Origin of the sequence: Ruegeria profundi (assembly GCF_049800715.1) — a bacterium.
Taxonomy (GTDB): Bacteria; Pseudomonadota; Alphaproteobacteria; order Rhodobacterales; family Rhodobacteraceae; genus Ruegeria; species Ruegeria profundi_A.
Map to the genome: position 1 here is coordinate 1 of NZ_JBNAFO010000020.1, position 43,107 is coordinate 43,107.

General features: G+C 54.0%; 41 protein-coding genes. 13 read left to right on the forward strand and 28 right to left on the reverse strand.

Annotated features, from left to right (window positions below):
• The first annotated feature begins 144 nt into the window (after window positions 1–144).
• Window positions 145–2,022 (forward strand): adenylate/guanylate cyclase domain-containing protein, encoded by a 1,878-nt coding sequence (locus ACP15L_RS21685; RefSeq protein WP_425083505.1) that lies wholly within the window; start codon window positions 145–147, stop codon window positions 2,020–2,022.
• A 192-nt stretch (window positions 2,023–2,214) separates the two neighbouring features.
• On the opposite strand, the gene ACP15L_RS21690 is transcribed toward ACP15L_RS21685, so the two are convergent.
• The 3 genes from ACP15L_RS21690 to ACP15L_RS21700 all read right to left on the reverse strand — a co-directional run bounded on the left by ACP15L_RS21690 (window position 2,215) and on the right by ACP15L_RS21700 (window position 4,055).
• Window positions 2,215–2,673 (reverse strand): GFA family protein, encoded by a 459-nt coding sequence (locus tag ACP15L_RS21690; protein WP_425085745.1) that lies wholly within the window; start codon window positions 2,671–2,673, stop codon window positions 2,215–2,217.
• Window positions 2,674–2,714: 41 nt separating this feature from the next.
• The gene (locus ACP15L_RS21695; protein ID WP_039522545.1) at window positions 2,715–3,008 is read right to left on the reverse strand and encodes a putative quinol monooxygenase; all 294 of its coding nucleotides are present in this window, start codon (window positions 3,006–3,008) and stop codon (window positions 2,715–2,717) included.
• 252 nt (window positions 3,009–3,260) lie between these two features.
• The gene (locus ACP15L_RS21700; protein WP_170556650.1) at window positions 3,261–4,055 is read right to left on the reverse strand and encodes an SdiA-regulated domain-containing protein; all 795 of its coding nucleotides are present in this window, start codon (window positions 4,053–4,055) and stop codon (window positions 3,261–3,263) included.
• Between the two features lie 354 nt (window positions 4,056–4,409).
• Here ACP15L_RS21700 and ACP15L_RS21705 point away from each other — a divergent pair, with 354 nt between their 5' ends.
• Entirely contained in the window at window positions 4,410–5,168 is a 759-nt protein-coding gene (locus ACP15L_RS21705) for a hypothetical protein (RefSeq protein WP_170465773.1), read from the forward strand.
• Here ACP15L_RS21705 and ACP15L_RS21710 read toward each other — a convergent pair whose 3' ends face one another.
• The 10 genes from ACP15L_RS21710 to ACP15L_RS21755 all read right to left on the reverse strand — a co-directional run bounded on the left by ACP15L_RS21710 (window position 5,169) and on the right by ACP15L_RS21755 (window position 12,488).
• Window positions 5,169–6,110: a metallophosphoesterase family protein gene (locus ACP15L_RS21710; RefSeq protein WP_271952812.1), complete on the reverse strand. Its 942-nt coding sequence runs from the start codon at window positions 6,108–6,110 to the stop codon at window positions 5,169–5,171.
• Window positions 6,100–7,533, reverse strand: coding sequence for a hypothetical protein (locus ACP15L_RS21715; protein WP_425085746.1), 1,434 nt, complete (start codon window positions 7,531–7,533; stop codon window positions 6,100–6,102). The genes ACP15L_RS21710 and ACP15L_RS21715 overlap by 11 nt, the downstream gene beginning before the upstream one ends.
• A gap of 19 nt (window positions 7,534–7,552) precedes the next feature.
• On the reverse strand, window positions 7,553–8,197 hold the full coding sequence (locus ACP15L_RS21720; protein WP_170681742.1) for a hypothetical protein: 645 nt from the start codon (window positions 8,195–8,197) through the stop codon (window positions 7,553–7,555).
• A 120-nt stretch (window positions 8,198–8,317) separates the two neighbouring features.
• Window positions 8,318–8,491 (reverse strand): hypothetical protein, encoded by a 174-nt coding sequence (locus tag ACP15L_RS21725; RefSeq protein WP_170355752.1) that lies wholly within the window; start codon window positions 8,489–8,491, stop codon window positions 8,318–8,320.
• A gap of 42 nt (window positions 8,492–8,533) precedes the next feature.
• Entirely contained in the window at window positions 8,534–8,839 is a 306-nt protein-coding gene (locus ACP15L_RS21730) for a hypothetical protein (RefSeq protein WP_170662705.1), read from the reverse strand.
• A gap of 52 nt (window positions 8,840–8,891) precedes the next feature.
• Window positions 8,892–9,440, reverse strand: coding sequence for a hypothetical protein (locus tag ACP15L_RS21735; protein ID WP_425085747.1), 549 nt, complete (start codon window positions 9,438–9,440; stop codon window positions 8,892–8,894).
• A 121-nt stretch (window positions 9,441–9,561) separates the two neighbouring features.
• Complete coding sequence (locus ACP15L_RS21740; RefSeq protein WP_170720933.1) at window positions 9,562–9,861, reverse strand: hypothetical protein; 300 nt, start codon at window positions 9,859–9,861, stop codon at window positions 9,562–9,564.
• Between the two features lie 363 nt (window positions 9,862–10,224).
• Complete coding sequence (locus tag ACP15L_RS21745; protein WP_170556642.1) at window positions 10,225–10,524, reverse strand: hypothetical protein; 300 nt, start codon at window positions 10,522–10,524, stop codon at window positions 10,225–10,227.
• Window positions 10,525–11,059: 535 nt separating this feature from the next.
• Window positions 11,060–11,404: a potassium channel family protein gene (locus ACP15L_RS21750; protein WP_170556641.1), complete on the reverse strand. Its 345-nt coding sequence runs from the start codon at window positions 11,402–11,404 to the stop codon at window positions 11,060–11,062.
• 130 nt (window positions 11,405–11,534) lie between these two features.
• On the reverse strand, window positions 11,535–12,488 hold the full coding sequence (locus ACP15L_RS21755; protein WP_425085748.1) for a helix-turn-helix domain-containing protein: 954 nt from the start codon (window positions 12,486–12,488) through the stop codon (window positions 11,535–11,537).
• Window positions 12,489–12,566: 78 nt separating this feature from the next.
• On the opposite strand from ACP15L_RS21755, the gene ACP15L_RS21760 reads away from it, so the two are divergent.
• Both ACP15L_RS21760 and ACP15L_RS21765 read left to right on the forward strand, forming a co-directional pair.
• The gene (locus ACP15L_RS21760) at window positions 12,567–13,904 is read left to right on the forward strand and encodes an amidohydrolase family protein (RefSeq protein ID WP_170556639.1); all 1,338 of its coding nucleotides are present in this window, start codon (window positions 12,567–12,569) and stop codon (window positions 13,902–13,904) included.
• 104 nt (window positions 13,905–14,008) lie between these two features.
• Window positions 14,009–14,818 carry a DUF3299 domain-containing protein gene (locus ACP15L_RS21765; protein WP_425085749.1) on the forward strand — a complete coding sequence of 270 codons (810 nt, stop codon included), beginning with the start codon at window positions 14,009–14,011 and terminating at the stop codon, window positions 14,816–14,818.
• A 200-nt stretch (window positions 14,819–15,018) separates the two neighbouring features.
• Here the strand turns inward: ACP15L_RS21765 and ACP15L_RS21770 are convergent, their stop codons facing one another.
• Window positions 15,019–15,726 (reverse strand): IS6 family transposase, encoded by a 708-nt coding sequence (locus ACP15L_RS21770; protein ID WP_425085750.1) that lies wholly within the window; start codon window positions 15,724–15,726, stop codon window positions 15,019–15,021.
• 262 nt (window positions 15,727–15,988) lie between these two features.
• The gene (locus ACP15L_RS21775) at window positions 15,989–16,378 is read right to left on the reverse strand and encodes a winged helix-turn-helix transcriptional regulator (protein WP_425085751.1); all 390 of its coding nucleotides are present in this window, start codon (window positions 16,376–16,378) and stop codon (window positions 15,989–15,991) included.
• Between the two features lie 102 nt (window positions 16,379–16,480).
• On the opposite strand from ACP15L_RS21775, the gene ACP15L_RS21780 reads away from it, so the two are divergent.
• The 3 genes from ACP15L_RS21780 to ACP15L_RS21790 all read left to right on the forward strand — a co-directional run bounded on the left by ACP15L_RS21780 (window position 16,481) and on the right by ACP15L_RS21790 (window position 20,715).
• Entirely contained in the window at window positions 16,481–17,326 is an 846-nt protein-coding gene (locus ACP15L_RS21780) for an SDR family oxidoreductase (protein ID WP_425085752.1), read from the forward strand.
• A 650-nt stretch (window positions 17,327–17,976) separates the two neighbouring features.
• Window positions 17,977–18,849: an ABC transporter ATP-binding protein gene (locus ACP15L_RS21785; RefSeq protein ID WP_425085753.1), complete on the forward strand. Its 873-nt coding sequence runs from the start codon at window positions 17,977–17,979 to the stop codon at window positions 18,847–18,849.
• A 48-nt stretch (window positions 18,850–18,897) separates the two neighbouring features.
• Window positions 18,898–20,715, forward strand: a complete 1,818-nt coding sequence (locus ACP15L_RS21790; protein ID WP_170768927.1) for an SLC13 family permease — start codon at window positions 18,898–18,900, stop codon at window positions 20,713–20,715.
• Window positions 20,716–20,720: 5 nt separating this feature from the next.
• Here the strand turns inward: ACP15L_RS21790 and ACP15L_RS21795 are convergent, their stop codons facing one another.
• The 3 genes from ACP15L_RS21795 to ACP15L_RS21805 all read right to left on the reverse strand — a co-directional run bounded on the left by ACP15L_RS21795 (window position 20,721) and on the right by ACP15L_RS21805 (window position 24,078).
• Window positions 20,721–21,299, reverse strand: coding sequence for a DUF3611 family protein (locus ACP15L_RS21795; RefSeq protein WP_170768926.1), 579 nt, complete (start codon window positions 21,297–21,299; stop codon window positions 20,721–20,723).
• Between the two features lie 82 nt (window positions 21,300–21,381).
• Complete coding sequence (locus ACP15L_RS21800; protein WP_425085754.1) at window positions 21,382–21,900, reverse strand: DUF1269 domain-containing protein; 519 nt, start codon at window positions 21,898–21,900, stop codon at window positions 21,382–21,384.
• Window positions 21,901–21,993: 93 nt separating this feature from the next.
• The gene (locus ACP15L_RS21805; RefSeq protein ID WP_425085755.1) at window positions 21,994–24,078 is read right to left on the reverse strand and encodes an alkyl/aryl-sulfatase; all 2,085 of its coding nucleotides are present in this window, start codon (window positions 24,076–24,078) and stop codon (window positions 21,994–21,996) included.
• A 168-nt stretch (window positions 24,079–24,246) separates the two neighbouring features.
• Here ACP15L_RS21805 and ACP15L_RS21810 point away from each other — a divergent pair, with 168 nt between their 5' ends.
• A complete protein-coding gene (locus ACP15L_RS21810; protein ID WP_425085756.1) occupies window positions 24,247–24,804 on the forward strand; it encodes a hypothetical protein in 558 nt (185 codons plus the stop codon).
• A 1-nt stretch (window position 24,805) separates the two neighbouring features.
• Complete coding sequence (locus ACP15L_RS21815; protein ID WP_170768924.1) at window positions 24,806–25,192, forward strand: hypothetical protein; 387 nt, start codon at window positions 24,806–24,808, stop codon at window positions 25,190–25,192.
• A 459-nt stretch (window positions 25,193–25,651) separates the two neighbouring features.
• Here the strand turns inward: ACP15L_RS21815 and ACP15L_RS21820 are convergent, their stop codons facing one another.
• Window positions 25,652–27,097 carry a phospholipase D-like domain-containing protein gene (locus ACP15L_RS21820; RefSeq protein ID WP_425085757.1) on the reverse strand — a complete coding sequence of 482 codons (1,446 nt, stop codon included), beginning with the start codon at window positions 27,095–27,097 and terminating at the stop codon, window positions 25,652–25,654.
• A gap of 405 nt (window positions 27,098–27,502) precedes the next feature.
• Window positions 27,503–28,690, reverse strand: a complete 1,188-nt coding sequence (locus ACP15L_RS21825; protein WP_425085758.1) for a diaminopropionate ammonia-lyase — start codon at window positions 28,688–28,690, stop codon at window positions 27,503–27,505.
• A gap of 14 nt (window positions 28,691–28,704) precedes the next feature.
• Between ACP15L_RS21825 and ACP15L_RS21830 the strand changes: the two genes are divergently transcribed.
• Together ACP15L_RS21830 and ACP15L_RS21835 are read left to right on the forward strand one after the other, a co-directional pair.
• Complete coding sequence (locus ACP15L_RS21830; RefSeq protein ID WP_425085759.1) at window positions 28,705–29,271, forward strand: Lrp/AsnC family transcriptional regulator; 567 nt, start codon at window positions 28,705–28,707, stop codon at window positions 29,269–29,271.
• Window positions 29,272–29,789: 518 nt separating this feature from the next.
• Window positions 29,790–30,827, forward strand: a complete 1,038-nt coding sequence (locus ACP15L_RS21835) for an AraC family transcriptional regulator (protein ID WP_170342831.1) — start codon at window positions 29,790–29,792, stop codon at window positions 30,825–30,827.
• A gap of 189 nt (window positions 30,828–31,016) precedes the next feature.
• Here the strand turns inward: ACP15L_RS21835 and ACP15L_RS21840 are convergent, their stop codons facing one another.
• The 7 genes from ACP15L_RS21840 to ACP15L_RS21870 all read right to left on the reverse strand — a co-directional run bounded on the left by ACP15L_RS21840 (window position 31,017) and on the right by ACP15L_RS21870 (window position 38,495).
• Window positions 31,017–31,292 carry a glycine zipper domain-containing protein gene (locus tag ACP15L_RS21840; RefSeq protein ID WP_170343544.1) on the reverse strand — a complete coding sequence of 92 codons (276 nt, stop codon included), beginning with the start codon at window positions 31,290–31,292 and terminating at the stop codon, window positions 31,017–31,019.
• A gap of 285 nt (window positions 31,293–31,577) precedes the next feature.
• On the reverse strand, window positions 31,578–32,660 hold the full coding sequence (locus ACP15L_RS21845) for a carbohydrate porin (protein ID WP_425085760.1): 1,083 nt from the start codon (window positions 32,658–32,660) through the stop codon (window positions 31,578–31,580).
• A gap of 212 nt (window positions 32,661–32,872) precedes the next feature.
• On the reverse strand, window positions 32,873–33,238 hold the full coding sequence (locus tag ACP15L_RS21850) for a DoxX family protein (RefSeq protein ID WP_170342826.1): 366 nt from the start codon (window positions 33,236–33,238) through the stop codon (window positions 32,873–32,875).
• A 78-nt stretch (window positions 33,239–33,316) separates the two neighbouring features.
• Complete coding sequence (locus ACP15L_RS21855) at window positions 33,317–33,718, reverse strand: hypothetical protein (RefSeq protein WP_170364433.1); 402 nt, start codon at window positions 33,716–33,718, stop codon at window positions 33,317–33,319.
• Window positions 33,719–33,786: 68 nt separating this feature from the next.
• Window positions 33,787–35,466: a hypothetical protein gene (locus ACP15L_RS21860; RefSeq protein ID WP_425085761.1), complete on the reverse strand. Its 1,680-nt coding sequence runs from the start codon at window positions 35,464–35,466 to the stop codon at window positions 33,787–33,789.
• Between the two features lie 74 nt (window positions 35,467–35,540).
• Window positions 35,541–36,926, reverse strand: a complete 1,386-nt coding sequence (locus ACP15L_RS21865; protein ID WP_170342821.1) for a metal-dependent hydrolase family protein — start codon at window positions 36,924–36,926, stop codon at window positions 35,541–35,543.
• Window positions 36,927–36,977: 51 nt separating this feature from the next.
• A complete protein-coding gene (locus tag ACP15L_RS21870) occupies window positions 36,978–38,495 on the reverse strand; it encodes a metal-dependent hydrolase family protein (protein ID WP_170343540.1) in 1,518 nt (505 codons plus the stop codon).
• A gap of 191 nt (window positions 38,496–38,686) precedes the next feature.
• Between ACP15L_RS21870 and ACP15L_RS21875 the strand changes: the two genes are divergently transcribed.
• On the forward strand, window positions 38,687–39,730 hold the full coding sequence (locus ACP15L_RS21875; RefSeq protein WP_170357385.1) for a helix-turn-helix domain-containing protein: 1,044 nt from the start codon (window positions 38,687–38,689) through the stop codon (window positions 39,728–39,730).
• A 408-nt stretch (window positions 39,731–40,138) separates the two neighbouring features.
• On the opposite strand, the gene terL is transcribed toward ACP15L_RS21875, so the two are convergent.
• Entirely contained in the window at window positions 40,139–41,590 is a 1,452-nt protein-coding gene (gene terL / locus ACP15L_RS21880; protein WP_425085762.1) for a phage terminase large subunit, read from the reverse strand.
• Window positions 41,591–41,681: 91 nt separating this feature from the next.
• Between terL and ACP15L_RS21885 the strand changes: the two genes are divergently transcribed.
• A protein-coding gene (locus ACP15L_RS21885; protein ID WP_425084199.1) for an IS3 family transposase occupies window positions 41,682–43,033 on the forward strand; the annotation gives its coding sequence in 2 pieces (ribosomal slippage) (window positions 41,682–42,018 and window positions 42,018–43,033; 1,353 coding nt in all).
• The last annotated feature ends 74 nt before the right edge of the window (window positions 43,034–43,107 follow it).

Below are 43,107 nucleotides of genomic sequence, written 5' to 3' on the forward strand. Positions count from 1 at the left end.
CACTTCGCAGTCAGGCACAGCTTCAAGGCTGATGCCTTATCTAGACTTAACAATCGCTCTTTTTGGAAATGTGTGTTCGGTTAGCGCATCTGGCCTAGAAGCAATTTTGCGTTTAGCGTGGTGCCCACTGTGGGAGTTCAGTCTTTGGAAAGACGTCTAGCAGCGATACTTGCCGCCGATGTGGTTGGCTATAGCCGTCTTATTCGAAATGACGAGGCCGGCACGCTTGCAAGGGTCAAAGCCCATCGCGAGCAGTTTTTTGAACCAATTGTCGCTTCACGACATGGGCGCATCGTCAAATTGATGGGCGACGGTTTGCTTCTTGAGTTTGCAAGTGCAGTTGAGGCCGTTCGGTGCGCGTTGGACATGCAACACTATGTAGGCGTCGCTAATGCGGACCTGCCGCAAGATTCGCAGGTGCGATACCGGATCGGTCTCAATGTTGGCGACATTGTCGTCGATCAGGATGACATTCACGGCGATGGTGTAAATGTCGCCGCACGCATTGAAAGCCTGGCTGTCCCGGATGGCATTTACATGTCGGCTAGCGTTTTCGAACAGGTTCATACCAAGCTCGATCTCACCATCGAAGATTTGGGGATGCGAGAGGTCAAGAATATCTCCGAACCCGTTCACGTCTACAGCCTTACAATGGATGAAAAGGCAAAAGCCATCGTTTCTCCTATCGTGCCACTTACGAACAAGCCTTCGAAAAATCGCCTGATCACGGTTAGTTGCACCGCAATTGTCCTGGCGTTAGTAGTCGCGGCATGGCTTCAACCTTGGTCCGTGGTGCAATCTCCGGACACGGATGAACAAGCCGCCGCCCTGTCTGGCAAACCCTCCATCGCGGTCATGGCGTTCGACAACCTCAACAACGACCCGAGCCAAGATTACCTCAGCGACGGACTGAGTGAGAACATCTTGACCGCCTTGTCCCGTTTTTCAGACTTCTTCGTAGTCGCCCGAAATTCGACATTTTCATATAAGGACACTCCGGCAGATATACAGAAAGTGTCAGAAGAATTGGGTGTTCGCTACATTGTTGAGGGGAGCGTTCAAATTGCCGGTGAGCGTTTGCGCGTGACGTCTCAACTCATTGATGCGACGACGGGCCAAAATATCTGGGCAGACAGCTATGACCAAGACCTACAGGACATATTTTCAGTACAGGATGAGATAACGCGAACGATAGCTTCGCTTCTCTCCACTAATATCGATCTGGCGGAGTACAGCCGCCTCAAGCATCAGCCTACTGATAGTCTTGGCGCATACGAATTGCGCAAACGCGCGCAGGAGGAGTGGTTTACCTTCACAAAAGAAGGAAACATCAGGGCGGAAGAGCTTAGCGCAAAAGCCATTGCTCTCGATCCGAACTATGCCGGGGCGTATGTCGAAAACGCTTGGGCACATATTAACGGGTATCGTTGGGGGTGGACGAACTCTTTAACGCGCGAGGAATCACTGGAGCGCGCGTTTGAGATGGCGCGGAAAGCCATTGAACTGGAACCCTTCAATTTCAAAGGTCATTGGGTCTTAGCCAATGCAACCACTCAAAGCGGTAACCTTGAGCGGGCTGCTTCGCTTTACGACAAAGCAATTGCTCTGAATCCAAATTCGGCATCCGTTCTGGCAGATTCCATCGACCCTCTCGTCTATGGCGGCAAGGCGCCTGAAGCCGTTGAGCGCATGAAACTGGCGATCCGGCTGAACCCACATCACCAAGACTGGTATCTTTGGAATCTGGGTTGGGCTCAGTACTTCACCGAGGAGTATGAAGATGCAAAGGCTTCCGTTGAACAAATGAACGAAATACCCGACGGCTTGAAACGCACCTACGCGCCAATTCTTTTACGCCTTGGTCTTCCCAGTGATGCGCAGACTATTATCGATGAGTTTCTAGCGGCCAATCCCGAATTCACTATCCAAGAGGCGATGAATGCGCCATTCGAGAGTGAGGCGTATCTCAATCGGTGGGTAGAGGATCTGCAAAAATTGGGTGTGCCTGATACCAAAGAATGAACGATTTTTCGAGTTTGCTTTGCGGATGTCGCTACCAGACTCAGACACCCACAACTATCGCGACAAACTTTAATCCTGCGATTTGCGGCTGTGGCTTTGTAGTGTTTTCAGCCCAAAACGGGCCTTGCTCGTCGGGCTTTGCAAACGCCTATTTGCGGACAAACCCGCCATTCAGCTTCAAAGACTGATCCGTCAGGATAGAGCAGTCTCCAAACGTTCCAACGAATTCTGCGGCCACACATCATCGAAGCTGTAAAATTCCTCGAAGATAGGAATTTCCTCGCTGAGTGGCACCCAGGCCTGTTTGCTGCTCGTGAAAATCTGTGCATCCGGAGGACATTGATCCGGGTTGTCCAGTGTTCCGACGCGCACGTACCTTAGCTTTCCAAGGCGGATCATGTAGCTGCTAAAAACGGCGACGCCGCAATCCCTACAGCGCGTAATAATCTGACCTTTCCCGCTTGGAGTGGAGAGCTCATTTTCGGTGATTGGCCCTTTGCATGTCACGCGATCAGCCTCAATGATGGCGTTCAAGACGTAGGCTGCTCCGGTTTGTCGCTGACATTCGCTACAGTGGCAGCAATGCACGAACATGGGTTGTGATGTCATCTGATACGTTACGGCTCCGCAGCCGCATTTCCCTTTGATCATTATTTCCCCCGAGTTGTTTCCTAGCGTTCAAGCCATGGCCCTTATTGGACCAGCTCATAATGCTTGATAGAACGCGACTCGACCAATTCCGCCTCCGCCGGATCGATATGCGGGCTCTGATAGTTTTCGCCGACAAAAGCCTTTAGTGCCTCTAGGTTTTCCCACACCATGACAAAGCTGAATTCTCGTGGTGTGTCAGCACGTGCGGCACCAGGAAACACTTGAACGATGCCCTTAGTACCTCTCATCAAGGGTATAGCTGTTTCATGGAAGAACTTGCTGAACTCTTCCTCTTTGCCTGGCCGAGTCACGACCTGAAAGATGCGCATGATCATTTGTCCGAACTCCGTAAAGTACGGTTCCTGAATGTATGAGCGCCTCTGGTTCTATGACCATATCATTTTGCTACGGGTGTGTCTGCTTTGGGCTCCGACGTGGCCATTCTCCGCGGCCTGCATGAATAGCTGGTCGCAGCCCAAACCGGACATTCGAAACTGGGATTCGCAACTCCCGAGATGCGGGAAGAGGTGGCCATTTCCTTTTTGTACAATTGAATGCGACAAGCCAATGCGAGTTTGTTTCGGGAATCAAACTTGCGGTAAGACAAATGCGTAGAGGCGTGACTTTTTTCCATCATCGGTCAAGATGTATAGAACGCCACCACTTTCATCCAAAGCTATCCCCTCAGGGTTCTTCACTTCCTTTACTTCATCCTTTTTGGAGTAAATTAAGTCGATAGTTTTGACCGTCAGAACTTCAGGATCAAAAACGAATATTCGGCGCCCTTCATCGCTGAGTATCCATAAAGACTTGGTCTCGCCGGACCAGGCGATCCCGCTGATGTCTAATTCGTCATCGTCGGCACGAGATGAAACAAAACCAGCTTCAGCCGTTAATGGAACTACTCCAATAATTTCATCAATTTCCGAGGAAATGACGAGCAGAAGCCTTGGCTGGCCCTCAATGACTACGAATACTTGCCCAGAGTCTTGATCTACAGTGATCCCTTCCGGTCCCTTGTTCAAAGGGTTCTCAGCAAGCATTTCCGCAACTTTGCCGTAGCCCCTGAGTGAAGAAAGTGGAGTAGAATTGACTTTGATTGGGTCCGTAGGTTGGACCGTTACAATAGATCGGTCAGTTTCTTGTAACAGCAATACAGACCCATCATTTCTTCCAGCGACACCTTCCAAGTCTGCACCTAGATGTTCTGGAAGTTTGAACGAATTCTTTAGCTCTCCATCTACTCCCAGAAGGTGCAGCTTCGATGCTTCATCGCTTACTGCCCACAAGAATCCATGAACACTGGAAAGCGACAATCCGGATGGCTCAGAAAAGCCCTCTGATTTGTCTGCCACTTTGTAAGACTCAATAAGTTCCAACATATCAGTCTGCGCTCTCACTGGGCTGGTTAACGCCAAAGTGTTGGCGACCACAGCAAGGCTCGCGCAAATTACCTTCGCTACTCTTCGTTTGTGCCGGTCATTTGACTGGTTCATTCGAGATAAATCTGCGCTTGTGTGGATCTGGTTCATATTCGATCAAAAATCGATGTTGTCCAACCTAACACAGTATTTTGCGGAAGTATGATGTTTGATCCCGCAAGGCTTTACCGAATGTAAATTCATAGGGTTGAATTAGTTTATGGGCGTGCGACTTGGTCGAGAGGTGTGGAGTGATTGCTTCAAGTTACGCACTTTGGAGCGACTATTCGACGGTACAGCGGGAGGGAAAGACTTTTGAGTAAGCTGTTTTCAATAGCATCGGTCCTTTCGGCCGTGCTTTTGCCTAGTATTGGCTATTCTCAAATTGATCCTGCTTCCTTGCTCGCAGGAACGTCCGAATCAGAGATAGTGATTGAAAGAGGCTGGACTCAGTTCCGCGGCAAGCAGGAACTCTACTTTTTCACGCTAGACGTCATTGTAACGATCATTTTGACCGCTTTGATTGTTTATCATCCCGTTCGACGTAAAGCACGCCGAAGTGTCAGCGATCTGGTTATGCCCAGACTGTTCTTCCTTTACGCGCTAATTGGAATGGCTGTGGGATTCCTGGTAGTCCAGCACGGGTCAATGATTGGGTTCGTTATTTTTGGCATCGGCGCGTTGCTCAGGTTCCGCTCCAATCTGGATGATCCGGTCGATACAGTCGAAATGATAATCGTAACGGTTCTTGGTCTTGCCGTCGGTTTGGGCTTACCGCTGATGGCCACTCTGGTGGCGATTGTGTGTTGGTGCTTCATTTGGCTCGGAGGGCGAAACAAGGGCGTGGAAGTTTCGCTCAAGGCTTCGGATGAAGAACACTCATTGAAAGTCAGCCGAGACATTGAAGCCATGGCCGCAGACGCTGGCTGGAAGCTTGTCAGAAAACATCACGTCCCAGGAAAATCTCGCGTTTCGTTGCTTTTCATCACCTCGGGAGGACTTTCAGAAGCCCGGATAGAAGAGATGGTAAACGATCTGGTCCCAGAAAAAGTCGAACTGAAACTCAACCTCTAGTCATTTCACAAGGTCTAATCGTTTCAAAACAGCATTCGGAGATCTGATCTCTTTCGGGAGCGACTTGAAGTTTACCGACCTTTCGAAATCAGGCCCTCGATATACTGCTATCCCAAACTCTCCGTTCGGCTGGAACTTAACATGAGTGAAGCTGTGAGGTGATCTGGCGCTATCGCCAATAAGCCGACGCGGACCACCTCCCAAACAAGCTTGAGAGACGTAGGCCACACCGTCTTTCCAACCGGGATAGAAGGCATGATGGTGGCCTGACAGGTGCAGAACGACACCGCTTTCCAGGTAGATTTTCTCAAGTGTTGAGTCACCGATGATTTCGCGTTCGCGCTGGATCGCGAAGGGCCAAAGCGGAAGATGACTGAAAGTCACAATCGGGTCTCCATTTGCACCCAGTTCCACAAGTCGGTCCTGTTGATCACCGGATAGCGGCCCTAAGGTCGTAGCATCCAAAGATGCAAACGTTACGCCCTGCATCTCAAACGCGTAGAAGAACGGGTAGTCATCCGAAACCAGGAAGTCGACGTCTGGTTTTCTTGGTTCCCATTCTTCTGCGTATATTTTTCTTTCACGCTCGAACCCACGGTACGCAGAGGCATCATGGTTCCCAGGCGTGACCGCAAATGGAATGCCGGCAGCCTCTAAAGGGTCTGATACGGCCTCGTGAAACGCCTTCCACATCTCCCTGACCTGTTTGTCGGATAAGTTGGGGATGCGCTGTCCCGCAACCATATCTCCGGTCGAAATAACCAAATCGGGATCAATCTCGACTATCCGCTCAATCGCTTTGTCGACGCGGGCATCGTATCTTACCGAACCATAGCTTCCGTTCAGATCCGATATGACGATAACATCCAATGCCACCGCTTTGCAGGCGATCAGAGCGGTCCAAATGAACGCCGTAAAAAGGGTGGAAAGCTTACGGGGCATTACAGTCCACTGCCTCTACCTCGGTGTCGTTTCTCAAAAAGAATGCGACAGGATCCAAGTCGAACATTAAATCACCATTAGAACAATTGTCCTGGAGAATGGACGTTGCCAGCTCGGTGTTTTTCACAACTTGGGCAATCTGACTGTCTGACAACCCAAAGCTTTGCGACAACCAGCCGTAGACGGGACCTTGAGATTGAAGATCATTATTCAAAGCAACCAAGCGCCGGTAGGTGCTTGGAGAGAAGTGCCGCATTTTCTCCAGCATTTGAGTAGATTTCGAGAAGTTGGCATACTCGACCCGCCCCCCAGCATCGTTGTCGTTTAGATTGCTTCGACGGATCAAAAGCGCGTGGGCAGGAACATCTCCATCCTTTGGCTGATGGTGCTTCGCTTTCTTATGCTTCAGCTTTCCGTCTTCGACCCAATACCAATAGGGTGTGAAGTCTATGTTTCCTACGCGGTCCTGCTGGCTAAAGATGAAGTCGAGGAGAACAATTTCGGAGAGTTCTTGCATCCAAAATGCCATCTGTTGGTCGCTGACATCGGGACCGAGATCCTTGTTGATCATCCGGTCTTTTCTGCCTTCTCCGACGCCCTCTGCGATTGCCTCTGACAATGGTTTTGAAGACCGCAAAGCCAAGAAAGCGGGGGTTTCCTGAAAATCGCGGTTCTGACCTTTCCCCCAACCAGATTTACGGGTGCCGTTGATTTCCGAGCCGTATCGATGCCCAGGGCTATCAAGCAGCACACCATATATTTGCGTTCGATCTGCGGTGAACAGATCGTCGGTTGGCTGGTATGAGTTCGGGTCAGCATCCGCAGCTGCGAAGACCCGCCAGCCTTCGTGGTTCATGCGCCCGCCATGAGAGCCACCAGAAATCGCAAGGCCAGGCTCGGCGACCTCGGAGAAATGCGCCTGGGCGTCCATGCTACGCCAAACGGCGACTGGAACTTTGACAGTCGCGTCGAAATATCTGGAGAAATGATAGTAAAGCAGTGAAGACGTGGAAAACGTTCCACTGGTGCCTTTTTGGTTCATGGTGGACTTGAATTTAGCCACCCTGTCCATGGCCAGATCTTTTGCTGCCTTCCCCTCTTTGCAAGCGTTTCTCTCGAATTCAGAACGGTTCCCCATGTAAGGTCCTTCCGAAATATTGTAGACGGCCATTCCTGGGCTGGTGCTCCAGGTTTTCGGGCAAATGGCAATTTCGGAGGCATAGAAATCGATCTCGCAATAGGCAGTTTCTTCTTCAAGATCGCTGTTCTTGTACTCGCCCGTTGGAACTTTTTCGATCCGAATACAGCGTTCCATAACACCATTGGGACTATCAAATGTCGTGGCTTCACCTAGAACATCGTCGTTCGCCCACAAGACAGTGGGTGCAATGAGAGCAAGTGACCCCAGAAGATTGAACTTCATTTGGATAGTCCTCCCGGTATCATTTAGGGCAAATCGCTGCCTGTTGTTCGGTGGAGATTTTCAACTTGGGGTCAACACTAAAGTTGGAGAATTTTGAGTCGATCCACTGGTCGCACCCGCCTGAACATGGGGCCCCATTTCGGGCATCATTCCAATATTCCTTGGCCCTTTCTTCTGTCCAACCGCAAAACTGAACGAGCGCCATCGCCGACAATGCACCTGAGGAATGAACCCCCCACATACAGTGCACCAGAACAGGGCCCTTTCCAGGGTTTTCAATCACCTCGTGTATGGACGCCATGACAGCACCGGGTCGGGAGGATCTGGCGCTTTGATAGTCAAGGGACCCGTTTCCACAACTGGTGCGACCGTATTCGGTGTTTTTGCCAAAGTCGGCATAAAAACCGGTTGAAAACCCTTCATTGCACAGAGTTTCGCGTTGACCTTCACTCAGGCCAGTTCGATCCTTGTCGCCGCCCTTGAAACCGGATCGATACAACACTCCGCTTAAGACTGGGCGAAAGAAAGCGACACCATCAACGCCTCCGTCACCCCCCTTTGAAAGCATTTGACTGTTGGTTGGACCGCCATTTCGACTGGTCACGTCAGAGTTCGCAGCGGTTGCGAGAAAACCAATGAATATGAGGGACGCAAAAAACCGCATGCCAACTCCTTTCTATTCTTGAACCTCTGATGCCCAAACCTTTGCGACCTGATAGTCTCTCGGAAAGGCTAATTCACGACGACCATATCAAGTGGGCAGTTAGCTTTCCGCTGTGGAACTTTAAATAGGCCACACCAGATTGATGATAACGACGACCACGAAGTAGGCTAGAAAAACTTTCCAATTCCATTGGTGCTTGTTTTCTTCGTTGATCACGCCAGCCGATTTCAATGCCAGGTTAGTGATGATCAAGGCGACTACGATGACCGCCGCGTGTGCCAGGTCGAAATGCAAGTTTGAGCTCCTTCTTCAAGATTTGGGATTGATGGAAATTTGTCAGCAGTCACCTGATGGCAGCATAGCTACTTCTGAGTACCTTCCCTCAGACGTCGTAATCCGAGCACATGCACCAGTATCCTTGTTAAACCAGTACGAGGTCAGACCTTCGCTTCGGATGAGTTCAAATCCGAGACTTTGGATGCCCATTTCAGCTTGGCCCGCTCTTGCCCCTTCAAATGACGAAAGATCGCTAGCGCTGCCCACAGTTGGTGCACTTGCATCCACCGATCCGTCACTCTCGTCGCATGCTGCAAGCGCAGCAGTACACGCCGTGCCGATCACCAACAGGAACTTGGATTTCATCTGTTTTTCCTAGCTTCTTTGGGAATACATTTCCGGGTTTCTGGTTGATCACCTATTCAATTCCGAAAATTACGTTGTAGTCGACGGAAGAGTTGCTGCGATTGATAACCTCCACAACATGATCACCAGATTGCCAAAGCTGCCCTCGATACTCCTTGTCCGCCGACATCAATCCCAACAGTTCAGAACCATCGGGGTTGCGAATAACGTAGCCCAAGGAGCCATTTCGCGGAGCAACGCGGACGTAAAGAAACTGTTCGTTTTTGGCACCCAGAACGTATTGCTGCGACGCTCCGGGCGCGAGTTCACCGACGAGTTCTGCGCCAGTTGAACCAGCATCAAATTTGACACGTTGGCTACTAGTAGATCCGGCTGCGCCTGCCATGGCTCCTCCTCCATCATCCATCGCCTCGACAACCGACATCTCGCCGATGCTTCCATCCTTGTACGCGATGCAGCGCCAAAGTGTTCCGCCTGCGTCTCGCAGCATGACGAGCGTACCAGCTTCCGAGAACTGAGAGCTTTCAATCGTTCCGGATTGACCGTCTGATCCACCAACCTGCCGCAAATGGTCGATACAAGCGTCGTCTGCTTCAGACATTGCAGAAGCAGCTGTGCCCGCGATTGCGAACATGGGTGTGAAAATTTTGATTAATAAGGGTTTCATCAGATGGTTCCCTGTTAGCTTGTTCTTACAGTTTTGTTCCGTACAAAGCGGAACCTCACTTCGCTTCTTGTAACTTTGACAGAAACTCATCGCATGCCTGTGCGCTACCGACGATCTCGCCCGTCGTTTCAATTCCTTGCAGTGATGCCATTTCGGAATTTACGCGGTTGAGGATCTGATCCGCTTGCTCGGCGGTGATCAGGTTCTCGGCTTGTGCTCCTTTCAATGTGGAGCAGACACCGGCGGACAAACCTGTCGCAACGCCTACACCCATCGCGGCCCCGCCACCCAAGGTCATCGCCCCAACCACACCTAAGACGAGCCCGATCACAATACCCAAGATCACTTTTCCCATGTTTTCCTCCCTTTTGGTGAGACAGAGCTCCGCCTTCACTATTGGCGCAAACTGCGTGCCCATCTGCAAATCAAGACCAGCACTGACAGGTTGAGCACAGGCGCAATCGCCGCAAACCACGGTTTGGCCGACTCCGAGACCAAGTCCGCTACAAGTATCCAAGGTAGTCCCAACGGTAGAAGGAACACTCCGGACAAAGGGTCTCGTTCCTGTCCCAACCAGCCAAATGTGCCCGTCAAGAATGCAACCAACGCCAACAGGTACAGGACCGCGAATACGATGATGGTGGTTCTACAAACCAAGTCGAGCCTCAGCAGATCAAGCCAGTGCTGCGCAGCCGTTTTCAGCTACGCAGCAGACAGGTCACAATGCGCCTTCGTCGCCCAGGAATTCGATACCAGCTGTCGCGCCATCACTGTAAGCAATGCAATTCCAAGGAGCACGATCCTCGCCAACGCCGACTGTAACCTGTGTTCCCGCCTCGCTAAACGCGGATGAGAGCACCACGACTTGCGAATTGTTCGTCGTGTTGGCTACGTCCCGCAAACATGCTTGCTGGGCAGGAGTCAGTTCTGCTGATGCAGTCGAGCTGCCAGTATCTTCACATGCTGCAACTGTCAGCGCTCCTAACACCAAAGCAATGGGCTTCCAAATTTTCTTCATTGTCGTTCCCTCTATGGTTCCAACTAATACTTGGCCAAAGATGCAATACAAAATCAACTATTTGATTGTGTCGAAGTTTCTGCGCAATAGCAGGTGCTAAACGGAAATGATCTCTTTCGATGGCGAGATTCTTTCTGGCGGAAGGTCCATTCAAGCTTCCGTTTTGGGCTCGAACCATACCGTATCTGGAGCACTCTCGAATGACGTTAACGCGGACAATGCTGCCGTCGGATGTCGAAAGATAGATGACCTCTCGCAGCCCAAAACGGACTTGGAATGCAAGAATTTGCAATTCTGGCTTAGCGGACAGAAGCTGGCGTTACCAAACCGAAGAAACAACTGAGACTGACCTGCCCGAAGACAGGCCAGCACCAGCTCCTTAAGCCTGTCTAGAAGCAGTAATTCGTTACTCGGAATTAAAGCTGCTAGAAGTCTAACGTTAACCACAGAGTGGGCATCATCGTCATACTTCCCAAAAAAATTGTGCCGAAGATGGGAAAACCTCGAGAAGGTCGGAAGCATGTTTCGTCAATCGCTAACCCTCTGACGACTTTTTCTCATCGTAGTCCCTAAGAAGGGCATGTGTGAATTGTACAAACAGTGTGATGAAAACTCCGACGCCTACAAAAATATACAACACGGTAAAGAGTTTTCCTGTGTCGGTTACGGGCGTTAGATCGCTGAGGCCGACGGTAGAAATAGTGGTTGCACTGAAATACAGCGCGTCCACCCAAGACCACCCCTCGACGCTGACATAAAACAAAGTTCCAGAGAGCAACAAGAGTATTGCAAGGATGAGCGCGCCTCGGAACCTAGGGCTACTCCACGAGCGGACAATCGCTTTTAAGAGCCTGAAGAAATTCAAATAAAGTGAAAACATTCCGCTTTCCCATCCCTAGTTCTGTTTAGTAGATGGTCGGGGTGACATTCCAATCCGTCAAGGCAACTCTGCTGTGTCGTACCCGCTATTGGTATTCAACGTCCTTCGACAGAACGAAAAAGGCAACTGGTCAAATGGGTGCAAAACACTTAGTTTGCTCTGAAGGTAGAACTCCATAAACACTTTTGTACAGGCTGCCAAATCGTCCCAGATCGGTGAATCCGTGAGCAAGCGCCACTTGCTTCACCATGGGTTTTGGCTTGGACGCCTGTACAAGTTTATCATGGACACTGGCCAATCTTTGAAGGGCAAAAAACCTTGCTGGTGTTTCACCCGTTACATCGCGAAACGCTGAGATTAATGTTGGGGCGCTTACCTCGGTTGCTCGACACAGATCCGCCACTGATGGCTTATTTGACAAGCCGGATGCGTAGTACTCTCTTGCTTTTGAGACCAAACCTTCTTTTTGAGACCAAGTCGCTTTGTTTGCACTCCCACTATTCACAGACATGGCAAAAATAATGGCCATCGTCCTTGTAAGACGCCCCTCCAATTCACTTTGCGTAGATTGACCATCGGTTAGGTTCAATATGCATTTTAGTGTTCGTACCAATGTTGCGTGGCAATCAGAAGGCATATTCACAATGACCGTTGGTCCGTATAAATCTGATGCGTCTCTGCCGGAAAAAAGTTGAACTTCTTCGAGAAATCGTTGCAGGGGCACGCGACCACAAATAGAAAGTCGATTGCTAGCAATTACCTCGGTTTCTGAAGCGGTAAAATTAAAAAAAACGGATTTATCTTCCAACTGAGCGCCGCCGACCGTCCAAGACTCTGATGAGCAGATTGGAACAGTAAAGTTAGCAAAGTCTTCGTTTTGTAAAGTTCGTACCAGTGCTTTGGGCAGAAAGCGAACCCTAGACAAACGAGAGTGTCCTAACCGAGCGCCGTGAATTTGACCTTCGTCAGATCCCCTTCCCAATTGTATCACGTCACCATTAAAAACCGCACCCGACATAGCTTCTCGTACGGTTGCAGTGAAAAGCTCAGGTTTCCCTTCACCCAACTCCTTAAAAAAGTTCATATCGATTTTCCTCGGTGCATTGGCTCCAATCGGTACATTCAAGAAATCGAAGTCTGTGATATTCCTAAGGTGAGAGATATGCGCAAAATTTTATTTTCAACTTTCAGCGTGATAATCTCGGGTATGCTGGCGCCGCTGGTGAGCGCACAAGAGGATCCTGCAAAGACTCTCATAACCAATGTTCACATATTTGACGGGGTAAACGAAACGCGCATCGAGAATGCTAACGTTTTAATCGAAGATAATTTGATAACGGCTGTTTCCTCCGACCCAATCGAAGCCGAAAACGCGGTTGTGATTGACGGTGGCGGTCGCACGATGATCCCAGGTTTGATCGACGTCCATTGGCATACGACATATGCCTACACTCCTGCATCCGTTCTAATGTTGAATCAAGGCGACATGTCGGAAGTGGCCATTCGCAGTATGAAGGGGGCAGAAGAGACCTTAATGCGTGGGTTCACCACCGTTAGAGACCCCGGCGGAAATCCTTTTACGATCAAGAAACTGATTGACGCTGGTGAATACCCCGGTCATCGCATTTTGCCTTCCGGACCCTTCATGAGCCAAACGTCAGGCCATGCCGACTTTCACACGCTGCTTGAAAACCCAAGAAACTCCAACTCGGAACTGAGCTATTGGGAAAAAAACATGATGGCGATGATTTCTGACGGTGTACCTGAAGTCAGAAAGAGAACCAGAGAAATCCTCAAGTTTGGTGCTACTCAGGTCAAAATCACGACGGGTGGTGGTGTCTCTTCCCAATACGATCCGCTGGATGTGAGCGAGTATTCGGTCGACGAAATTCGTGCGGTAGTCGAAGAGGCAACGAACTTTAACACCTATGTTTTGGCGCATGTGATGACAGACAGAGGTATCCGTACCTCAATAGAAAACGGCGTGATGAGCATTGAGCACGGCTTCTTCGCATCAAGAGAAACACTGGAATTGATGAAGGAAAAAGGCGCTTGGCTCAGTCCTCAAGCGATGTTTGAGGCCGATATGGTTTGGGACAGCCCAGTTAGCGCAAAAAAGTGGAAACAGGTGACTGATGCTGTAGACGCGCTGTACCCAATGGCCGTCGAAATTGGCGTTAATCTCGCCTTTGGCACCGATCAACTCATGGATCCATCAAAGGCGTATCAACAGAGCGAATATCTTGTGAGGTTGGGAACTTGGATGACTCCTTATCAAGCGCTCAAGATAGCGACCTCTGAAAATGCCCGCCTAATGGAAATGAGTGGCCCCCGTCATCCCTACCAAGAAGGTCCACTCGGAGTTATCAAGGATGGCGCATACGCTGATCTGATCCTCGTGGACGGCAACCCGCTTGAAAACTTGGAGCTTGTAGGGGACCCACAAGAAAACTTCGACCTGATTATGAAGGACGGCGTCATCTATAAAAACGAGCTTTGAACTGCGTTTCGCTTGGAGCCCAGGTATCCATTAATGCCTTAAGCTGGCAGTTGATGACGAATTGACCAACATCCAAGTGTCCATACGGTTGAAAGGGACAAGTCATGAAGATTTGGAGAATAGTCTGTGTTGCCTCTTTGATTTCAACGTCGTTGTCCGCAGAAATCGCTGAGTTAGACTGGAACCAATTGATTGATGAAGAATCTCAGGAATACGTAGATCCTTTCAAAGAACTGACACCTGACCAGCTTAGTAATCTTGTTGAAGTCGTCCGACTAAAGCTCAGACTGGATAGTGGAGTCCATTCCGAAGATGTCCGCAAAAGTCTTGAAGCGAAAATTCTGGAAAATGAGACGCCGCTGCAAAAGGCTGGAATCGACATTGATTGGTTGATTGAACAACGATGGGTCGTTGCAGAGCGACGAAAGAAGGCCGCCACGGCTGGTAATCCAGAAATTGACGGAAAAGTCGTAAAGCTGGCGGGTTATGCGATACCCGCACCACCGGACCCTGATGGGACAAACGTCGCTTACTTGGTTCCGGAGAGAGGTATGTGCAGCCATACACCTCCACCGAACCCAAACCAGCTTATTCGTGTTCGATTGCCGGAAGATTGGTATCCAGAACGCTTTCACGAGCCAGTTCGTCTTACAGGGATAGTTTCTATTTCGCCGTCAGAGAGGACGATGAATTTCGTGGATGGGTTCGTTCCAATGAGAGCAACGTATTCATTTGAAGCTCAGTATGTAGAGGCAGGAGATGATCTCCCAGCCTATGGTTGGAAGTTCACTGACGCGGATGAGGTCAACGGTCCAAGCGCCACTGGAAAATTAGGTTCCGGGGCTGCAAAATTTGACGCGTCAAAATTGGCAAACTTTCGAGCCAAAGCTGCGCGTGAAGCAAATTCGAATTAAAAGTCGCCTGTCTTAAGCATATGGAAGCCAGTGTGTTGCGTGCTCAGACTATGGATAAAACAGAATGTCATGCAGCAATACTTAAATGAAATTGCTCAATACGATTACCGATCTGGCGCCCACCAAGCAATGAAGTGCTACTTGAAGGGTGCTGTCAGACGAATTCGAACCAGTCTCAGTTTGCCGCGGAAACCGCGAACCTATCCGGAACAAAGTTGACGCCACTCGGCGAGAGTGGCGGCGCGGGTCAGCTTGAAGGTGTCTCGACTGGCTAGCGATCTTTCCTGGTTGAAGTGGTTGTATACGGAGGAATGGACAGAGGCGAATTTCTGCAAACTTCGCATGCGCTTCAAACGCTGCATCGCGCGTTCGCGTCGTCGAAACGGCAGGTGCGAATTCTCGACGCGGTTGTTGAGCCACCTGCCCTTCCTTTGTTTTTCAAGCGCGCCCATTTCTCTGAGCGCAGCCTTGTAGGAAGCGAAGCGATCTGTGACGATCTCTTCGGCGCAACCGTGTCGCTTCATCAATTTCTTTAGGAATTTCAGTGCTGCAGCTTTGTTTCGACGCTTCGTGACGACGGCCTCAAGCACTTCACCTTCGTGATCGACGGCACGCCAGAGGTAGTAGCGTTTGCCGTTCACTTTCACGAATACTTCGTCCACATGCCACTTCCATTTTGAAAAGGCGCGCAGTTGCTGAACACGCTTCCGTCGGATCTCAGCTGCAAACATTGGACCAAACCTGTTCCACCAATATCGGACAGTTTCGTGGCTAACGTCGATGCCTCGCTCGTGCAACAGATCTTCGACATTCCGAAGCGAGAGCGGGAAACGGATGTACAGCATAACCGCCAGGCGGATGATCTCTGGGCTGGTTTTAAAGTATTTGAAAGACGTGGGTCTGGTCATGGGCAAAAGCTACGCAACCACCCTGCCCGCCTCAAGCAAAGTTCTTCTGACAAGACCCGTTTGCCCTTCCCGTCAGTCCAGTCACACCGCAGCACTGATCACAATGGGCTCTCTCGTTGAGTCCGCCGCGTAGTGTGCGAATGGCGGCTTTGCCAAAATCCCATAGAGTGTCATTTCGCCCCGTCCCGCAAAGGACACCTGGGCGGACGCTATCATTCACGGCGCATATGATTGCCGCCGGTTTGAGCTCCATCGTGTCCGATTATTCTGCTGCGATTTCTTTCCGCGTAGACAGGATGTTGCCGGTGTTGTCTTCGATCCAATCCGCGAGCACGCGCACATGTTGCGCGACCTCTTCGCCCATCGGGGTCAAGCTGTATTCAACGTGCGGCGGCACGACCTTAAAGGCCTGCCGATGCACGAATCCATCTGCTGCCAATGTCTGAAGCGTCTGTGTAAGCATCCGATCACTGACCCCGCCGATCGTTCGCCTGAGCGCAGCAAAGCGGATTGTCCTTCCCTGAAGCGCAATCAGCGTCAGAACGGCCCAGCGGCCAGTGACATGCTTGAGGATATTGCGCGACGGACATTCCTGTGCCTGCAGGTTCCCTATCAACTTGCCCGAACGAACGGCGTCACTGAGTTTCGGCATAGAGACCTCAAAAACTTCTCACTAACATAAATGTATGTACTTACCTATTGTAAGTAAAGAGCCTAGCTGTACGAGGTGGAAAGAAAATTGGAGATATCAACCATGACAATCGCAGTGACCGGCGCCACCGGCCAGCTTGGCCGCCTTGTGGTCGAGACCCTGAAAACCAAAGCCGCGCCGGAGGACCTCGTTGCTTTGGCCCGCAATCCCGACAAGGCCGCCGATCTGAGCGTGCCTGTCCGTACATTTGACTATGATGCCCCTGAAACGCTCGCTGCGTCGTTGGAAGGTGTTGAGACGCTGCTGCTGATCTCGGGCAGCGATATTGGTCGTCGTGTTCCTCAACATGCAGCGGTGATCGAAGCCGCCAAGGAAGCGGGTGTGAAGCACATTGTTTACACAAGCCTGCTGAACGCACCGAACAGCACACTGGGCCTTGCGCTGGAACACGTGGAGACAGAAAAACTTCTGGCCGCATCTGGCATCGGCCACACGGTGCTTCGCAATGGTTGGTACACGGAAAACTACGCCATGGGCCTGCCCGCCGCTTTGGAACACAACGCGCTGATCGGTGCCGCCAAGGATGGCAAAATATCGTCAGCCACGCGCCAGGACTACGCTGAGGCGGCCGCCGCAGTCCTTTTGAACACGGATTTGCAGGGCACAATCTATGAGTTGTCCGGTGACGACAGCTATACCTTGGCCGATCTTGCCGCGACTTTGTCTGCTGCGGCGGGCAAGGTAATTCCTTACGTCGATATGCCTGAACCCGACTATGCGGCAGCGCTCACCAACGCGGGCCTACCTGCTGAGCTGGCTGGGTTCCTTGCCCATTGTGACGTGGAGGCGTCCAAGGGCGTGTTGTTTGATGAAGGCACGCAGCTTTCCACCCTGATTGGGCGCCCGACAACGCCACTTGCCTCGGCGGTTGCCGCGGCAATCGCATAAAGCGTTTGTGCGGGGCGTATCATCGCGCCCCGCCTCGCAGTCTTGCGCTGCTTTCTGCGCGACACTTAAGGGAAGCCTTGACTCCAATCAACGTCGGCTTTCGACGACTACCGGCCATCTGCGGACTATGCCGCATCGGTCAAGAAGGGCTCAGAGCGGTCGTTCGCTGCGTTCCGTCTGAATGACCGCTCTGCGGACAAAGCTTCCGATAAGTCAGTTTGTCGGGATGTGTGACAACGGCCCAAACCGGACATACAAAGTGTAATCACATGCTACGTTGCAGCTGATCAAGAGCCGACGTTCGTACTAATCTCAGATTTTGGTCAACCTGAAATTCGGCTAATTCTACAAATCGTGCTCGAGATCTCTCGACTATTTAATACAGCTACGCTGCTCCAGGATTGGACTTCAGCGGCCACTCTCAATTCCCACTGTATGTGTTGCACTCATCTGTTTACTCCTGAAGCCGAGCGTCACAAACGTAGTCTCTTAGGCCGGAGAAAAGGTAGATTTATATTCAGATTGGATTGAGTGTTAGGGTGCAGTCACAACAATGCACCCGCACCTTCAAGCAAAGGTGCTCTTGGATTTTGGGGGATCGAGTGATCGAATTTTACAAATCTATCTTGAGAACAACGGGACATCGTCAGGTGGTCAACATCTTGCTGTCTCTGGCCATTGCCGCTCTGGCGGCGTTTCCACTGAACTACCAGAAGGAAATCGTGAACGGTCTGACCGAAAAGAACATAAGCCCCGGAGGCTTACTGTGGCTTGGTGCTGCTATGGGCGCGGTGATAACCCTGAGCCTCGCGCTGAAATGGGTGCTGGGGTATCTTTCGAGCGTCCTTGGCGAGGACATGATCCGCAAGCTGCGCAAGCGTATTTGCAATCTGTCTCGCGAAAACCCGGCGGGTTCCGAGAAAGTTGCCTATGGTGCCAAAGCAACAATGGTGTCGGCTGAAGCCGAACAAGTAGGAAAGTTCTCTGGTAGCGCTCTGTCTGAACCCATCGTACAAGCCGGAACCCTTGTTGTGATTGTTGGGTATATTGCGGCCAATCAACCCTCTCTGGGACTGATTGCAATTGGCATGATTGTCCCGCAGGTGTTTATTGTTCTTCTCGTGCAGACGCGCGTGAACTCCCTTGTGTCAGACAGAGTTCACACATTGCGCAAAGCCACAAACTGGCTTGTTGACCCTGATCGCTCGGCCGCGGAGATCACTCCTAAATTTGACGAGATCTACGATACCCGTTCCCGGATATTCGTCTGGAAGCTGTCTTCGAAATTTGTACTCAGCGCCATTAACGGAGCCGGGACGGTGGGTGTTCTTGTCGTGGGCGGTTGGCAGGTCCTGGAAGGCAATACGGATGTCGGCACAGTCGTCGCCGCCACCGTAGGTTTGACACGTCTTCAAGGCCCGACGCGGCAGCTGATTGCCTTTTATCGACAGGTCAGTGCAACAGCTGTGAAGTTTGAACTGCTGCGGGAAGCAGGCGTGGATATGGCTGACGCGACCACCTGAAATTTGCACGCATGGATGGACGCCCTATCGTTTGAAGGGGGTAGTATAATGACGAATGAAGCCGGATTTGTGTTCGCTCTGATTGCCGTCGCGGGCGTGCTGATGGCAAGCAACCGTGTTCGCTATGACTTCGTTGCCTTGATAGTTGTTCTTGCGCTTGCCCTCAGCGGCACGCTGACAATTGGGGAGAGCCTATCGGGCTTTGGGAACAGCGTTGTAATCCTTGTCGCCTGCCTTCTTGTGCTGGGCGAAATGTTGGATAGAACCGGCGTTGCTCGCGCAGTAGGGGACGCCATCATGCGGCACGGTGGTCGTGGTGAAACTGGATTGCTGGTGCTTATCATGATCAGCACGGCGCTTCTGGGGAGCGTTATGAGCTCAACAGCCGTCGTCGCAATTTTCATACCGGTCATTCTGCGAATTGCTCAAGAAACGGCAAACGACAAGGCTCGTTTTTTGATGCCAATGTCCTATGCCGCGTTGATAAGTGGCATGCTGACCCTGATCGCCACGCCTCCGAACCTTGTCGTAAGTGATGAGTTGGTGGCGCAGGGATACCAACCTTTCGGTTTGTTTTCCTTTTTTCTGATCGGTGCGTCGGTTCTGGTTGTTGCAGTCCTGTTTGTTTTGTTTTGGGGCCGCTATCGGTTGAAAACCAAGTCGACCCCTGATGAGCAAGAGTTCGCAATTTCCGGAACAACGCTTGCGGGTATGTGGGAAACCTTTGGTTTGGATAGGCATTCCGCGACTTTGAAGGTCACTGCCAAAGTACTCTCAGAGGGCGTTGACAAGCTGACGGGAAGTGGCACGGCAATACTCGTTCGACTGCGGCCTGGCGCCAAAGGAAAGTACCTCGCAGCCATGTTTCGGGAAGGTATGGAACTCCTACCGGGTGACATTGTTTTCATTCGAGGATCCCAAGACGCACTGGCGGAGTTATCAACCAATGCGTTGTTTGCCAAAACTTTGGGTTTTCAGAAATCAAGCGCTGTTTGGATCGATCAGTTGGGTCTTGCGGATGTATTGATCCACCCCGAGGCTAATGTGATTGGTCGACAAATGCATGATGCACCCGGGTTCGAATCCAAAGGGATTGAGATTGTTGGCCTGGTGAGAAACAGCGAGCCCGTCGAACACCCCAACACTGCAGTTTTGCAATCAGGCGATCGTCTTATGCTTGCCGGATCATGGGAAGACTTGGATCGCGCGGTTGAAAGGCATGATATGTTGGTGCTTCTGTCCTTCCCAAATGAGCGGACATCCGTCCCACCGGCAGCTAAGGGTTTTTGGGCTTCGATTGCCATCATGGCCACGATGGTTGCCCTGACAGTTTCAGAACTCGTCTCAATAACTACTGCAGTACTGATGGCCGCGGTAGCGGCAGTCTTGCTTCGCACTCTTTCCGCTGAAGACGCGTATCGCGCCGTAAAGCTTCCAAGCCTCGTTCTTATCGCCGGGATGTTGCCACTTGCCGACGCGCTGCAAGCTACGGGCGGATCGGACATAATCGTCGACCAACTGCTTTACCTTGTCGGAGAAGCCAGTCCGCGCGCAGTCATGGCGGCGATCTTTGTTTTAACGGCCCTATTGGGCTTAGTCCTATCCAATACTGCCTCTGCGGTACTTGTTGCGCCGATTGCAATTTCAGCCGCCGAAGCACTTGGGATTTCACCATACCCAGTTGCGCTGTGTGTTCTGATCGCTGCATCCGCGTCATTTTCGACTCCGATCTCAACACCTGTGGTCACATTGGTCGTTGCTCCCGGGGGGTATAGTTTTGCTGACTTCCTCAAACTCGGTGTGCCGCTCACAATACTGACCGGCACTGTCGCGGTGATCATCGCTCCAATGCTGTTCCCTTACTAAAGGTTTCAGGCATCCTCTCCTCCCAGAGAACGAGAGATCAGGAAAACGATACGCAAAGAAATCGCTACAACAAGCAGCTCAGCGGTCAGCGTCAAGAGTAGGGTCATGATGCTGACGGCATCAACCGCCGAAATCGTGTAGGGGCTGGCACCGGTTTCAGCTGCGGATATCTGCAAGCCGACTTGAGGGTTGGCAAGCATTGTGACCAAAAGCGCAAATGCGGCTCCGAACAATGACACGATTGTCAGAACAGCGCCGATTGTGCCGACCCAAACGCCGATCCACACGCGACTTTGAAGCCGGGCGGCTGAGGGGTCATCTCCAGTCTCTTTCAGCTTTCGCCCCAAAGACAAGTAATGCCAACACCAAAATGTGGTGAAAGCGGGCAGGATCAAACCTAAGAAGGACAGCACGTTGCCCACGCCTGCGCCGCCTCCGACAACGCCAAGGACAACGCCGCCCAGTACAACGACAATGATCAAAAAAACCAGTTGAACCCAGAAACCAATCTGGCCAAGCTTGACGAGCGCATCTGCGACGCGCCCGGAATTTTCGTCATGCCAATTAACTGATTCTTCTGCCATATTGCTGTGCTCCCAACCAAAGCCCTATGATTTGAAGAAGGCCGTCCACGCTTTAGCTTGGCCATCGATCTGAATCAAAAAATTACTGGCTATGCGCAGCGGCGAGTGCTTCGCGAAGTTTGTCTTCTTGTTCCTGCGATAGGGACGTCTGAAGTATCTTCGGGTCGTATTGTTCTATCTCGGCGATCACTTTGTCCGGTGTGGCCTTGGCGACAAGCAGAAACAGAGTCGATGAATTTGGTTGGATGGTCTCGCCCAGTTCTTTGATGAAATCATCATTGATGCCGTAGTCGGAAAGGGATCCGCCAAGCGCGCCCATTGCCGCCCCAGCCAAACCGCCCACGGCCATGCCCGCGAGTGGGTTGAGAACAAGAATACCAGCCAACATACCCACTATTGCACCGGTGCTCAGGCCGGTACTGGCGCCAATTCGGGTCATGTTCACTGACTGCTTAATGTGTATGTCTCCCTCTTCGGGCCGCACAACCACGCAGGCATCCAGCAGGTCGATCAATTCCTGTTTTTTGAGTTGTCGTAGTTTTGTCAAAACAGCATCTGCACTGTCGACACCATCAAATGAAAGAACAACAAGATCAGCCATCAAAGTCTCCTCGGGTGTTTTGGATTACATCGTCAAAATCGTATTGGAGTGTAAAAGTGGGTAACGCGGGTCCGAAGGGACCCGCGCAAAACATCATTCGATAACGACCTGACCAGTCACTGCCTGCAACGGCTCGGCCTCTGCTACCTCAGTTGGACCGGTACTTGTGCCAGGCAAAACTTCGAACAGAGGATCGAACTCAACCATGGCGCCAGCGAGTTTGATCAGAACGCTGACGTCACCATCAGCCGTCGCGCGACCGTCGGCCAGCAAATCCTCAAAATCAGCCTCTCCGGTCATAACAAGTTCCAGATCGGATCGGTTCAAGGTCAGAGTCAGATCTGGCTCATCGAAGGCGAAACCTTCGACATTTGTGAGTGTTGCCTTGGCCAGTTCGATCGCAAACATCTCACCATTGTCGGGCGTGCTGAGGTTCATCGTAAACTCGATGCCTTCGGCCTTGCGGCTGTCCATCTTGATCGCAAGGAAATCAAGGAAGAGCTCAGTCGACATCGCGCGTATCACCTCTGGGCTGGACGTGTCGGCCGTTTCACCGGTGGGGATGCCTGAGCGAAGTTCATAGGCACCGGACAGGAAGCTGTTCCGCAGGCCCGGGTTCTCTTGCTGGTAGCCAAGCTGTTCGTAAACGTCGGCTAACAAATCTTTTACTTCCTGATCTGATGGATCCGACAGGAACAGTTTGTTCAGAATCTCGGACGCTTCGAAATATTGCCCTGCATTGTGCAGTTCCAAACCCTTGGCCATAATTGGATCTTTGCCGCCCATCATCTCGACGTAGAGCGGAGCGGAAGCTTCTGGTTCTAACGGTATCAGGGTCGCGGGATTGCAATCCCAGAATCCAAGGAACCGCTGAACAACGCCGCGCGAATTGTGCTGAGGTGAGCCGTGATAGCCACGTGTATGCCATGTCTGCTGCAAACCCTGTGACGGTTCATAGTGGTGATGTATCTGGTTAATCGTCACGCCCTGATTGGCCAGATGCAGGGTCTGGTTATTCATATGGGCATAAAGGTCGCGCTGATCTCTCAGAACCTGCTGCACGCGGTCATTGCCCCAGCGCGGCCAATGGTGCGAAGCGAACATGACGTCTGCCTCTTGCCCGAACAGGAACAGGGCACGAGAGATGTATTTTGACCATCGAAGGGCATCACGTACCGGCGCGCCGCGCAATGTATAAATGTTGTGCAACGTGGCCGTCACGTTTTCTGCCATCCACAGGGCCTTCATGTCTGGGATGTAAGTATTCATCTCAGACGGCGCTTCAGTGTTAGGTGTGTTCTGGAAGATCATCCGCACGCCGTCGACTTCGAACTCTTCGATGTCGTCCTCGACAATCCGGGTTGGCGCGATCAGGCCAGTGGCACCTGCTGAAACGCGCTTGCCGAGACCCTGATTGACGAACCCATGCGGGGCCACGGGCAACAACAGACCATATTGGTAAAATAGCCGGCGGTTCATTGCGTTGCCCGCGAACACGTTTTCGGAAATTGTGTGTTCCATGAAATCGCGCGGAGCAATGATTTCGACATTCCCGGAATCGACGTCCTCCTGCGAAACGATGCCGCGAACTCCTGCCCAGTGATCGCCATGGGAATGTGAATAGATCACGGCTGTAATCGGCAACCCTTCGCCTTTGTGTTCCGAGAACAATTCCCATGCGGCTCGCGCCGTTTCGGCCGAAACCAGTGGGTCAATGGCGATCCAACCCGTTTTGCCGCGCACGAATGAGATGTCGGACAAATCAAACCCGCGCACCTGATAGATGCCGGGTATTACCTCGTACAGACCATAGTTCTGATTCAGCTTGCTGATACGCATCAATGACGGGTGGATACTGTCGTACTCGTCTTGCTCGTCGATGAAATCAAATGCACCCCGGTCCCAGGCAACATTCCCCGCATCCGCCATGATCTGTGGCTCCGGCATCTGGGCAATGAAACCCTTGGCAACTTCGTCAAAGTCCTGAGTGTCTGAGAAAGGCAGTGTTTCTTTCGCTTCGGCCAGGATTTTGAGCGTGTGCTCGGACGGTGCTTTTCCTTTAGGGTGAAAGTGGCCTTCTAATGGCGCGGCTGTCGATGTGGTTTGTGCTGCTGCTTCTTCCGACAAAAAAGTAGGACTTACCGCAAACGCGGCCCCAATTGCTGGAACAGTTTTCATGAAGTCGCGCCGATTAGGTGCCATCGTATTTCCCCCCTATTGATAAAATTGTCTGAAAAGCAGTGCCTCACATCCTAACATTTAAATGTCATTGTGGAACGATTAAGATTTAGGCAGTCTTGCGCGGCTCATTATCCAGCATGGCTCGCGGATGTATTGAATACCTGAGTGTTTTCTGAAGATTGGGCCGTCTTCAGTGAGCACGGCAACAAAGGACGCGATCTAAAAATAGGTGGATCACAGATCAGGGGGAAACACGATGGCAGCTACCTGCAATGCCTCTCTGTCGAGGCGAGATTTTTCAATCTGGCCGCTGCTGCTTCTCTTTGTTGCATCTCAAGTTGTGCCCCGTTCGACCGCAGTAGTTCGATCGGCGACATAAATTCTGAGCTCACAGACGCGTTGGAACGGATACCTTCTTATGATGGCTCAGATCTGGTTCAGGTCGCCCGGGAGATTGAGGCGAATTCAACACTGATGATCCAGGCGCACGCGGCCTTTATTGAAGAATTCAACCGGTTGTCCGCCAACCGCTCTGTAAAACGTTCCAAGTTGGTAGCTGTTTCAGACAGATATGACACCGAACGCCGTTCGCAACGCGATAACCTGCTGGTATTGCAGGGGCAATTGCAGGCAGCAGTCCCGGAAGACTACTGGCCGGAAGTTGCTGAAATTTTGTACGAAAAGGCAGACTTAGTCGCTTTGGGAGCCAGCTTGGAGTTATGATATGCCAGTAATTGCGACGATAACGGCGGTCACTTTCTTTTTGGACGGATCGTCTGATTTAGCACCATCATTTCTGGAGCCCAATACGCTGAGACCCGCCTTGGATAAGGCTATTTCGCCCGCAGACAGCGATGTCCGGACCGCGGCCTTGAAAATTGTGAGCGACTTGGAAGTTGCCGTTGATCGGTTCCGTGCCACGGTCGAAGGTTCTGCGGACAATGCCATTCTCGGTTCCACGGACAAATCAGCATCGGCATCGTCCACAAGAGCCATTTTTAGTGAACTGGATCGGGAAAGAGATCGAGCGATAAGCGCGGTAATCGACTCACGTGATCAACTCGTTTCGCTTTTGGATCAGGAGACCTGGTCGCGAGTATTCGATGGGTAATGTCTATTGAGAAAGGGGGCAATGTCCACCCTGTCGTCGCTGCAACGCTATCCATAAAGTCGGCGAATACGTTTGTTTGGTGAATTGGATGATGATGCATCCCATGAGGCGTGCTCAAAGTGCTTGCAGACGATGCCGCTACTTTTTGTCTTTTTCCTTTTTTTGGTCATTTGAGGGCGCTCGCCAAAATGAGGCCGCGCCCCAAATCACCAGAACAACCGTAACTATGCCACCCACAATAAATTCCATATCAAGATGATAGCCACACGAGCTTGTTGGCGCAACTTTTCAACACCGCGAAATAGACAAAGGGACGTTCAGCCTTCCCTTTCAATTTCGGACAAACCCTCTGCATTGTCCATTTTGGGTCAAGTTTTTAAGGGCGTTGCGGATACCAAAAAAGAACTACCTCTCAGACCGCTCGCTTGGACGTTCGGGTGTAAGGCTAAGTTTGGCTGCCTACAGGTAAGGGGAAAGTAGCCGGGCGAAACCGTTGCGCAATTTGGCCAAAAGCGGGAGATCATTGATCTCTTCGAGGCTGATTTCTCGAGCGCCAAGTGCTTTTGAGTCAAGTATGGCATGGAGTTCTTCCGACAGCTCTCGATGATAGCATTCAACATTGAACTCAAAATTCAATCGCAGGCTTCTGGGATCCCAATTTGTGCTTCCAACAAGAGCCCAAACGTCGTCCACGAGCATGAGTTTCGTGTGATCGAACGGTGGCTTGGTGAAGAAAACCCGGCAACCATGTTCCAAAATTTGCCCAATCTGCCCCATAGCTGCCCACTCGACAACCTTAACGTTGTTGTTGGATGGCAGGTAGATTTCGACCTTGATGCCACGGAGCGCCGCCACTGAAAGCGCTTCTATCAGCCGAGAATCTGGCAGGAAATAAGGGCTGACAATACGCACCCGTTCCCGCGCGGCCGACAGCGCTGCGAAAATGAGTTTGCTGAGCGTCTCGAAATCCTCGTCTGGTCCGTGCGAAATCCCCCGCGACCAGACTGTGCCATGGCGGGTAAGCTCTGGAAACCATGCCGGGCCGCTCAACTGCTCACCTGTAGTGAAGGCCCAGTCCGTGACAAACACTTGTTTGAAATGGCTTACAACCGGTCCCTCGAATTTGAAATGCAGGCATTGTGTCGGCGCCTCGGGATCGAGGTTCAGGCAATGCGCTTCACGAATATTGGTGCCGCCTGTGAAGCCAATGTAGCCATCCACAACAAGGATTTTTCTGTGATTTCTGAGGTTTGAAAAGCGGCGTGAGGAGAACCCGCTCGTAGGAAGAAAACTCGCGGCTTCAATGCCCACCTCTTCCAAACGAGTAACCATATTTTCTTTGCTGTAGCGCGCGCCAACGCAGTCGATAAGAACGCGCACTACCACGCCGCGATCCTTGGCGCGGACGAGCGCATTCAAGAATTCTTCTCCTGCTCGGTCGCTGTCAAAAATATAGCTCAACAATCCAACCGATAATTTGGCACTATCTATGGCAGCGATCATCTCCGGAAAGGCCTCATCACCATCTTGCAGGCAATCGACCGTGTTTCCCGGCAAGAGTGGCTTTGCGCTAAGAGCTTCCCCGGCACGGGCTAATCCGGCCAAGTGAGGTAGTTGGATATTAGCCTCTTCAAACAACACTCTCTCACTTTCCGAGAAAGAGAAACCTGGAATTCGGCGCATGGTGTCTGACAGGCCCATCCGTGTGCCAGCCCGGTTGATCCGATTGACGCCCAGTATGATGTACGCCAACGAGCCAACAAACGGCGCAAGCCAAGCAAGAGCTGACCAGCCAATCACCGCGCGCGTATCGCGCTTTCTCAGAACGGCATGCACAGTGACTCCGAAGGCTAAAGACACCTGCGCAAGCGCGACGAGAAATGCCCACAGGTAGACGAGGCTCAAAATACGATCCCCCAAATGCAGCTATACCACTTGAAGCCTCACACTATCTCTTTTGACTAACAAGGGTGCAGAAAGTTTGTTTTTGACATGCTTGGATCCAGCCGTTCTACCACTGGCGTCACGCTTGGCGCACCTCATAGGCCGTCTCCGAGCCTTACCAACGCCTGCTTAGCTCCATTCTGCGGACCTCGATGAACGGTGCAGCGAAGGTCTGCTTCCCGCCCAAAACGACAGATGCTGCGCCCATAGCCTAAGTCGCCTTTGGGCTCAGAGCGGTCGTTCGCTGCGTTCCGTCTGAATGACTGCTCTGCGGACAAAGCGGCCATTGCATCCTGAGAACCCAATGACCGCTGTCTACAGGATCGACAGTTCGCAGACTTGTGTCGCGCTCACCAAGTCAAGCGATCAATCTTGATCCGCCATAATAGCTTGGAACAAGCTTGGGTCAGTTACACCTTCGGAGCCAATAATCATCACGCGACTCTCGCAGTCTAGCTTCATCTTATCTCGTAAAGAGGGATTTGTTGCGCCACAGATCAAACCAATCAAGCCCGCCACAGCACTCTCGCCGACTTCAATTCGGCAGTCCCCACTTTGCCCATTTGCGAGCATTCGTACAGCCGGTGCGACCAGAGTTTCGGGTATTGTTATGAAGCCATAAACGGAATTTTCCAGAATTTTCCAGGCGATCTGAGAAGGTTCACCGCATGACAGCCCTGCCATCAGTGTCTCTTCTTCGATTTTTACAGATGTCGGCGCCCCTGCCTTGGCACTTGCAAACAGGCATGGTGCCAGCTCGGGCTCAACGACGATGCTGCGTGGCGCAGCATTGCCCCATTCTTGATGAAAGGTTGCAATCACGGCCGCTGCAAGACCGCCTACGCCCCCTTGAAGGAACAAATGCGTCGGTGGTTCCGATAGCTTTCGCACAATCTCTCGTGCCATCACTCCATATCCTGCCATAACGTCTACGGGGGCCAGACAATACCCTGGCCATGACGTATCGGACACAATTGTCCAGCCGAACTCCTCTGCATCAATACGAGTTTGCGCGACCGTCGCGTCATAGTCCCCGTTGATCCGAATGACTTTCGCCCCCAATTTTTGCATCGCATCAGAACGAAATGGACTTACTTCTGCATGGATGTAGATTCGACATTTCGCCCCAAACCTTTGTGCACCCCAGGCGACAGATCGCCCGTGATTGCCATCGGTCGCAGATATGATGGTCATTTCAGATATCTGAGACGCAAAGTGCCCATTCCGGATCTCTTCGACAGTGATCTTGCGCCCTTCAGCATCCGACAATTCGCGCTGAATGCTGCGCAGCACTGCATAGGCTCCGCCCAAGGCCTTGAAGCTACCAAGTCCGAAACGTGGGCCTTCATGTTTGTAACAGACAGCCTTGAGGCCCAGAATGCCAGCAAGTCCGGTAAGGTCAAAAATAGGTGTAGGTTTGTATCCCTCCCAGGCCGTGATTTCGTCCTCGGCCTCGTCAAAGCTGGTTCGAGAAAGAATTTCAATGACTTCAGACCCAAACCTTGGCTGAGCGGTTACGAAGTCGGTTTTTGCGGTTTCATATTGCTTGAGCATCGGAAGTCCTTTCTGTGCTTGACCGCAAAAATACTTCACAATTTTCGGGAAAAAGGCTCTATTGTTTAGCGACTGGCGATAAAAATTTGCATATTCAAGCTATGGCACGAGAGTATTCATCATCAGGACTAGACGCCTTTGATCTGGCGATTCTCAAACTTTTGCAGCAAGATTGCACGCAGCCACAGCGCCAGATCGGCGAGGCTGTAAATCTTTCGACCGCTTCTGTGCAACGGCGGATCAAACGGATGGAGAGCAAAGGTATCATCTCTGCTCAAGTCGCCCAGATCGACCCAAAGGCCGTCGGACTGCCACTAACCATAGTCGTGGAGGTTGAATTACAGGCAGAAACTGCAGGCCGAATTGATGAAGTAAAGCGTAGCTTCCAAGAAGCGCCCGAAATCCAACAGTGTTACTATGTCACAGGAGAAGTGGATTTCATTTTGATCGTGATAGTTGGAGACATGTCTGAGTATGAAGACCTGACTCAGCGTCTTTTCTTTCCGAATGAAAACATCCGGAAGTTTCAAACTTTTGTTGCTATGGATCGCACCAAATCTGGCATGCGCGTAAATATTTGAATTCGCTCTACCGAAACATCAGATGCGGACATTTGTGCAATCTGCAGCATTTGTTGCATTGGGCTCGAAGCAGACTTTCGGTTAATTCCGCTGAATGTCCGCATTGCGGACTTTCCCGCCGTTCGCCTTGCGCCCCTATACGGCCGCTATCTGCGCATTGCGGTCGTTGGTCGAGCACCGCACTTCGCAAGCGCAGCACGATCTCAGACCCTCGTGAACGGCCCAGAGCGGACTTTTAAGTAGCGCGCCGAGAATGGCGGCTTCGAAAGCCACAGCGAACGAGCAAGCTGCCCAACCCGGACGATGTGCGCCGCTACTCGGTGTGTCACACCGCACGGATCTCGAGTTACTCGCGACCGACGTCGCGCCTACCTTGGTGGCGAGTGTGTGAAAGGCACTGCGGGTATTGAACGAAACGGGCGTTGCGTTGTTCGAACGTTGGCTTTGGCAACTGGCAAGAAGGTCAGACGGGCCTTAACGTGGCGCAACACGTCAGACACCGAGACTACGGACCAGAAATGAAATCCGAGATTCCAAAACACAGCGCAATCTGGGGACAGATCATTGTCGGTGAGTTGAAGAAAACAGGCCTTTCCGAGCGGGATATCCGAAAGGAGTTCGGGATAACCAGATCTCAACTCGAAGACCCGGATGCTCGCTGGTCCTTCGACAAGACTGCCTGGTTGTTTGAAAAGGCGAGCGCTTTGACCAGGGACGACCTTGTCGGATACCGCCTGGCACAGTCGCCGGACCTGGTCAGGAAGGCCGGGTTGCTCGCCTATGTCGGCGTTTCGGCACCTACCGTTGGCGGTTACCTTCGAAACATCACCCGTTTTCAGCGCGTGATCGGTGACGCGAGCAAGACGGCCATGGAAGAAGGCCCGGAAACCACCCGGCTGACCTGGCACTACGATGTGCCAGCAAGCATTCCGACCGGGCAATATGCCGAGTTTGGAGCCGTTGGCACGGTCTTCGCCCTGCGGGACTACTCCAATCGGCAAATCCGTCCGACGCATGTTCGGTTCGCGCATCAGCGGCTGACCGGCACCGAGGCCCTCGACAGGTTCTTTGGCTGCAATGTCCTGTTTGGTGCCGCGGAGAACAGCATTGCCTTCAAGGCGGCTGATATGGATGTGCCGCTGTTGACGGCCGACGACAACTTGCAGCGGACGCTTTCGGTCATTTGCGAGAACACGCTGGCTCGGATGCCGCAGACACCCAACAGTGTGGCCCGGGTTGTTGAGAGGCAGATCACGGCGCGTCTTGCAGCCGGCACGGCCCAGCAGGACGCAATTGCGGCGGAACTTGGGATGAGCGCCCGAACGCTGGCCCGCCGACTGACCGACGAGGGCACGAGCTTCGCAGCGGTCGTCGCCAATCTGCGAAAGGCTCTGGCCCGGGACTATCTGCTCAACAGCACGCTTCCGCTCACCGAGATCGCCTATCTTCTCGGATATAGCGACGCCAGTACCTTCAGCACGGCATTCCGAAGATGGTACGGACAGCCCCCCAGCGACTTCAGGGAGCAGCCAGCAACAGAAGCGCCCCTGGCATAGGGCGAACGATCTGAGTAGAGGCCGGACTGCTCGGATCATAGGCCCGCACTTTCACGTTTCTCCGTCTTCCTGAACCACCCTGACGCAACAAACCCGGCAGGCATGAGGCCTAACGGGTTTGAAGCAGATGCCGGATCTCTCCAGCGTCGGTTGGAAGGGGTAAACCGTTCCGGTTGTCTTGTTGCGGGATCAGCGCTTGTGCTTGTTGCCACCCTTCTTGCGATCGTCCTTGCGATCTTGACGATCCCGGTCTTCGGCGATCTTGCCACCGAGCGCACCGGCGGCTGCGCCGAGGGCCAGGCCGTCCTTGGCGTCGCCGCCGGTGATTTCGGTCAGCACGGCGCCGGCCACAGCGCCCTTGAGGGCTTTCTCACCGATGTCACCGGCATTGGCGGCCATCGGGGCAGCGAGGGCGAGTGAGGCGGCAAGGGCGGCGAATACGGTGTTCTTGAGGGTGTTTGTCATCGGTTCCAACCTTTCTGACGGTGGCGACCTCCGTGGCCGCCTTCTGTGGAAAGATCTAAGCGAACCGCCATGCCCCCGCTTGAGAGCATCCGACAGCTTCATTGGAATGGCTGACATTGCAGAGCAACAAGCCAAATTCGACGGTTGTTCTGCCGTCAAGACTTTCGCCTGACGCAATGCCAATCATCCAAGGGGTCGCCTCCTTGGCCGCGATGGCTGCATGGGCCGTTCCGGCGCAGGCACGACACTCCCAACCAGACGGCATTCTATCCGCCGCTACTCAGGTCAAAGATTGATCCGCAGCCTCAAGCCGAAAACGGTCGTGTCCTGATCGTTGAAGCCCGGGTTGATCATGTGCTGGACGTCCGCCGTCAGGGCGACATTGTCCGACAGGTCCAACCGATAGAAGGCCTCCATTGTGGTCTGGGTGTCGAGCGTTTCATCTACCGGGTCCGCAACGGTCGCGCCAAACCCAAAGAGGTCGTCATAGAGGCCCGGCCGCCATAGAAGTCCAGCGTTGGCTGCGCGTCGGGCGATCGGCGCCTCACCCTCCGACCAGCCGAGGCGTCCGTAGATCATGAATTCCTCGTTGATCGTGTGGTTGGCAGACAGGATCGCCCCGTAGCTCTCCGGCACGCCTGCCTCGGTGCGTTCATCGACGTGAAATACCCCGAGGTGAACGTTGGTTAGAAAGCGCTTCGAGCGTTCGGGCGTCCATCCGATCTCGGCGTATTTGTAGAACTCGGGGCCACCGGGAAACCACTCGACATCGGTCAGCGAGCCGTTTGCATCCGACAGGACACCGAGGGCATAGATCTGGTCGGTCAGGAAACCGCCCCCCGCAATGCCGAAGCCGGGATCGGGGATCGGCAGGACCGGGCTGAACAGGATCGAGAAATTGGAGAAAGTCGTGCGTGGGTTCACGTAGCCGAGGATGTCCGAGTAGTCTCCCGGATCGATCCGGCCGGCCACGAAACCGGCCTTCCCGCCAGCGAGCGTCTGGGACCAGTAGGCGACGGAGAGGGTCGTGTCGGTGTCACTGAATGTCGTTGCGGTGACGCCCGCATAGCCGATTTCCCCGGCAAGCCCGCTTGGCGCGATGTCCGTGCCGAGCAGATGGCGGTTCTCCAATGTGAAGACCAATTGCCCGGGATTTTCGCCGCCGCGATTGAGCAGCGTCCACTGGCCCAGAATGCGCGCCTGGCCCAAGGCGGCCTCGTCGATATCGGTCAGGCTCTCGGTCGCGGACTGGTAATAGGCCTGGTAGTCGAAGGAGAGGTTCAGGCCGGTGCGTTCGGCAAAGCGTTGCCGCGATGCCTCCAAGGGGTCCAATGCCGCATCCAGCCCCGGCCAGCGAGAGTCCTGCAACCGCCGCACTCGGTCTTGTTCCAGTTGGGCCTGCGTGGATGCCGGGCCACCGAGCGAGACCGCTGCGGCGGCCTCCAGGGCGGACGTTGGCCGGCTTTCCTGCGCCAAGGCTCCGGTTGATAACCAGAAGCCAGCGACGATGACCGTACCGAGAAGCCTTGCCTGTCCCATATGAGGTCTCTCTTGTTGCTCTTGATTCTTCTTCGGCCCGCTCATGCAAGTATCGCCAGTACGACATCCCGGCCCGTCCAGAGGACGAAGGCCGAAAGCGTAGCCGTGATCATGGCAGGCACACCGTCTTTCCAAGTGTCCCAGATCAGATGACAACCGATTGCGCCAAGCGACGTGCCCAGAAGGGCAGCGGCCCCGAGCGGCCCGAGCAAGCTGCCTTGAAACCAGATCGCCACCGCCCCGAAAAGCTCGACACCACCGACAAGCGCCATGATCTGACGGTTCAGCCCGTATTTGACGAACATCGCCAGTTGCGTTTCGAAGATGAGCTTCTGCCAGCCAAGGATCTTGATCGAACTGGCGAAGAGAAAGAAGGCGGACAGCAGGCCAATGGCAACTATTTGCATAATACGACTCCGCCGACACACACAGGGCTGAAGTTCATTTGATGTTCCCTTCTGGATCGTCCCGAGTGTGCAGTCCGGTTACTTGAGATCGTCCTGCGCCTTGATCTCCGGCACACGGGCGAGGGCTTCGGCCATGTCGGCGCTGCTCATCAACTCGATCATCTGGTAATCCTCCAGCAACCCGTCACCGAGACGGCTGACATAGAAGGCCTGGATGAAGGTGGGGTCGTCCGGCAGGGCGACGGTGATGTAGTTCTTCCCGTTCCCAAGCCCCCAATAGTAGCTCAAAAGCTCGCCGCCGAGCGCCTCGATCCCACCCTTCACCGAGGCCGCGCGGTCCCCGGGATTGGCGATCTGCATCTCCCAGGCGGCGCTGTTGGATGCGCCGATAAACAGGAAGGTGCGCATGTCTTTTGTGTCCTGCGCCGCTGCAACTGTCGCAGAGACGCAAAGGGCTGTCGAAAGAAGGATCCTGTTCATCTTGCCACCCGGAATTGCTTCGATGTTGTGGTCAGTACAGCATGGCTGCCCTGACCGTTCTTGTGGGTTCAATGCCCCGGAGCTCCGGGAATGGAGTGTTCCAGCTCGGCAGGGCGGAGCGGGAACTCGGAATGCTCATCCTCTGGCGTTTCGATGTCGGCGTGCCAGGTGAATTCCTTGTCCCCGAGGTCCAGATCGATCTCGCCCCCTTCGATGACCGGGTAACGGATCGGCTGCCCGGGCCGCAGGTCGATATTAGCGACACCGTCGTCGATAATGACCTGCCCGCTCACCAGAACGTAGGGGATTCCCTTGGTGAAGGAGCCGTTCATGCCCTTCTTCATCGATGATGTTTCGGTGATCGTGTCGGGGTCGAAGATCGTGATATCCGCGATCATGCCTTCCTGCATCCGGCCGCGTTCCTGCATCGCCTTCAGGCCCACCTTGGAAAAGTACTTCGCGGGAATGTAGGAGGCGTTGTTCACCATCTCCATCAGCGCGATGCCCTGTTCACGGGCCTCGCGGAACACGATGCCATAGGTGCCGGCATTGCGCGGGTGCCCCCCGTACTCCGTGAAATCGGCCTCGATCGGCAGCGGTTCGCCATCGACGGTGAAGCCGACGATGTCGTTGGCGATCGCAATATCCTTCATGTGGATCCAGCGCTCCAGGTCTGCTTCGGGGCGGACTGTGATGAAAATCGGCTTGCTCGGATCCTCCTTCTGCTGCCGTAAGAACTCCTCGTCGGACTCGTAGAGTTCGCCGGTGCTGGTATCGAAGATATCGCGGGTCGGAACGATATTGTTCGCCTCGATCTTGTCCGGCAGCAGTTGCGGTGTCGCGATGTTCGGATTGCCGGTGATGGCCGGGTAGTATTCCGCGAAGATGGTCATTCCGCGCATTTGCAGGCGGCGCGCAAGCTCGTAGATTTCTTCCCACCCCTGGTTCTGGATGTGGGAAAGGATCAGGGCCCCGTCGAGCGCAACGGCGTTTGCGATCACCTCGTTTGCGCCCAGGGAATAGTAGAGCGGCAGGCTCTCGGTCGGACCGAAACGGGTATGGGCGCCAAAGAAGCGGTCATACTTCTTCGCCATTTTCTGAAGCGCGAAAATCTCCTTCGGATAGGTGTTGTATCCCATGTATCCCACCGTCGTGTTGACGGTGATCGCCCCGGCGCGAAGACCCTTTTCATACATGGTCATGACTTCGACGAGCTGATCCGCAGTCGGAATATCCAGCGCCCAGCTGGCATGTCCGTCTTCTTCCTCGGCTGCACCGCGTGACTTGAGGATGTAGGTCGGATCGGATGCCAGCTCGACTGAAACCCCATCCATCACGACACGCCGGATCTCCTCGTGCCCCATCCCGGAACCGAAGTTGAGAAAGGAATTGCCCTCGTACTTGTCGTAGAACAGGTCGGCATCCGCCACGCCGCTCTCGGTATCGAGGATCGTCGTCGTGCCATCATGGGCCATCATCTTCTGATCGAAGCCGCCAAAGGAATGCGAATGGGTGTTGATGAATCCCGGCGCGACTACATGCCCGGAAACGTCGATCTCGCGCTTGCCCGTCAAGGCATCTTCGGTGATCGCGGTGATCCTGTCGCCGGTCACGCAGACATTGCGCACGGCATCAAGATTGGTTTCCGGGTCCATGACGCGGCCGTTGAGAAGCGCGACGTCGCACTCCTGAGCAACCGCCATCGAACTGCAGAGGGCCATGAGAGTGGCAAGAGTGAGGTGTTTCACGGTCAGTCCTTCCGGGATGATTGCGTCGGGCAAAAAAACGCGGGGCGGACGAGGGAGACCGCCCCGCGCTCTCCTCAGTCCAGCGTGTTCTTGTAGATCACGCCGTCCTTCATGATGACCTTCAGGTTGGGATCAGGATCGGCCAGAAGAAGGATGTCTTCGAGCGGGTTGCCATCGACCAGCAGGAGATCCGCGTAAGCGCCTTCCTCGACCACGCCGAGCGGGCCGTCTTGATACGGATTGTTCAAGCCCGTAAGCCGGTTCATGCGGGCGCCGTTCGATGTGGCCATGCGCAGAATGTCGAAGGGTTTGAACTTGGCCTCGTGCAGGTATTTGAACTCGTCGTTCATCTTCTTGTCCTGCTCAAGCGTCTGGTCCCAGTTGTTGATGAGATCGGTGCCCAGAGTGTAGAGGTCGATCATGCCCGGTGTCGTCTGGATCACCTCGATCATGTTGGCGGCGGCGTCACGGACACTCTTCCATTTGGCGAACGAGGCTGGCGTGTAGAAGGCTTCCGCCTGTTCGGTCGTCACCGAGTAGACCGGGGCTACCGCCGTCGCGAACATGATCTGCTTTTCGACCATGATCTCGGCGGCCTCCTTGGTCAGGAACGGGATGTGCTCAACGGTCTTTGCACCGTTGTCGATACAGTTGCGGATCGCCTGCTCGGTGAACACGTGGCAGGTGACGTAGGTGCCCCATTGCTCGGCGGTCTTGACCGCCATCTGGATCTCGTCCGCCTGGTACTGAAGCGAATGCAGCGGGTCGAACTCGGACGTGACCCCACCGCTGACCATGACCTTGATCTGGGTTGCCCCGCGCCGCAGGTTCTCGCGCACCGCCATGCGGATCTGCTCCGGGCCATCCGCGATGAAGCTCATGTCCGTGTCGACCCAATGCGATGGGCCTTGCCCCGACAGGGTTGGATGCCGGTCGTTCAGCTTGCGGAAATCGGCATGGCCCGATGTCTGCGTGATGAAGGCCTCCGAGGAATAGATCCTCGGGCCGGGGAACATACCGGTATCGATGATCCGCGCGATGGACTTTGCCGGTCCGCCGAGGTCACGAACCGTCGTGAACCCGTTCATCAGGATGCGCTCGGACCGGATCGTTGCAACGCCACCAAGATGGAAGGGCGTGATGTTCTGGCGCAACCCGTCACTGAGCGGGTTGAACACCAGCAAATGCACGTGCTGGTCATGCATCCCCGGCATGAGCGTGCGCCCGCCGCCGTCAATCATGGTTGCGTTGGGCGCTTCGATCCCGTCCGTCGAAATTTCCTTGATCAGGTTGCCTTCGACCAGAACGCTGGCGTTTTCGATCCGCGCCTCGTTCACGCCGTCAAAAACATGGACATTGGTGAACAGGGTCTGCGGCAGCGCTTCGTCCTGCGCAGAGGACATGCCGGCAGCGAGCGACACCACGCCCGCCAGCAATGTGGACTTGAAAAGATGCTTCATAAGTTTGCCCTTCCGCAATGTTGACGGCGGAGCCAGCGCCCCGCCGAAAGTTCAGTTCAACGTGTTCTTGTAGAACTTGCCGTCCTTCATGATGACGCGAATGCTCGGCACGTCCTGCCCGCGTGGCTCGGCATCGAACCATGTATCGACAGCGCCGATGGCAGTGATGTCTTCGAGCGGGTTTCCGTCAACGATGAGGATATCGGCATAGGCACCTTCCTCGATCACGCCGAGCTTGCCTTCGGGATAGGGGTTTCCGCGTCCCGTCAGTGCGGCCAGTTCGCCGCCATTCGAGGTCATCATCTGCAAGGCCCAGAGGTTGCCGAACTCACGCGCCATGAAAGCCTTGGTGAAGTCCATCGACTGCCGGTACGGCACACCGGTCAGCAGCACGTAGTCGGAATCGAACACCATCTTCGGCTTGTACTTCCGCACCAGATCAAACAACTGCTCGCTGTTTTTCCGCAACCAGAGGAACTTCGCCGTCGGCGGGAAGGTCGGGTCCTGGTGCATCGGATGCTCAAGCGCCTCGGGCGCCAACGCGGTCAGGTTGGGCGAGAAGAACGCTTCCTTCTCTACCAGCTTCTGCATCGTCGGTTCCGTTATGGTCAGGCCGTGATCCACCACTTTGACCCCGAGATCGAGCGCGCGCGACAGGTCGCTATCCATGAAGACATGCATGGCGACATAGGAATCCATGTCCCCGGCCACCTCGACGGCAGCGGCGATTTCTTCGTCTGTAAAGGCGGACTGGTAGATCGGGTCCTTGATGGAGGTCACACCACCACTGACCATGATCTTGAGGTAGTTGGCCCCAAGCGCAAAGTTCCGCCGCGCGCCGTGGAGCACTTCGGCAGGGCCGTCGACAAGCCGCGTGATCTCCAGCCGTTCAAGATTGCTTTCGTTCTTGCGTTGCCCGGCGATCCCCCAGTCGCCATGACCACCGGTCTGGCTGAGGCAGGCGCCGGACGAGTATATCCGCGGGCCCGGAAGCGAACCCTCGTCGATTACCGCACGAAGTCCACCATGTGCACCGCACATGTCGCGCACGGTTGTGAAGCCCATCGCCAGCATTTCCTGCGCAAAGGCCGCAGAACGTGCGCCGATCTCCTCCCATGTCGTGTCCTGAAGGCCCGGGATCGTGCCATCCTTGTACATATTCACATGCACATGGCTGTCGATCAGTCCCGGCATCAAGGTGCGTCCGCCGCCGTCGATCACATTGACCTCGACCTCTTTGGTCTCGATACCGCGTTCGGTCTGGATGGTGAAAGAATAGCCGTCGATACCGCCAACAGGATCGGGCAGGCGCTTGCTTCCGCCCGTTCGAACTTCGACTTCCCACGTGCCGGATTCGGGAATGTCCTCTGCAATCTTGTGAATCTTGTTCTTGACGACGAGCACGTCGACATCTTTCAAGCCGTCATTCACCCCGTCGAAGACCATCACGTTCTTGAACAGCGTGACCTCCGAGGGAATGTTGGGGATATCCTGCGCAATGGCAGGCGTCGTGAGCGCAATTGCCATTGACATGGCCGGCAGCAACGCCTTCAGGTTGAGTGTTGTCATTCGGTGTCCTCCCAGGGGTCGGTCTTCCTGCGGACCGATCCTCCCACTATGCACATGTGCCCCGAGATTCTTTTGACCCGCTGATCCCGTGGTGCATTTTTCTGACCCGATCCGGTCAATTTCAGCCAATTTCTGCTTGGCCGTCAGGCGCCCGCGCCCGTAGCGTGTCGGAGAGCGAAAGGGTGATGTGGATGCCGCAAGGAGAACAAAAGGACGGTTTGTCCCTCGTACGTGCTACGGTCCTCGGCCCCGTCGTAGCGATGATGCGGCGGCTCGATGCGGATCCGGCCTTTGCGCTCGGGCTGCATGGATTGAGCGAGGAACAGGTCCTGAACCCGGCCGAGTTCATCCCGCATGACACGGTCTATGCGGCGCTGGCCTCCATCGCCGACATCACCCGGCCGGATATCTGCGCCTTGGCGGGACAACAGACAGACCTGTTGAAGTTCCTGCCGCGTGGGGCGCTCCTCGGCCAGTCGGTGACCCTTGGCGATTTCTTCACCCGGTTCACCCAGATCGTCTCGAAGGAAAGCAACGCGGTGTCCTTCCGGCTCCTGATCGAGGAGGAACACGCCTACTTCACCACCAGTCGCAATTTCGAACCCGAGGTGTCGCCGGGCCATTCGGACGCCTTTCTCGTCGGGATCTGGATCTCCCTGCTGCACCGTGTTCTCGATTTCCGATGGGATCCAACCCAGGTTGTTCTGCGCCTCTGCGATCCGACCCTGCTGCCGGAGCAGTTTCATGGCGTGCGGGGCATCAAGTGCAACAACAGGGGATTCTCCATCCGCTTTCCGGCGGCCTGGCTGTCGCTTCCAATCAACCCCGAACTCCTCGTGAACCACGACAATGATATCGAAGAACCGGTTCAGGTCGATGTGCCCCTGGACTACCTCGAAGGCTTCGAAATTCTCGTGCGATCAAGGCTGTCCGATCCGGCGCTGACGGTGAGCGAGGCCGCCCGGATGTGCAGCATCACCACCAAGGTGCTGAACAAGCGCTTGTCCTCCTACGGAACAACGGCGTCCAAGGTGATCAACCGGCTGCGGATGGAAAAGGCCTCCGAACTGCTCACCACATCTGATCATTCGATCAAGGAGATCGCCCAATTGGTCGGCTTGTCCGAAACATCGGCACTCACCCGAGCCTTCACGCGGAACTTCGGCATATCCCCGAAAGATTGGCGCAATAAGGAGGCACAAGAGGCCCAAATTGCCGGAGCGCCTGCAGATTAGCCTGACCCCGCTGCGACTTCTCGACTACCGCAATCTCTTGGAACCTCGGTCGCCAATGGTAATGCCGAAGAGATGCATGAACCGGCGAGCCCTTCGCGGGGAGCAATCGATGGGAAAGGAGACCTCCATGCTATCCGCAGCGAACTCCCGCTTGCCGCCCATCTTGACCGCCTTGGTTTCTGCGAACTCTGACTTCTCGTGCCCGCAGCGAAGGTCCGTAAGGTCGGCATTCTGCCCGTTCGTGACAAAAGCTGCATCGGTCGGGAAGGGCTCAAAGCCGTCATCCGACGGCATTAGCGATTAGACCGGTTTGTGGTTGCGAGCGGTCATTGGGGCCGCTCTCAGGATTGGTCCGACATCGGCCCTCCCAGTACTATTCAACGAGTTTTCAAGCTCAACTCCGAGATCCTACCGTCGCCTGACCCTCTCTCGATTACGCTCCCGACGTTCGATGTTGATCCGGTGGTCGCGGCCCAATGCCCGGTAGAAGCCCGGTCCCTTGGACCAGTTCAGAAAGTGGGCAAAGCTGTCGACCTGATCGTCGTTGCGTCCGCGTGGAAAGGACTGAAGCTCCCGTTTGAATACCGGCAGCCAGGGTGCATCTGCAGGCAGATAAACCTTGCCCTCTTCGACAGGACCGCAAGCGGACTGGAACCGGGTTTCCTTGTCCTTGTCGGGTTTAATGCGTTCGTAGCGCCGACGGTCATCACGAAACAATTCGTCCAAAAGAGGTTTGCCGGAGGCCGCATCTTCGATCAGGACACGATCGGGATCCCAACGGCCGACAAGTTGCAGTGCCTTGGCTTTCAGGTCTGGGTAGTCTACCTGCCCGCGCCAGACGTCGATAAGATGCCACGCATTTTCGCGGAACCCCCAGGTTGTACAGACAGAGAAATCAGACCGGGGGTCTGCCGACATGCCCGTATCCCAGCTCTGAACCACCAGTTGGAACCAGCGGCGATCTTCGATGGTCTCGTAGGTGCCAAACCACTCCCAGCGCAAGGGCGACCCGTCGGGAGCAATGGGGTTCTGCTGATACTGGCAATTGAACACGGCCGCGCCCATTTCGCGACGCTTGGTATCCAGCGTTTGCTGATCCAAACGGGACGGGCACAGGAGATCACCCGGTTTGCGGCGCATGACCCTTCCACGCCCAAGAGGAACCACCTCATGGCCTTCTGCGATGGCAGGCAGATTCAGATGCCGGTAGGTCCCGCGTTCGAGCAGATAACCCGGCGGATCCATCTCGTGCAACCGTTGCGCAACCATAACCACACGCCCTTCGGCCGGATTGTCGAAGCGCGACAACAAGGTCCCCTCAATGAACTCCTGCGCCTTGACCAGCTCGGCTTCGGAGCCGGCATCTCCGGCTTTCAGCAGGTCATCGATGATGATGTAATCGGCGCCATGACCGGTGACAGAACTTCCAATGGAGACAGCCTTACGGCTGCCTCCCTTTGTGGTGCGGATTTCTTCTGAGGTGTTGCCCTTTTTAGCCAAGACCGTTTCAGGGAACATTTCCCGGTACCAGCGCGCAGACATGATCCGACGACAATCTTCGGAATGTTTGCGCGCCAGATCCAACCCATAGCTGGCAACGATGATCTTGGCGCTGGGGTTATGACCGAGAAGATAAGCGACATATGCAACGGCCACGGTGACCGATTTCAGGCAACGTGGCGGGATGTTGATGATCAGTCGCTTGTTTTCGCCTCGACGGACATTGTCCAACTCATGGCACATGGCCCGCACATGCCAGGCCGGATCAAAGCTGCGGTCAGTTCCCTGGTGCAGCGTGCCAAACACACGCCAAACGAAGGGAAAGAAATTGTCCCGGCAAACCTCGCGAGCGGCTTGCACGACGATTGTCTGACGTCAGCGCCAATGGGACAGTTTAGGTCGATTTGATAAGAGAGGGTTTCTGGCTCATCGTAACCGCCAAGGAGTGGAGATGAGAAAGAAACCCGGAACCAAGCAGAGCCACGGTGAGAAGGTCGTAAAGGACATTCGCCGTGCGACCCGCAAACAGTATTCCGCAGAAGAGAAGATCAGGATCGTGCTGGACGGCCTAAAAGGCGAGGACAGCATTGCAGAGCTGTGCCGTCGTGAGGTCATCGCGCAGAGCCTTTATTACAGCTGGTCCAAGGAATTTCTGGAGGCCGGCAAGAAACGTCTGGCAGGCGACACGGCCCGCGCGGCAACTTCCACCGAAGTGAAGGATCTGAGACGGGAAGCCCGTGATCTGAAGGAGGTGGTTGCCGAACAGGCTCTTGAACTGCGGTTGCTCAAAAAAAGCATGATCGCGGATGGGGACGACGACGCATGAGATATCCCGCATCCGAAAAACTGGAAGTCATCCGCTTGGTTGAGCAATCGCATCTGCCGACCAAGCGCACTTTGGAGAAGCTGGGCATTCCGAAGACCACCTTCTATCGCTGGTACGACCGATATCTCGTCGGCGGCCCCGAGGCGCTTGAAGATCGTAGACCCACGCCGTCACGGGTCTGGAACCGCATTCCCACGCCAGTGCGCGAGAAGATCAAGGATCTGGCTCTGAAGGAAAGTGAGCTTTCCCCGCGTGAATTGGCTGTTCGCTTCACTGACACAGAAAAGTACTTTGTGTCAGAGGCTTCGGTCTACCGCATCCTCAAGTCTTACGATCTGATCACCAGCCCAGCCTATGTGGTTTTGTCAGCCGCAGACGAGTTCCAGGACAAGACAACACGACCGAACCAACTCTGGCAGACCGATTTTACCTATCTCAAGGTGATCGGCTGGGGCTGGTTCTATCTCAGCACGATCCTGGACGATTACAGCCGCTACATCATCGCCTGGAAGCTTTGCACGACGATGAAGACCGAGGATGTGACCGACACACTGGACCTCGCCCTGCACGCCTCAGGCTGTGATCAGGCAACGGTGCTGCACAAGCCACGTCTGCTCAGCGACAACGGGTCCAGTTACATCTCTGGTGAGCTTGCCGAATGGCTGGAAGATCAGAAAATGGATCATGTTCGAGGGGCACCATACCATCCGCAAACTCAGGGAAAGATCGAGCGCTGGCACCAGACGCTCAAGAACCGCATCCTGTTGGAAAACTACTATCTGCCCGGTGATCTCACGCAGCAGATTGACGCCTTCGTCGAGCACTACAATCACCGGCGTTATCACGAGAGCCTGCAAAACCTCACGCCCGCTGATGTCTACTTCGGACGCGGGCAGACCATTCTAAAACAACGAGAAAGGATCAAACGAAAGACTATCGAAACCCGGCGCTTGCTTCACCGCAAAACCGCCGCATAATCAATCTAACCAGATGAGACAGATACTCTCTTAGATCACGCCGCCATCCGTCCCAAAACCCCTGACAACGGACA

Bases quoted from the DNA above. Each gene is read 5' to 3' on its own strand.
- ACP15L_RS21870 (WP_170343540.1), bottom strand. From the start codon at position 38,495: ATGACAACACTCAACCTGAAGGCGTTGCTGCCGGCCATGTCAATGGCA.
- ACP15L_RS21765 (WP_425085749.1), top strand. From the start codon at position 14,009: ATGAAGATTTGGAGAATAGTCTGTGTTGCCTCTTTGATTTCAACGTCG.
- ACP15L_RS21800 (WP_425085754.1), bottom strand. From the start codon at position 21,900: ATGGCTGATCTTGTTGTTCTTTCATTTGATGGTGTCGACAGTGCAGAT.
- ACP15L_RS21790 (WP_170768927.1), top strand. From the start codon at position 18,898: ATGACGAATGAAGCCGGATTTGTGTTCGCTCTGATTGCCGTCGCGGGC.
- ACP15L_RS21855 (WP_170364433.1), bottom strand. From the start codon at position 33,718: ATGAACAGGATCCTTCTTTCGACAGCCCTTTGCGTCTCTGCGACAGTT.
- ACP15L_RS21865 (WP_170342821.1), bottom strand. From the start codon at position 36,926: ATGAAGCATCTTTTCAAGTCCACATTGCTGGCGGGCGTGGTGTCGCTC.
- ACP15L_RS21690 (WP_425085745.1), bottom strand. From the start codon at position 2,673: ATGATCAAAGGGAAATGCGGCTGCGGAGCCGTAACGTATCAGATGACA.
- ACP15L_RS21840 (WP_170343544.1), bottom strand. From the start codon at position 31,292: ATGACAAACACCCTCAAGAACACCGTATTCGCCGCCCTTGCCGCCTCA.
- ACP15L_RS21805 (WP_425085755.1), bottom strand. From the start codon at position 24,078: ATGAAAACTGTTCCAGCAATTGGGGCCGCGTTTGCGGTAAGTCCTACT.
- ACP15L_RS21815 (WP_170768924.1), top strand. From the start codon at position 24,806: ATGCCAGTAATTGCGACGATAACGGCGGTCACTTTCTTTTTGGACGGA.
- ACP15L_RS21715 (WP_425085746.1), bottom strand. From the start codon at position 7,533: ATGAAGTTCAATCTTCTGGGGTCACTTGCTCTCATTGCACCCACTGTC.
- ACP15L_RS21875 (WP_170357385.1), top strand. From the start codon at position 38,687: ATGCCGCAAGGAGAACAAAAGGACGGTTTGTCCCTCGTACGTGCTACG.
- ACP15L_RS21835 (WP_170342831.1), top strand. From the start codon at position 29,790: ATGAAATCCGAGATTCCAAAACACAGCGCAATCTGGGGACAGATCATT.
- ACP15L_RS21795 (WP_170768926.1), bottom strand. From the start codon at position 21,299: ATGGCAGAAGAATCAGTTAATTGGCATGACGAAAATTCCGGGCGCGTC.
- ACP15L_RS21745 (WP_170556642.1), bottom strand. From the start codon at position 10,524: ATGAAGAAAATTTGGAAGCCCATTGCTTTGGTGTTAGGAGCGCTGACA.
- ACP15L_RS21770 (WP_425085750.1), bottom strand. From the start codon at position 15,726: ATGACCAGACCCACGTCTTTCAAATACTTTAAAACCAGCCCAGAGATC.
- ACP15L_RS21775 (WP_425085751.1), bottom strand. From the start codon at position 16,378: ATGCCGAAACTCAGTGACGCCGTTCGTTCGGGCAAGTTGATAGGGAAC.
- ACP15L_RS21825 (WP_425085758.1), bottom strand. From the start codon at position 28,690: ATGCTCAAGCAATATGAAACCGCAAAAACCGACTTCGTAACCGCTCAG.
- ACP15L_RS21730 (WP_170662705.1), bottom strand. From the start codon at position 8,839: ATGAAATCCAAGTTCCTGTTGGTGATCGGCACGGCGTGTACTGCTGCG.
- ACP15L_RS21780 (WP_425085752.1), top strand. From the start codon at position 16,481: ATGACAATCGCAGTGACCGGCGCCACCGGCCAGCTTGGCCGCCTTGTG.
- ACP15L_RS21735 (WP_425085747.1), bottom strand. From the start codon at position 9,440: ATGTCTGAAGCAGACGACGCTTGTATCGACCATTTGCGGCAGGTTGGT.
- ACP15L_RS21695 (WP_039522545.1), bottom strand. From the start codon at position 3,008: ATGATCATGCGCATCTTTCAGGTCGTGACTCGGCCAGGCAAAGAGGAA.
- ACP15L_RS21710 (WP_271952812.1), bottom strand. From the start codon at position 6,110: ATGCCCCGTAAGCTTTCCACCCTTTTTACGGCGTTCATTTGGACCGCT.
- ACP15L_RS21720 (WP_170681742.1), bottom strand. From the start codon at position 8,197: ATGCGGTTTTTTGCGTCCCTCATATTCATTGGTTTTCTCGCAACCGCT.
- ACP15L_RS21750 (WP_170556641.1), bottom strand. From the start codon at position 11,404: ATGTTTTCACTTTATTTGAATTTCTTCAGGCTCTTAAAAGCGATTGTC.
- ACP15L_RS21755 (WP_425085748.1), bottom strand. From the start codon at position 12,488: ATGAACTTTTTTAAGGAGTTGGGTGAAGGGAAACCTGAGCTTTTCACT.
- ACP15L_RS21740 (WP_170720933.1), bottom strand. From the start codon at position 9,861: ATGGGAAAAGTGATCTTGGGTATTGTGATCGGGCTCGTCTTAGGTGTG.
- ACP15L_RS21760 (WP_170556639.1), top strand. From the start codon at position 12,567: ATGCGCAAAATTTTATTTTCAACTTTCAGCGTGATAATCTCGGGTATG.
- ACP15L_RS21700 (WP_170556650.1), bottom strand. From the start codon at position 4,055: ATGTTGGAACTTATTGAGTCTTACAAAGTGGCAGACAAATCAGAGGGC.
- ACP15L_RS21850 (WP_170342826.1), bottom strand. From the start codon at position 33,238: ATGCAAATAGTTGCCATTGGCCTGCTGTCCGCCTTCTTTCTCTTCGCC.